38 protein-coding genes and 4 pseudogenes (2 of these 42 running past the window's edge) are annotated in these 57671 nt (G+C 58.0%); 19 read left to right on the forward strand and 23 right to left on the reverse strand.

Translation table 11 applies throughout. The features are described from left to right. Positions 1–367: the start of a bifunctional [glutamate--ammonia ligase]-adenylyl-L-tyrosine phosphorylase/[glutamate--ammonia-ligase] adenylyltransferase gene (gene glnE / locus LG385_RS19150; RefSeq protein ID WP_225775522.1), read on the reverse strand. The gene continues 2552 nt to the left of window position 1, outside the view; only the first 367 of its 2919 coding nucleotides appear in the window; it begins with the start codon at positions 365–367; its stop codon lies off the left edge, out of view. Between the two features lie 383 nt (positions 368–750). Here glnE and aceE point away from each other — a divergent pair, with 383 nt between their 5' ends. The 7 genes and pseudogenes from aceE (at position 751) to LG385_RS19185 (ending at position 13494) form a co-directional block, all read left to right on the forward strand. After that, positions 751–3399, forward strand: coding sequence for a pyruvate dehydrogenase (acetyl-transferring), homodimeric type (gene aceE / locus LG385_RS19155; RefSeq protein WP_225775523.1), 2649 nt, complete (start codon positions 751–753; stop codon positions 3397–3399). Positions 3400–3410: 11 nt separating this feature from the next. Then, positions 3411–5378, forward strand: a complete 1968-nt coding sequence (gene aceF / locus LG385_RS19160) for a dihydrolipoyllysine-residue acetyltransferase (RefSeq protein WP_225775524.1) — start codon at positions 3411–3413, stop codon at positions 5376–5378. Positions 5379–5774: 396 nt separating this feature from the next. Continuing rightward, the gene (locus LG385_RS19165) at positions 5775–8465 is read left to right on the forward strand and encodes an EAL domain-containing protein (protein ID WP_225775525.1); all 2691 of its coding nucleotides are present in this window, start codon (positions 5775–5777) and stop codon (positions 8463–8465) included. Between the two features lie 59 nt (positions 8466–8524). Beyond that, positions 8525–8917: pseudogene (gene msrA / locus LG385_RS19170) on the forward strand (peptide-methionine (S)-S-oxide reductase MsrA); the annotation flags it as partial. Positions 8918–9074: 157 nt separating this feature from the next. Next, entirely contained in the window at positions 9075–9620 is a 546-nt protein-coding gene (gene msrA, locus LG385_RS19175; RefSeq protein ID WP_003246627.1) for a peptide-methionine (S)-S-oxide reductase MsrA, read from the forward strand. Positions 9621–10052: 432 nt separating this feature from the next. Then, positions 10053–11039 (forward strand): AAA family ATPase, encoded by a 987-nt coding sequence (locus LG385_RS19180; protein ID WP_003246630.1) that lies wholly within the window; start codon positions 10053–10055, stop codon positions 11037–11039. Between the two features lie 25 nt (positions 11040–11064). After that, positions 11065–13494: a S8 family peptidase gene (locus tag LG385_RS19185; RefSeq protein ID WP_015275435.1), complete on the forward strand. Its 2430-nt coding sequence runs from the start codon at positions 11065–11067 to the stop codon at positions 13492–13494. A gap of 178 nt (positions 13495–13672) precedes the next feature. Here the strand turns inward: LG385_RS19185 and LG385_RS19190 are convergent, their stop codons facing one another. The 5 genes from LG385_RS19190 to LG385_RS19205 all read right to left on the reverse strand — a co-directional run bounded on the left by LG385_RS19190 (position 13673) and on the right by LG385_RS19205 (position 20993). Next, complete coding sequence (locus tag LG385_RS19190; protein ID WP_015275434.1) at positions 13673–13987, reverse strand: hypothetical protein; 315 nt, start codon at positions 13985–13987, stop codon at positions 13673–13675. A gap of 188 nt (positions 13988–14175) precedes the next feature. After that, on the reverse strand, positions 14176–15552 hold the full coding sequence (locus LG385_RS19195; protein WP_225775526.1) for a multidrug DMT transporter permease: 1377 nt from the start codon (positions 15550–15552) through the stop codon (positions 14176–14178). A 65-nt stretch (positions 15553–15617) separates the two neighbouring features. Continuing rightward, positions 15618–20039, reverse strand: a complete 4422-nt coding sequence (locus LG385_RS19200; protein ID WP_015275432.1) for an NACHT domain-containing protein — start codon at positions 20037–20039, stop codon at positions 15618–15620. A 235-nt stretch (positions 20040–20274) separates the two neighbouring features. Further along, positions 20275–20505 (reverse strand): BPSL0761 family protein, encoded by a 231-nt coding sequence (locus LG385_RS25555; RefSeq protein ID WP_015275431.1) that lies wholly within the window; start codon positions 20503–20505, stop codon positions 20275–20277. Between the two features lie 32 nt (positions 20506–20537). Then, a complete protein-coding gene (locus tag LG385_RS19205; protein ID WP_031642520.1) occupies positions 20538–20993 on the reverse strand; it encodes a hypothetical protein in 456 nt (151 codons plus the stop codon). A gap of 103 nt (positions 20994–21096) precedes the next feature. On the opposite strand from LG385_RS19205, the gene LG385_RS19210 reads away from it, so the two are divergent. Next, positions 21097–21393 carry a helix-turn-helix domain-containing protein gene (locus tag LG385_RS19210; RefSeq protein WP_015275429.1) on the forward strand — a complete coding sequence of 99 codons (297 nt, stop codon included), beginning with the start codon at positions 21097–21099 and terminating at the stop codon, positions 21391–21393. Between the two features lie 77 nt (positions 21394–21470). Beyond that, positions 21471–22097 carry a DUF6088 family protein gene (locus LG385_RS19215; protein ID WP_015275428.1) on the forward strand — a complete coding sequence of 209 codons (627 nt, stop codon included), beginning with the start codon at positions 21471–21473 and terminating at the stop codon, positions 22095–22097. 46 nt (positions 22098–22143) lie between these two features. Here LG385_RS19215 and LG385_RS19220 read toward each other — a convergent pair whose 3' ends face one another. From LG385_RS19220 to phnC, 6 genes are all read right to left on the reverse strand, one after another. Next, entirely contained in the window at positions 22144–22458 is a 315-nt protein-coding gene (locus tag LG385_RS19220; RefSeq protein WP_023118213.1) for a hypothetical protein, read from the reverse strand. Positions 22459–22527: 69 nt separating this feature from the next. Continuing rightward, positions 22528–23397, reverse strand: a complete 870-nt coding sequence (locus LG385_RS19225; protein ID WP_015275427.1) for a LysR family transcriptional regulator — start codon at positions 23395–23397, stop codon at positions 22528–22530. Then, entirely contained in the window at positions 23391–24401 is a 1011-nt protein-coding gene (gene ptxD, locus LG385_RS19230) for a phosphonate dehydrogenase PtxD (protein ID WP_003127732.1), read from the reverse strand. Before ptxD ends, LG385_RS19225 begins: the two co-directional genes overlap by 7 nt. 8 nt (positions 24402–24409) lie before the next feature. Then, positions 24410–25237, reverse strand: a complete 828-nt coding sequence (phnE, locus tag LG385_RS19235) for a phosphonate ABC transporter, permease protein PhnE (protein WP_010466252.1) — start codon at positions 25235–25237, stop codon at positions 24410–24412. Between the two features lie 8 nt (positions 25238–25245). Next, positions 25246–26109, reverse strand: a complete 864-nt coding sequence (gene phnD, locus LG385_RS19240; RefSeq protein WP_225775527.1) for a phosphate/phosphite/phosphonate ABC transporter substrate-binding protein — start codon at positions 26107–26109, stop codon at positions 25246–25248. Beyond that, positions 26106–26933, reverse strand: coding sequence for a phosphonate ABC transporter ATP-binding protein (phnC, locus tag LG385_RS19245; protein WP_003118432.1), 828 nt, complete (start codon positions 26931–26933; stop codon positions 26106–26108). The genes phnD and phnC overlap by 4 nt, the downstream gene beginning before the upstream one ends. Before the next feature lie 461 nt (positions 26934–27394). Here phnC and LG385_RS19250 point away from each other — a divergent pair. The 3 genes and pseudogenes from LG385_RS19250 to LG385_RS19260 all read left to right on the forward strand — a co-directional run. After that, positions 27395–27631, forward strand: a pseudogene (locus LG385_RS19250) (IS5/IS1182 family transposase); the annotation flags it as partial. Between the two features lie 55 nt (positions 27632–27686). Continuing rightward, positions 27687–28837, forward strand: a protein-coding gene (locus LG385_RS19255; protein WP_085990595.1) for an IS3 family transposase whose coding sequence is annotated in 2 segments (ribosomal slippage) — positions 27687–27924 and positions 27924–28837 — 1152 coding nt in all. Because the reading frame shifts where the segments join, the coding sequence is not laid out codon by codon here. Between the two features lie 19 nt (positions 28838–28856). Beyond that, positions 28857–29609: pseudogene (locus tag LG385_RS19260) on the forward strand (IS5-like element ISPre1 family transposase); the annotation flags it as partial. Between the two features lie 183 nt (positions 29610–29792). On the opposite strand, the gene LG385_RS19265 reads toward LG385_RS19260, so the two are convergent. Genes LG385_RS19265 through LG385_RS19280 form a run of 4 tightly spaced genes read right to left on the reverse strand, consistent with a single transcriptional unit; the run spans position 29793 to position 35294 of the window. Next, positions 29793–30263, reverse strand: a complete 471-nt coding sequence (locus tag LG385_RS19265) for a hypothetical protein (protein WP_225775528.1) — start codon at positions 30261–30263, stop codon at positions 29793–29795. Continuing rightward, positions 30256–32127, reverse strand: coding sequence for a tyrosine-type recombinase/integrase (locus LG385_RS19270; RefSeq protein ID WP_015275425.1), 1872 nt, complete (start codon positions 32125–32127; stop codon positions 30256–30258). Before LG385_RS19270 ends, LG385_RS19265 begins: the two co-directional genes overlap by 8 nt. Next, entirely contained in the window at positions 32120–34180 is a 2061-nt protein-coding gene (locus LG385_RS19275; protein ID WP_225775529.1) for a hypothetical protein, read from the reverse strand. Before LG385_RS19275 ends, LG385_RS19270 begins: the two co-directional genes overlap by 8 nt. Beyond that, positions 34173–35294 (reverse strand): tyrosine-type recombinase/integrase, encoded by a 1122-nt coding sequence (locus tag LG385_RS19280; RefSeq protein WP_003246636.1) that lies wholly within the window; start codon positions 35292–35294, stop codon positions 34173–34175. The genes LG385_RS19275 and LG385_RS19280 overlap by 8 nt, the downstream gene beginning before the upstream one ends. A gap of 270 nt (positions 35295–35564) precedes the next feature. On the opposite strand from LG385_RS19280, the pseudogene LG385_RS19285 reads away from it, so the two are divergent. Further along, a pseudogene (locus tag LG385_RS19285) lies at positions 35565–35828 on the forward strand (peptide-methionine (S)-S-oxide reductase); the annotation flags it as partial. 15 nt (positions 35829–35843) lie between these two features. On the opposite strand, the gene LG385_RS19290 reads toward LG385_RS19285, so the two are convergent. After that, positions 35844–36680: a 23S rRNA (adenine(2030)-N(6))-methyltransferase RlmJ gene (locus LG385_RS19290; protein ID WP_225775530.1), complete on the reverse strand. Its 837-nt coding sequence runs from the start codon at positions 36678–36680 to the stop codon at positions 35844–35846. 72 nt (positions 36681–36752) lie between these two features. Further along, the gene (putP, locus tag LG385_RS19295; protein ID WP_225775531.1) at positions 36753–38240 is read right to left on the reverse strand and encodes a sodium/proline symporter PutP; all 1488 of its coding nucleotides are present in this window, start codon (positions 38238–38240) and stop codon (positions 36753–36755) included. A 332-nt stretch (positions 38241–38572) separates the two neighbouring features. Between putP and putA the strand changes: the two genes are divergently transcribed. The 5 genes from putA to yccS all read left to right on the forward strand — a co-directional run bounded on the left by putA (position 38573) and on the right by yccS (position 51657). Beyond that, a complete protein-coding gene (putA, locus tag LG385_RS19300; protein WP_225775532.1) occupies positions 38573–42523 on the forward strand; it encodes a trifunctional transcriptional regulator/proline dehydrogenase/L-glutamate gamma-semialdehyde dehydrogenase in 3951 nt (1316 codons plus the stop codon). 178 nt (positions 42524–42701) lie between these two features. After that, on the forward strand, positions 42702–44444 hold the full coding sequence (locus LG385_RS19305; protein ID WP_225775533.1) for a potassium/proton antiporter: 1743 nt from the start codon (positions 42702–42704) through the stop codon (positions 44442–44444). Between the two features lie 127 nt (positions 44445–44571). Then, positions 44572–47874 carry a mechanosensitive channel MscK gene (mscK, locus tag LG385_RS19310; protein ID WP_225775534.1) on the forward strand — a complete coding sequence of 1101 codons (3303 nt, stop codon included), beginning with the start codon at positions 44572–44574 and terminating at the stop codon, positions 47872–47874. 39 nt (positions 47875–47913) lie between these two features. Beyond that, positions 47914–49377, forward strand: a complete 1464-nt coding sequence (selO, locus tag LG385_RS19315; RefSeq protein WP_225775535.1) for a protein adenylyltransferase SelO — start codon at positions 47914–47916, stop codon at positions 49375–49377. A 78-nt stretch (positions 49378–49455) separates the two neighbouring features. After that, complete coding sequence (gene yccS / locus LG385_RS19320; protein ID WP_225775536.1) at positions 49456–51657, forward strand: YccS family putative transporter; 2202 nt, start codon at positions 49456–49458, stop codon at positions 51655–51657. A 22-nt stretch (positions 51658–51679) separates the two neighbouring features. On the opposite strand, the gene LG385_RS19325 is transcribed toward yccS, so the two are convergent. Then, positions 51680–53797: a putative bifunctional diguanylate cyclase/phosphodiesterase gene (locus LG385_RS19325; RefSeq protein WP_225775537.1), complete on the reverse strand. Its 2118-nt coding sequence runs from the start codon at positions 53795–53797 to the stop codon at positions 51680–51682. A 333-nt stretch (positions 53798–54130) separates the two neighbouring features. Here LG385_RS19325 and LG385_RS19330 point away from each other — a divergent pair, with 333 nt between their 5' ends. Next, positions 54131–54805, forward strand: a complete 675-nt coding sequence (locus tag LG385_RS19330; RefSeq protein ID WP_225775538.1) for a polysaccharide lyase family 7 protein — start codon at positions 54131–54133, stop codon at positions 54803–54805. A 110-nt stretch (positions 54806–54915) separates the two neighbouring features. Here the strand turns inward: LG385_RS19330 and fba are convergent, their stop codons facing one another. The 4 genes from fba to LG385_RS19350 all read right to left on the reverse strand — a co-directional run. Next, positions 54916–55980 (reverse strand): class II fructose-bisphosphate aldolase, encoded by a 1065-nt coding sequence (fba, locus tag LG385_RS19335; RefSeq protein ID WP_181113617.1) that lies wholly within the window; start codon positions 55978–55980, stop codon positions 54916–54918. 182 nt (positions 55981–56162) lie between these two features. Continuing rightward, positions 56163–56366 carry a lipoprotein gene (locus tag LG385_RS19340; RefSeq protein ID WP_225775539.1) on the reverse strand — a complete coding sequence of 68 codons (204 nt, stop codon included), beginning with the start codon at positions 56364–56366 and terminating at the stop codon, positions 56163–56165. 63 nt (positions 56367–56429) lie between these two features. Then, a complete protein-coding gene (locus tag LG385_RS19345; RefSeq protein WP_225775540.1) occupies positions 56430–56627 on the reverse strand; it encodes a hypothetical protein in 198 nt (65 codons plus the stop codon). Between the two features lie 47 nt (positions 56628–56674). Further along, on the reverse strand, positions 56675–57671 hold the 3' portion of the coding sequence (locus tag LG385_RS19350; protein WP_225775541.1) for a phosphoglycerate kinase. Its footprint extends 167 nt past the window's final position; the window shows 997 of its 1164 coding nt (coding positions 168–1164); its start codon lies off the right edge, out of view; the stop codon is at positions 56675–56677.

Consider the following 57671-nt stretch of genomic DNA (forward strand, 5'->3'; position numbering starts at 1 on the left):
CGATGACGCGGCTCAGGTCGCGCCAGATGATGCGCACTTGCTCGCGGGCCCGCTGCCGACGCAGCGCGCGGCCCAGGGCGTCCTCGTTTTCGCTCGTGGCTACTGCCTCGTGTATACGCCTGCGCAACTCGCCCACCTCATATGCGCGATCGATATCACTGGCGACCAGCTCCAGCAGCATGGCGGGGTCTCGGCTGGCCTGCTCGTACACGAAGTCACTGGCGGCGAATACCCGAGCGAGGGCTGGGTCGTGGTGCGCCGGCCATTGCCCGCCAATTTCTTCCAGTGCCAGTTTGAAATCGGCCACGCGGCTGCTGGCGGTCGCCTGCAATACGTCGGGCAAGGGGATCAGTGCTGGACGGCTCATGGTCTATCCTTCAGGTCGCCTACACGGCAGGCCTCGCTACTTGCATGAAAGATCGCAGCTGACAGGACTGTCCAACAAAGGCTAGAAATAGCTGAAAGCTGGATAAATTTGGCAGCAGGCATCACAGGGAACCTTTCCAAGGCTGGTTTTTAGTCTAACGAACCGGCAACGGCTACAGGCTGGCGCCGGGTGGGAAAGCCACTACCTGTAGTTTTCCTACTGTCGTGGTCGCTGCGGTACATGAAATGAGCGTTGATTTGTAGTAAAACTACAGGACACCGGGCCAACCCACCGGTGATCCAAGAATTCATGTCGTCTGCCCACAAGGCCAGTCGCAAACTCAGGTCATCGATTCTGGTGGCCTTTCCGCCCTGGAGCAAGCCATGCAAGACCTCGATCCCGTCGAAACCCAGGAATGGCTGGACGCCCTGGAGTCGGTTCTCGACAAAGAAGGCGAAGACCGCGCTCACTACCTGATGACTCGCATGGGCGAGTTGGCCACCCGCAGTGGTTCGCAACTCCCCTACGCAATCACCACGCCATACCGCAATACCATTCCAGTCACCCACGAAGCACGCATGCCCGGCGACCTGTTCATGGAACGCCGCATCCGCTCGCTGGTTCGCTGGAACGCGCTGGCCATGGTCGTTCGCACCAACCTCAGGGATTCGGACCTGGGCGGACATATCTCCAGCTTCGCCTCCAGCGCGACGCTGTATGACATCGGCTTCAACTACTTCTTCCAGGCCCCTACCGAAGAGCATGGCGGCGACCTGATCTTCTTCCAGGGCCATGCCTCGCCAGGCGTTTACGCCCGTGCCTTCATGGAAGGCCGGATCAGCGAAGAGCAGATGGACAACTTCCGCCAGGAAGTGGACGGCAAGGGCCTGTCCTCCTATCCGCACCCTTGGCTGATGCCTGACTTCTGGCAGTTCCCGACGGTGTCCATGGGCCTGGGCCCGATCCAGGCGATCTACCAGGCACGCTTCATGAAGTACCTCGAGGCCCGCGGCTACATCCCCGCCGGCAAGCAGAAGGTATGGTGCTTCATGGGCGACGGTGAGTGCGACGAGCCGGAATCCCTCGGCGCTATCGCCCTGGCCGGCCGCGAGAAGCTGGACAACCTGATCTTCGTCATCAACTGCAACCTGCAGCGCCTCGACGGCCCGGTTCGCGGCAACGGCAAGATCATCCAGGAACTCGAAGGCGTGTTCCGTGGCGGCGGCTGGAACGTCAACAAGGTCGTATGGGGCCGTTTCTGGGACCCACTGCTGGCCAAGGACACCGACGGTATCCTGCAGCGCCGCATGGACGAAGTAGTCGACGGCGAGTACCAGAACTACAAGGCCAAGGACGGCGCGTTCGTCCGTGAGCACTTCTTCAACACTCCGGAACTCAAGGCCATGGTCGCTGACCTGTCCGATGACGAGATCTGGAAGCTCAACCGCGGCGGTCACGACCCGTACAAGGTTTACGCCGCCTATCACGACGCCGTGAACAACCACAACGGTCAACCGACCGTGGTACTGGCCAAGACCATCAAGGGTTATGGCACCGGCGCCGGTGAAGCGAAAAACACCGCCCACAACACCAAGAAGGTGGATGTGGACAGCCTGCGTAAATTCCGCGATCGCTTCGACATCCCGGTACGCGACGAAGACCTGGAAAAACTGCCGTTCTACAAGCCGGAGCCAGGCAGCGCCGAAGCCAAGTACCTGAGCGAGCGCCGCACCGCCCTGGGTGGTTTCGTACCCCAGCGCCGCGCCAAGAGCTTCAACGTGCCGGTACCGCCACTGGAAACCCTCAAGGCCATCCTGGATGGTTCGGGCGACCGCGAAATCTCCACCACCATGGCGTTCGTGCGCATCCTGACCCAACTGGTGAAGGACAAGGAACTGGGCCACCGCATCGTTCCAATCATCCCGGACGAAGCCCGTACCTTCGGTATGGAAGGCATGTTCCGCCAGCTGGGCATCTACTCGTCCGTAGGTCAGCTGTACGAGCCTGTGGATAAAGACCAGGTGATGTTCTACCGCGAGGACAAGAAGGGCCAGATCCTCGAAGAAGGCATCAACGAAGCCGGCGCCATGTCGTCGTTCATCGCAGCCGGTACCGCCTACAGCTGCCACAACCAGCCGATGCTGCCGTTCTACATCTTCTACTCGATGTTCGGCTTCCAGCGTATCGGTGACCTGGCCTGGGCAGCCGGCGACAGCCGTACCCGTGGCTTCCTGGTCGGCGGCACCGCTGGCCGCACCACGCTCAACGGCGAAGGCTTGCAGCACGAGGACGGTCACAGCCACCTGATGGCGGCGACCATTCCGAACTGCCGCAGCTACGACCCCACCTATGGCTATGAACTGGCGGTGATCATCCGCGAGGGCATGCGCCAGATGATGGAAGAGCAGCAGGACATCTTCTACTACATCACTGTGATGAACGAAGCCTACGCTCAGCCTGCCCTGCCGGCCGGCGCCGAGGACGGCATCATCAAGGGTATGTACCTGCTCGAAGACGACACCCGTGACGCCGCGCATCACGTGCAGCTGCTGGGCTCGGGCACCATCCTGCGTGAAGTGCGCGAGGCGGCGAAAATCCTGCGCGAGGAGTTCAACGTGGGCGCCGACGTGTGGAGCGTTACCAGCTTCAACGAACTGCGCCGCGACGGCCTGGCCGTGGAGCGCAGCAACCGCCTGCACCCGGAGCAGAAGCCTCGGCAGAGCTACGTGGAAGAATGCCTGAGCGGCCGCAAAGGGCCGGTTATCGCTTCTACCGACTACATGAAACTGTTCGCCGAACAGATCCGCCAGTGGGTTCCGAGCAAGGAATTCAAGGTCCTGGGTACCGACGGCTTCGGCCGCAGCGACAGCCGCAAGAAGCTGCGCCACTTCTTCGAAGTGGACCGCCATTTCATTGTGCTGGCCGCCCTCGAAGCCTTGTCAGACCGTGGCGATATCGAACCGAAAGTAGTGGCCGAAGCCATTGCCCGGTTTGGCATCGATCCTGACAAACGCAACCCCCTGGACTGCTGAGGAGAACATTCGTGAGCGAGCTTATTCGCGTACCCGACATCGGCAGCGGTGAAGGGGAAGTCATCGAGATTCAGGTAAAGGTCGGCGACCGTATCGAAGCCGAACAAAGCCTGGTAACCCTCGAATCGGACAAGGCCAGCATGGAAGTGCCGGCCCCCAAGGCCGGCGTGGTCAAAGCCATAAAGGTCAAGCTGGGCGACCGCCTGAAAGAAGGCGACGAGTTGCTGGAGCTGGAAATCGAAGGCGCTTCGGCTTCCGCCGCGCCTGCGGCTGCACCTGAGCCTACCGTGATCGCCAAGCCGAGCGCGCCGGACGAAGCCGAGGAAACCCGGCCGTCCGCCCCTGCGCCAAGTGGCGGCGGCGCGAGCCAGGACGTGCATGTACCGGACATCGGTTCGTCGGGCAAGGCCCAGGTGATCGAGATCCAGGTAAAGGTTGGCGATACCGTTGAGGCGGACCAGTCGCTGATCACCCTGGAATCGGACAAGGCCAGCATGGAGATCCCGTCTCCTGCCGCTGGCGTGGTCGAAAGCATCAGTGTGAACCTGAACGACGAAGTGGGCACCGGGGACCTGATCCTCAAGCTCAAGGGCGCAGGTTCCGCTGCTGCCCCGGCTGCCAGCGCACCCGCGCCCACCGCCAAGGAACCCGCTGCCGCCGCGCCAGCTGCTGCACCGAGCGCACCGGCAGGTGACACCGTGAAAGATATCCACGTGCCGGACATCGGTTCGTCGGGCAAAGCCAAGATCATCGAAGTGCTGGTGAAAGCCGGCGACAAGGTTGAGAAAGACCAGTCGCTGATCACCCTGGAATCCGACAAGGCCAGCATGGAAATTCCATGCCCCGAAGCGGGCGTGGTGGAAAGCGTGATCGCTCAGCTGGAAAGTGAAGTTGGCACGGGCGACCTGATCCTCAAGCTCAAGGTTGCGGGAAGCAGCCCGGCGCCCGCCGCGGCCGCCCCTGCTGCTGCTGCGCCTGCTGCTTCAGCACCGGCAGCACCCGCTCCGGCCGCCAAGCCTGCTGCCGCGCCTGCCGCTGCTTCGGCGCCCGTCGCCGCGCCAAGCGGCAAGGTCCATGCTGGCCCGGCCGTTCGCCTGTTGGCGCGCGAATTTGGTGTGGACCTCGCGCAGGTCGGCGCTACTGGCCCGCATGGTCGTATCCTCAAGGAAGACGTGCAGGTTTACGTCAAGGCGATGATGGCCAAGGCCAAGGAGGCGCCTGCCGCCGCGGCCGCAGGTGGCTCCGGCATTCCGCCGATTCCGGTGGTGGACTTCAGCCGCTTCGGTGAAATCGAAGAAGTGCCGATGACTCGCCTGATGCAAGTGGGCGCCGCTAACCTGCACCGCAGCTGGCTGAACGTGCCTCACGTGACCCAGTTCGACCAGGCCGACATCACCGAGCTCGAAGCCTTCCGGGTGGCCCAGAAAGCCGTGGCCGAAAAAGCCGGCGTGAAGCTCACCGTGCTGCCGTTGCTGCTCAAGGCCTGCGCATTCCTGCTCAAGGAACTGCCAGACTTCAACAGCTCGCTGGCACCGAGCGGCAAAGCCATCATCCGCAAGAAGTACGTGAACATCGGCTTCGCCGTGGATACGCCGGATGGCCTGCTGGTACCAGTGATCAAGAACGTTGACCAGAAGAGCCTGCTACAACTGGCTGCTGAAGCCGCCGCCCTGGCGGAAAAGGCGCGCACCAAAAAGCTGGCTTCGGACGACATGCAAGGCGCCTGCTTCACCATCTCCAGCCTGGGGCACATTGGCGGTACCGGCTTCACGCCGATCGTCAATGCGCCTGAGGTCGCCATCCTCGGCGTATCCAAGGCGGCCATGGCGCCGGTGTGGGACGGCAAGGCATTCCAGCCGCGCCTGATGCTGCCGCTGTCGCTTTCCTACGATCACCGTGTGATCAACGGTGCTGCCGCCGCACGCTTCACCAAACGGTTGAGCGACGTATTGGGCGATATTCGCTCCATGCTGCTCTAAGCCACTTCGCCGTGCTGCCCTATGGCGCGGCAACCCTGTTTTGAGCTGCTACGCTCGAAACCTCAACCCCGCTTCGGCGGGGTTTTTTTATCATTTTCGATCGGCGCCCAAAGTTTCATGAGGGATACACCGACTGTCGCGAAGACCTGATACTCTCGCCTGCGACCTGGCAATTGCCGGCGCATTTGACGCCAATTCAACGTCGACTACAGTAAACCGCCTGTGCTGCCGTTATACCGACGCAGGGAATGCGGAAAACCGACGCTTAACCTGCCAGATGAAGGCACAGGGCCACTGTAGCGCTTGTCAGCCGAGGCGCCATGATGCAACCTTGCTGCACGTAGCAACTGCCACCAGGCGGATCTGTGTAAACCGTATTTCTCAAGCGAGTTCTCGATGAAAAGCCACCCGGATGCCGCCACTCGAATGGCGGCCGAGGTCGTTACGCAGCTCCCCGTGCCTTCGCGCCTGGGCATGCTCCGTTTCGAACGGCTGAACGAGGCAAACTGGGCCCTGCTGTACCTGGACCCTGCCTGCGAGAAAGACTTTGGCCTGCCGGCAAGCGAACTGTGTGCCTTGATCGGCTCGCCGTATGCCAGCCTGATGGAGCCCGAAGCGCGTTATCAGCTGCACGACGCCATCCAGGCCCAGCTTGCCAAGCGCGCCTATTACCTGGTGCGCTACGTGCTGCACTCGGCCAATGGCCCGGTGAACATCCTTGAAGTGGGCGAACCCTTCAAGCAGCACAACCGCCAACTGCTGCGCGGTTACCTGTTGGGTGTCGATGACCTGGCGGGCGATACCTTCGACGCCGGGCAAGCGGACTTGAACTCCCCAAGTGGCCAGTTGCAGGTTGCGCTGGAGGTCAACCACCGGGCACAGCGCGAGCAGTTACATCATCTGGAGCGCGTTCGGGCCCAGCAGGACCTGATCCTGCGCCTGGCGCGGCAGCGCTACACCACCAACGACCCCATGCGCGAAGCGGCAGAGCTGATTACCCGCAGCGCGTGCGAGATCTTCGAGATTGACGGTACCAGCCTTTGGCACCTGGAGGGGCATCGGCTGGTCCCGATCCTCGCGTATAGCGCGGGCACCCGGACCTACAGCGTACCGGCACCGATAGATGCCAGCCGTTATCCCGACTACCTGGATGCCTTGCATCGAAGCCGAGCGGTAGATGCCAACAACCCCACAGGCGATCCACGCATTCGCAACCTCACGGCGGCGGCGCGGCATGGAGGCATCGTATCGGTGCTGGACGCGAGTATTCGTGTCGACGGGCAGGTAGTGGGCATCCTCTGCCTGGAGCAGCACACAGAGCGCGCTTGGCAGTCCGAGGAGATTGCCTTCGCCGGCGAGCTGGCGGACCAGTTCGCCCAGGTGATTACCAATCACAATCGCCGCACTGCGACCAGCGCGCTGCATCTTTTCCAGCGCGCGGTGGAACAGAGCGCCAACGCGTTCCTGCTGGTGAACTGCGATGGTGTGGTGGAGTACGTAAACCCCAGCTTCACCGCAATCACCCAGTACACCTCAGATGAAGTACATGGGCACCGCCTCTCCGAGCTGCCGGCCCTCGAAAACCTCAGCGAACTGCTGTTCGACGCACCGTCCAGCCTTGCCAAAAGCAACAGTTGGCAGGGAGAGTTCAAAAGCCGGCGCAAGAACCTCGAACCCTACTGGGGCCAGCTGTCGATCTCGAAGGTGTTCAACGACCATCGCGAGCTCACCCATTACATCGGTATCTACGAGGACATCACGCAATCCAAACTCGCGCAGCAGCGCATCGAGCGGCTGGCGTATACCGATAACCTCACCAACCTGGGGAACCGGCCGGCATTCATCCGCAGCCTCGATGAGCGCTTCGCCAGCGACGTGGACACACCACTGGCGCTCATGCTGGTGGATATCGACAACTTCAAGCGCATCAACGACAGCCTCGGGCACCAGACCGGCGATAAACTGCTGATCAGCCTGGCCCGCCGGCTACGCAACAGTTTGAGCCCTTCAGGCACACTGGCGCGCTTCGCCAGTAATGAATTTGCCGTTCTGCTGGATGACACCGACCCCGAAGCCGGCCAGCAGCTGGCGCTGCAGGTGCTTAAAACGCTCGACAAACCAATGTTCGTCGACAACCAGCTGATCAACGTGACCGCCTCGGTTGGCCTCGCCTGCGCGCCACTGCATGGGCGCGACCCGCAAACCCTGATGAAAAACGCCGGCCTGGCATTGCACAAGGCCAAGGCCAACGGCAAGCATCAGGTCCAGGTGTTTACCGAAGCGCTGAACGCGGAAGCCAGTTACAAGCTGTTCGTGGAAAACAACCTGCGCCGGGCACTGACCCAGAACGAACTGGAAGTGTTCTATCAGCCCAAGCTGTGCCTGCGCACGGGCCGGCTGCTGGGCATGGAAGCACTGCTACGCTGGAACCACCCTGAAAAAGGAATGATCCGCCCGGACCAGTTCATCAGCGTGGCCGAGGAAACCGGCCTGATCATCCCCATTGGCAAATGGGTGGTGCGCCAGGCGTGCCGCATGAGCAAACAGCTGACCGCGGCCGGATACGGCCCATTGCACGTAGCTATCAACCTATCGCCCAAACAATTCTCCGACCCGGACCTGGTGGCATCCATCAGCCAGATCCTGACCGAAGAAAAGCTCGCCCCCAACCTGCTCGAGCTCGAGCTTACCGAAGGCCTGCTGCTCGAAGCCACGGAAGACACTCGCCAACTCCTTGGGCAGCTCAAGGGCCTGGGCCTGTCACTGGCCATGGACGACTTTGGTACCGGCTACTCCTCGCTGAGCTACTTGAAGAAATTCCCGATCGACATCATCAAGATCGACCGCAGCTTCATCAACGACATCCCCACCAGCCAGGACGATATGGAAATCACCTCGGCGGTGATTGCCATGGCCCATAACCTGAAGCTGAAGGTGGTGGCCGAGGGTATCGAAACGGCAGAGCAGTTGAATTTCCTGCGCCGCCACCGTTGCGACGTTGGCCAAGGCTACCTGTTCGACCGACCAATCCCGTCGGCACGCCTGGTGGACGCGCTCAAGCGATACCCGCGCGGCCCGGCGACCTGACACAAGCGCGCACCTGAGGCACACTGTAGGGCTGTTACTGACCTACCGCGGAGAAGACCATGGTCCTGCGCTCGGAAATCCTTGTGAACAAGAACGAACTCCCTACCGCGCAGCAGGCATTGCCTGGTCGCGAAACGCCAATGGCGGTGCCCACCGAACACTTTGTGAATGGCCGCACCTTGCAAGCGCCTTTCCCGGCCGGCCTGGAAGTCGCCTACTTCGGCCTGGGCTGCTTCTGGGGCGCCGAGCGCCGCCTGTGGCAACAGCCCGGCGTGTACACCACGGCAGTAGGCTATGCCGGTGGCTATACACCCAACCCTACTTACGAAGAAGTGTGCTCCGGCCTTACCGGCCACAGCGAAGTGGTGATGGTGGTGTTCGATCCGAAGGAAACCCGCTACGAGGACCTGCTCAAGGTGTTCTGGGAATCCCACAACCCAACACAGGGCTTAGGAGGACAGTCAAGAGTAAATCTATGCTAGGAATCCTATTGCTAGCGCGCCTCAGCATAGCTATAGCCCAGCCAGGCGATCTACGTGACAGCACAGCAGCCATACTGCACCCATATCGGCAGCACCCCAGCCCCCTGAATTTTATACAGAGACCCGTATGAAAACCGAAAAAATAGTACTGGCAGGCGGTTGCTTTTGGTGTCTTGAACCAGTCTTCAAGAGAATCAAGGGCGTTCAGTCTGTGAAATGTGGCTACACGGGGGGAACCCTCAACGCACCAACATATGATGATATATGCACTGGCAAAACAGGCCATGCCGAAGCAATAAAGATTGAATTTGATAGTAGCAAAATCAGCCTATCCGAATTGCTTGAGATTTTCTTTGCAATACATGACCCAACCACTCTAAATAGGCAAGGTGCAGATATCGGAACCCAATATCGATCTGCCATATTTTATGATAGCGACGAACAGCTAGTAACCGCGAAAACCGCAATACTAGAAACTGAAAAAAATGGCCTTTGGAAAAACCCAACGGCAACCACCTTAGAGAGGTTAACTGAATTCTTCGAAGCCGAGGAATACCACCAAGACTTCTTCACAAAGAACCCAAGCAATAGATACTGCCAGATATCAATAGCACCAAAGCTCGCAAAGCTGGAAACTATATTCAAAAACCAAAAAGCAACTGGGCGCGAATAGTGCCCAATGTAAAACCGAGTCCAACCATCACGACCGCCCGCCCCGATGGGCGAGGAGGTGGCGGATGATGAAGAAGCTGCGTAAGCATCAGACTCCAGCTGCCTAGCAGGCTTTGAGGCCTGCAGGCCCATTGCCTCACTCTTGGGTAGCATTGGCGATTGGGCGCTAGGCGGCATGATGCTCTGCCGCTCGGCGGAATTTCGAAGGCTAGTTATTTAAAGTTTTTAGAACGTGAGTTAGGCTACACTGCCATATCAGCCGCACTACTCCAAACTTTTAATCTCAAGTGTGTTTAGCTATTTAATGAGGAATGGAGTCCTTGACCATGAAGATCAAAATGCGAAACAATTTATTGCAAGTTATGTAGCCGCAACTGGGTTTATCAATACCTACATATAATATAAAATAGCGGTAACTCAGAGGGTGGCGACTATGGCCAATGGGAAAATTCTTCGCCAGTTGTTCAAAGCGGGCACTGCAGGTGATACCGATGCGTTTCGCCTTGCCTCTAAAGCTGTTATCGAGGAAGAGCGGCAGAAACAACACCATCTTCTCGCTAATGATCTAGAGCAAATCCTCTACGGCAGCGACTTGAACTTCAAAGCATCTAGTAGCACATCACGCACTCACTATGATGTTCCCGTAGATAAAGAGCGCGGTTTACCGCTGCTTGACATAAGGTCACCTAAGCGCTCCCTTGATGAAGTGATTCTCCCTCCCAGCAGCTCTGCTGCACTAGAGGAGATACTCGAAGAGAACCGTCGTGCTGATGTGCTCCGCAGCTACGGTATGAAGCCCGCGGGCAAGGTGATTTTCTTCGGCCCACCGGGCTGCGGAAAGACACTGGCAGCCGAGGTAGTAGCGTTCGAACTTGATCGACCTTTGGCAATTGTCCGATTGGATGCGCTGGTTTCGTCTTTCCTTGGTGAAACGGCTGCCAACCTTCGCAAGGTCTTCGATTTTATTGCCCAGCATCCGTTTGTTGTTCTATTCGATGAGTTCGATGCAATCGGTAAAGAGCGCGGCGATAGTGGCGACCATGGTGAGCTGCGACGTGTAGTAAACGCAGTGCTTCAGATGATGGACTCATACGAAGGTCGCAGTTTGATCTTGGCTGCTACTAACCATGAGAAGATTCTGGACACTGCCATTTGGCGACGATTTGATGAATCCATCGAATTTCCGCTCCCGGATGAGAAGCAACTGAAAGATATTTTGTCACTGAAGCTGAGAGGAATCCGGCGTCAATTTGAGATTGACGACAAGGAAGTATTGACGGAGTTTAAGGGCAAGAGCGGAGCTGATGTTGAGCGAGTTATACGTCGCGCCGCGAAGCGGATGATCCTGCGGGAGCAAGAGTTTCTGACCCTCAAAGAGCTGAAAAGCGCACTTGCAAGAGAAGATCTCAGGAAGTCCTGAATCATAACAATTCAAGGAAGAAGCGGTGGCTACCTACAAGCATCTGAACATTGCACGGGAAGTTCTGGATAACTCACGCCGGACCAAGAATCCCCCTCCCTTCACCAAACGTGAAGATCGTCGAGGGCATGGCCAGAAACTCAATGCTTACTTTCTTACGGCTGAAGGGCAAGCCAAAAAGCAGATCGGCTCGACAGCTAACTCTCCCTACGTCCTCAAACTGAAATACGACGGCACTCTCAACTTCTCAAACCTTGATGTCCATGGCTTGGAGTTCGTCAGCCAGGAGGATAAACAGCTTTGCGTTGTTTTCGCGACAGAAGAAGGTTTGGCCAAGTTCGCTGACCATCTGACGAAGCTGGGTGTTATGGACGACGCCTTGACCTATGGCCAGATTCTGGAGGCTATCGCAGGGGTGGAGACATGGTCTGCGGAGGATCGGAAGAGCTGGGCGATCACCCATATCGGGATTCCGGACACCCCCACCTTCAAGCTTGATGTCGAACTATGGCCTGTCTATGTAGCGAGCCACCCGAAGCGAATCCTACTCACAAATGCTTTCGAGGCCTGGCTCTCAGGGGAGCGCATTAAAAGGCTCGACAAGCTGAATCTGGACAGCTTGCTCATGTACCGGGTTGAGGTGACGCCCGAACAAGCACAGCTACTGCTGAACCACCGCGATGTCCGGCTTGTTGATCTCATTCCCGCCACCGGAATCAGCATTCAGCAGCTGAATCGGGATATCAACGAGCTACCTCGAAACATACCTGCACCGGCCGCAGATGCGGCACGGGTCTGCATTCTGGACAGTGGTATCAACGGGAACCACCCCCTCTTGAAACCTGCGATGGCTGAAAGCGCCTCCTTTGTGGATGAGGAAGGAGACGATGACCAGGCGGGACATGGTACTGCTGTAGCCGGTGTGGCCCTGTATGGCGACGTAGAGGCCTGCAACAACTCAAATTTCTGGCGCCCGGAGCTCTGGATTTTCAATGGGAAGGTGATGAAGAAGTGTCCGCATACTGGCGATGCGATCTATGACGAGCTCTCGCTTGAGGCATCACTGACGAAAGCGGTTGAGTACTTCGTCGAGCTTGGATGTCGGATCTTCAATCTCTCCCTGGGTAACAATAATGCTCCGTACGATGGAGCTCATGTCAGGGGGCTCGCCTACATCCTGGACGTCCTCTCAAGGCGGCATAACATTTTGTTTGTGGTCTCTACGGGTAACTTCCGCGGCTCTGAAGAACCTCCAGTTCCGGTAAACAGCTGGCGTGACGAGTACCCCGAATATCTTGTCGCAGAACAAAGCGCAATCATCGATCCGGCACCCGCAATGATGGTGCTGACGGTGGGAAGCATCTCCCGGCACAACGCCACTTTTGACAGCCAGAAATATCCAGATATCAGTCAGCTCTCGCCTGCCTCGGAAAACCAACCATCACCTTTCACTCGGCATGGCCCCTCGGTTAAGGGTGCGCTCAAGCCCGAGCTTGTTGCGGCGGGTGGTAACCTTGCCAGCCCCATGAGGCAGGCCAATGCTCAGTGGTCGCCGCACATGCGGGGGCTGGGTGTACTTACGCTTAACCATCAGTGGGCAGGCAACACCATCTTCAAAGAAGTTAGCGGAACGAGCTTCGCGGCACCATACATCACTCATTTGGCCGGGCGCTTGCTGAATGAATATCCAACTGCGTCAGCGAATATGCTTCGCGCGATGCTGGTCAATCAGGCCTACCTTCCAGGTGAGGTTATTTCCACGTTTTCTAATGAGTTCAGAAAGGGCTACAAGGAGGCTAAAGCCACTCGGAAGCGTGATGTGGCGAGAGATGTCGCTGGCTATGGCGTAGTGAGTGAGGCCGACCTCTTCAGATCTTCCAATAACGTCGTAGTTCTGATGTCGGAGGAGACTATTGAAAACGACGGATGCCAGTTCTTTGAGCTGCCTTTGCCGGACGACTACCTGCGTTCCGCTCGTGGGACACGTGAGCTCTCGATAACATTGGCTTACTCGCCAGTAGTCCGAACTACCAGAATTGATTACTTGGCCACTCAGATCAACTATCGCTTGGCTGTAGGCACTTCGCTAGACGAAGTTCAGAAGCACTTTAGCAAGGAACTCAAGGCTGAGACGGAGGTGCTCAAGGAGGCCAAGTCCAGCAATCGCGACATCTCGGCCCAGCTGAGAAACCGCGGTACGGTCCAGTCTTCACGCTGGACGCTTCGGCAGTGTAAACCGGGTGAAAAGTGGTTTTTGGTCGTGGTCAGGCAAGACCGTGACTGGAACCCCTCTGCAGCAGAGAAGGAGCCCTATTCTCTGGTGGTCACTGTAGCTGATCGGGACAATGAGCATGCTCAGCTCTACACCCAGATTCAGGAGCGGATAGCGCAGCAGGCTGTGGCAAGGGAACAGCAAAAGGCTCAACAGGCTGCTCGGCTACAGAGTCGCGGGTAGTCAATATTCGCCTGCTATTGCAAGTACCCTACGGACTCAGCCATTTAAGCAGGCAATGCATCCTCGACGTGTTTGGTTTAGTGCTCTCCGCGCAGGGGATCACGTCGCCTCAGCTGACGTTGATCTCACAATTAAAGATGAGATGCAGGCTAGACTTGGGTGCTGCCACAGCCGGGAATTAGGTGGCCGAGCTACCACCCTCATTGAAAAAATCATCGTGAGCAACGCGCCCAAAGTCGCTGAGATCTTGGTCTTCATCACTGAACATGAAGTTCACCATCCGCTCACGTCTGAGACCTAAAAGCGTTCTGAAAAAACAGGACTCGCACAGATGGACCTCATAGCGCTCGCCATCATGAGCCGAGCCATAGCCCCAACTGGCGCGAAGAGTGCCAAATTGCAATCCTTGCCCTTCAACGCGCGTGCTATCGCCGCAGATGTCGCACAGGACATCACTGACCGATTTGCTCTGTTCCATAGCTGTGATCTTCATCGAAGCCTCCAATCAGGGTACATGCACGCCTTCGTTCATCTGGTACACGATATGCCTTCAGGAGCTTTGCTCGATGGGATTACGTGCGCCTCAAATACGGCCCTTCGGGATTCCGAACCAGCGGCAAAACTCAGAGGTTTTTACACAGCCCGAGCCATAAACGGCCATCAACAGTGATTTGGGACTAACTAGACGAACATAGCGCCCATAGCCAGCGCTTGGTTAAACCTGTCAAAGGTGTTGTCTCGGTGCAGTGTTCGCACCTGCCAAAGATAGAACGAGCGAACCGCCCCTTCCGTTGAGCCCCCCGCTTCCCGATAGCTCGTACCTCTTGAAATGAGTGCGGCACCACAGTTGCCTTCGAACTGCATGGGGCGTGCGGGTCCCCAGCCCGCATTCCAGTAACAGAGATCAGCGATGACCTGCTCGCCCACCTTGACCTCCAACTGCCCACCACAAGGGGTGAACTCGGCCTGGTCGCAGCCAGGGAGCGTTGGAAGGAATAGCCGCCCCGGATACAAATCGTGTTGAAGATAGCCTATGCGGTCGAGATCGAGCGGCGCGGCAAGCGGCCAGGCCTTGCACTTTCCATCTATTAGGCTGCCAAGATGGGGGGGTATCAAAAGAGTCGTCGTGCTCAGAGGCTCAGGCGCCGCACTGCGAAGCATCCGCCCGCTGGACCAGATGTTCTCCAAATGTACAGCCAAATCCACATCAGCGATCTCGCTGCCCGCCGCTTGTGACCAGCGAACGATCGAGACCTCCACACACCTCTCGATCGACATCACGATTGGCGAACTGAACGCGATCAGTTCGTCACTTGGTCGCGCTGCCTCTACGCGACTAATCAGAGCTCGCAGGGAGGCTTCGATTGCCTCGGTGTCACCGTCGAAGTCGGTTGTTGCAGGGAACCAAACAGGGCGTAGTGGTCGGAGGAAGGCTAAGGTCGGATGAACAGGTAAAGCCAAGAGAGCCCTTTCTTCCGCCAGATCCGTTGGCATACCCCACAAATCTTCGGCAACCGCCAGCGTGCGAAGGTAGGCGGAGATGGCGCGAAGAGCAGCCCGCGAGGATAGCTGTCCGACAAAACCTTCGCCCATGGGCCTCAGGAAGTGCCAGGGGTCTCCTTGGAACGGAGCGTCTGGGTAGGCGGTGCGGTTCGCCGTCCACTCAAAGGCCATCTGCCGGACGAACGGCAGCCCAGTATGACTCTCAAGCTTTCCCAAGGAAGTTCGGAAGATCCGAGGCAAATCTGAGCCCTGCACGCCGTCAAAGTCCTGGGGTATCTCGAACTCCTCGGGAACCTCCTCCAGCGCTTCGTCGTCGCCCTCTGGCAACAGACCACAGCTTTCCAGAACGAGGTCCGAAAGGATGGATGACCTCGAAGTGCTCTCAGCCAGCTTGGAAGTGGGGGAGTAGCCGCATGCTCTTACCGCCATCCAGAAGATACACAGGATCTCGACCACTTCGGCCTCAAGCTGGCGTGAGCTCAGCATTTGGAGAAGCACGGACTCGGTCTCAGCCTTCGAACCTGGCTCCCCCAGCCTAGCTGCCAGCTCCTGCATGGCCCACCACCTTGTAGACGTTGACGGCCAACCAAGCCGAGCAACGAGGATGCGAAGCTCGTCCATCAAGCCTCCGCTATCTCAGAAGATACCAACTCAGCCGCCCAGCGAGGCCGCTCCAACGGCAGGGTACGGGTGTCTTCAATAACGCAATTGACCATCGTCTCCGCGAACTTCACTGCCTCAGCGATCCTATTTTGTCGCGCATAGAAGTAGACCATAACTTCCGTGGGCGCCACACGTGGCGGTTCAGGATCGCCGAACATGGCGTAGGTTGTCGCAGCCACAAACTCGTCACAGCGCTGCGGATAATGCTTGACGACTAAATCGAGTCTGCTGAGGGTCTTCTCTTCTTTCTCCGCAAACCCGACCCAGGCACCGTTTCGGATATGCGCCTGGACAAGGTACTTCCATGCTGCCTTCACGCCACTTAGTTTGCGCCTCGTCTGAAAGGCCAGGTCAGACAGCACCAAGACTCCGCTGGGCCAGCCCTTTTCTGACAGAAGCAAGCCGTCGAGCGCCGAGAGCAGTCGCTTTCCTTGCCCCGCTTTATCCCAGTGCTGATACCAGTCGCGAAGGAGTTTCTCTTGCTCGCTGTGGCTGGCCGATAAACTGTCGAGCAGGTCGCTGAGTTGTTCCGGTGCAAAGTCCGTTACATCTCCCGTGTAAGGTTTGCTCTCGCTACTACTGCCGGGATACTCCGGTCTCTGCAGCAAACCGATGTCCCAACCGACGTGCTCCCGAAGGACGCCAAGCCGCTCTGCAGCCCTTGAGTTACCTTCGAGTGCAAGTTTACTCAGCACGTCATGAATCTCAGGATGTAGTGCGGTTCGCATCAACGCGTCCAGAGGCCAACCGTCCTCGATGCCTTGCACCACGTATTCCCGCAGACTGTCCTCTGCTTGCGACCAGTCGCCTGCGTGTATGTGCTCCTCGTACTTGATTACCAGAGCAGACGGCTTCAACTTCGCAAGCAGCCGATCGGCGGCCGCCAGAACATGTCTGGTGCCCTTCCCGTCGGTGTAGTCCAGGACGTGGTGCACCTGCGGCGCAATACGGCCGAGCAATCGACGGGAGTCGTTCGGTGCGACATCAACTAGGTAGCCGATGGCGTCGACCGTGTTGTTCAGCGTAGGGTCTTTACGATGCGCATAGCCAGTACTCAGCTCCCAGGTCTGCTTACACAACTCGCGAGCACTGGCGCTCAACCCATGGGCTAGCGCAATGGAACAAAGCTGGAGCGGTGTCTGAAGATGTACGCTGGTTTCACGGCAGATCTCTGCATCAAGCAGGATACGCTGGGACTCAACGAACGCCGCCGCCGCATCATCGCCCATCCTCGCCAGCAATCCGGACGCGTACTGAGTGCGGAAGGACTCACTGTCAAACCAAACGTACTGCCCGGCCGCCTCCATAGTTTCCTTGGTCAGGGGCACATCGTCGAAGTGCCCCTGCAGGATGCTCCCTACACGAATGTCGCAGGCAATTCGATGCAGTGCGCTCCGGAAGTCCTCGGCTGCAGAGCTCTCGTCATGGTTTTGCCTGAAACGCCTGAACTCCACTGTCTGGAGTAACGCGAACAGCTCATGGAAGTCTATGAACTCCCCCTGCCACCATTGGTGCGCAACCTGTGCACCGGCCGCAGAGAGTGCGTTGAGAAAGTCGGTGATGTTCGCCTTGTCTTTGTAGGAGGGAGCTCGCACGAACTCGAAGGCGGTCTGCCCTTCTACAGCCATAGACAGGCTCAGATGAACGGCGCTAAAGAACCAGTGGTGCGCGAGTGTAGCCAGATCTTCTTTGCGCTCGTAGTAGTTACCATTGAGCCACTCAATGGGGATAGGCTCGTTCATGGGCTTGGAAACCCTCTTACAAGCTGCCTCTACGGCAGCGACGAGGGGCGTTCGGGCAAGCGCGCTGAAGTCATCGCGCTCGGTGATGCTCACTCCAGCGGTCGCTGCCGCGCGAACGCACGCGTCACTGATGAGGTTCTTGCTCCTACCAGCAGCAAGCGAAGCAGCGACCTCCATCAAGTCGTCTAAATTACCTTCCTCAACCAATATCTGGACTCTTGGCAGCCAAACGGCCGCCCCGTTTTCGGAAACCAGCTGAGCTAGCGCTGTTGGTGTCGCACCGATGACGCCAAGCCGTGCAAATGCGTCGACCAGGAACTGGAACTCATCAGAGCCAGCACTCGACGAGTACCTGCTGGAGAAACGACTAAGCCCCCTGAACCGACGAAGCGCCTCTTCACCACACATTTCAGCCACAATCTCATCGCCCCGTGTACGCAGGGCCAACCCAAGCGCGGCGAGCTGGAGGATGTCCATCTCGTGTCTAGAGGCTAGAGCCTCACGCACGACACTCTCCTCTGTGGTGAGGAAGAAGGTGAACGAGATCAGCCTGGCCATGTCGTCGCTCTGCATCTGGTATCGGCTCCCACCGACCATCCGCCCCTTTAAATGCTGGAGCCGATAGGCTTCAGCAAACTCTTTGGTATCCAGCGCTGCAACCAGCGCGTCTGATAGCAGCGTGTCAAAAAGCGACTCCGGGTATCCCTCTTCCAGGCGGAGCATGATCCAGTCGCGGGTGAGACCGGCGATAAGGTTCTTGGGGTCACCCAATCTCGCCTGAACCGTCCAGAGCCAGTTCACGCGTAGCGAGGTGGGCGCTGAGCTCTCCAACCAACTTGCTACTGCTGGCATCAGCTCCTCAATGCGGTCGACGTAGCCTGGGGTTGCGCGCACGAAGACTGCAAGGCTCTCGTGGAAAACCTTCAGGCCAGCCGCCGAGGAGTGAAGCAGATGCTCAACTTTTGCGACCTCCGGCTCCGCCGTGCCGACTTTTGTGGCGATCTCCCCGAATGCAGATCTAGGCCAGAAGAACGAGAAGGCGCATACGAGCCGCAATGTGTCCTTGAGGCTTGGAGGGAGGCTTTGCCAAAGCGATGCGTAGTAGAACTGTGCCTCCCTACTTAAGTCCCCCTTCAGCTGCTCGACGTCCCACCTCGACAAACTGCGACTGGTATGTTCAAGCTCCGCAACGGCATAGATGACATGCAGAGGATGACCATTGGTCTGCGTACGAAGCGCGGTCGCAGTCTCCTGCAGTTGCCTTTCAACTCCATCCTCGCCCTCGAATCCAGTCGTAAATCTGCCTTCCTGAAATGCCTTGCGCAAATAGGACAGGACTGCGTTTTCAGACATCGCTGGCAGCGTACGCCACTCCGCTTTAGGCGCGACAGCAAGCAGGTCCGTCGGTAACTGGACGTCGTCCACTGGCTGGGTGCCGACGAGCAGCACCATGTTGTCCGGGCATGGGATCACCTGGGCAAACACATCGTCCAGCGGCCGCTTGTCCTCGGCGTTAATGCGCCAGACGTGGTCCAGCCCGTCCAAGACAAGAACGAACGGCTTGGCCAGTTGCTTGTAGTGAGAAGCACACGCTTCAAGTAGCGAGCGCAGGTCGCCCACCGGCACCTGAACATCCGGATGAAACCGTTTGACTTGCGCCTCGATGGACTGCTCGACTACATAGCTGTTCACCCGGTCTCGCCCTCGCTCCGTCGTCGAGAGGAAGTAATGATGCCGGACGGTAGGGATGCCCCGCTCAGCGAGCGTGTCGCACAACGCGCTCAGATAGGTACTTTTTCCACGACCCGGCGGCCCAGTGAGCACGATCGCCCCACCAGTAGCATTGACGGTGTCACGGGCAAACTCCGAATGGAACGTCTCATCAGGCACCTCGTAGCCCAGTGGGACAACGAAGTCCTCTGGCAAAGGCGCCGCTGGTGTCGAGCGCAGGATGGTGCGAACCTGCTCCAGCGTGATCCAACCGTCAGGGGGTGGGAAGTTTTTCCGCGTCGCCCAGTTCAAAGCTACGTACTTGAGGTTAGCAATACCCTCAGGAGTGCCGTGTTTGCGAAGTCGCGCATCGACCTCTTGCTCCAGCGTGTCGAACCCCTTGTCACTGTGAAAAATGTGCAGCTGGCTAAAAAACGCCTCGCAGTCTTGCTCGCCACCAAGTTCCGCGATGACCTCAGAGCGCCTGGGCTCGGGGATCCTGGCAAAGGAGATCTTGCCGCCGCTGAGGCAAGCTTCGATATCGGCATCCGGCCGGCGATTGGTCGTCAACGAAAATAAGCCCGTACGCGCCGGTTCCAACGCCTTGAAAGCATCGAACCACTTGCGCAACATCGACCTCGATCGCGCTGTCTTGCCAGTCTTTTCCAGCATCCAATCCCAGCAGAGCGGATGCGCGTTTGGATCAGGGGTGAACTTGACCTGCTGGAGATCAAGCAGGCTATCTGCACGCTCGACAACGATGTCATCCAGCCCTGTCGGCGCGACAGCCTCGTCGTCACACTCAAACCTCACCCGGGTATAGCGAGCCGGTGCGTCAAGCCAATCGCAAAGAACCCTGAGGCCTTGACGGTTCTGATAAATGTAACCTGCGGCGGTGATCGCGGTATTCTTGATGTCTTCAGACATGGGTGACTCGCCTTCAGAAGCTGCCAGGACAGCATCGGCTCGCGCTGCGAACCCGGTGATGCGGCTGAAGGCAGCAATATATGGGTTATCCGTTACCGCAGGGAAACGCCAGCCCAGTTGTACAGGCCTATCCCCCCACCGCGCGCGACTGAGCCCCTTCTTAAAGCTTCCTCATACGCTCATGTGGGCCCGCGATTGTAGAGGGCGAGAGCGATCACATCCGATTCGATACCTATTAGAGAGTTGTTGTCGAGCTGAATACAGGGCCAAGAGCTCCAATTGGCAGCGTCTCCGCCTGTTCCTCAATCCGGCCGGCCATAAGCATGTCAGTCCGGCTTGGATAATGACGCAGCAGGAATCGAGCATCACGCCGAACCCGTTCGGGCAAAGACCCATCACGCGAGAGCTCAAGAAGAAAGTCATGTGTCTGTATCACTGCTCGGGTACGTTCGCATGGCATTGTCATGCCTCACCTCCAAACAAGCTAAACACCTGAAATCAATAGCCTTCCGCCCTGATGTGCAATGCAGCAGAGAAGATCATGTGAGTTTTCAGCTGTCCGTCTGGAAACGGATCGACAGAAACGCTGTACTCTCGACCTCCCTCTACGCGATACCTATATCCGAGCTCAAGCCCCTGATCATCAAGGATCAGACTGACCTCCAACAAAGGCTCCATTGTCCAGCGCTCCGTATCGTTGATGTGCGATGGAGTCACAAGCTGGGCCTGCTCAATCCAAGCATGATCATCTTTTACGGCTACGACCTGCTCAAGCTGTACGGGTGTCGGAACCATTAGCATGCTGCGAAACAATTCCCCACCAGCGTCCTCCACCAGCTGAAGATAGAACCAAGGCCAAGCCGCATCCTGCTCAATAAATGACCAGAACTGAACGTCATCAGAGCCGTTGGAGCGCCCAGGAAACAGCTCAGATTTCCGATTTGTCTTGAACATCCCAGGCCCCTTGATGAGAATCATGCTCGACTAATGAACAATATATTTTGTAGTCATATATTGTTCAATCACGCTTCATCTTTCCATTTTGCGGGAGCGCAAAATGGAAGTCCGGAATTCGTTTAGTAAAGCGTTGAGGTTGGTGCGTCACAGCCAGGGGCTTACCCAGGAAGACTTCTCAATGGTTAGCAGCCGCACCTACGTCAGCATGCTGGAGCGGGCGGCTACCAGTCCTACGCTCGAAAAGCTTGATGATCTCTGCAAGGTGCTCGATGTCCACCCGGTCACCCTCCTGGCCATCACCTATTTGCTCGGAGCAGAGGCCCCCGCTGACCGTGAGTTACTGCTAAAGAGAGTTGGAGATGAGTTACAGAGCCTGCTCGCTGAGCCTGCATCATAGGCTTACGGGTAACACTCGACGTTGAAAGAGAGACCTCTAGTCAGTCCATTTCGAAGAATCAGATCGCTAAGGGTGCCATGTCCGTCGCAGAAGCAATCTCGAACCGAATTAAGCGAATGCAGAAGGGGAAGCCCTTTCCTCGCTCGCTATTCGCAGAGGCTGGCTCTCGTGCTGCCGTCGATAAGGCATTCTCCAGGCTAGTGCAATCAGGTCATCTTGAGCGCGTCGCTCGCGGCATTTACATGCGACCAAAATTTAGCCGCTACACCGGTCGCCGGCTCATACCTAGCCCGCTAGCCATCATGAGCATTCTCACTAAAGCAAATGGCGAGACGATTCAGATACATGGTGCGGAAGCTGTGCGCAGGCTGGGACTTAGTACTCAGATGCAGGTAGTACCGACTTTCTACACAAGCGGAGCAACCCGCAAAATCAAGGTTGGTAATGCGGTGGTTCGCCTACAGCATGTGTCCAGTCATCGCTTGCAGCACGCTGGCACTATGGTGGGCATGGCACTGACCGCACTTTATTACCTCGGCAAAGATGGGCTGTCTTCGCAGACGCTTTCCAAAATTACCTGCGCCCTCAGCCCTGTCGAACTGGCAACCCTTAGAGCATGCATGATGCCGAAATGGATGCAGGAGGTATTATCTAATGCCAACTATGAACCTGCCTCACTGAACAAGGCGCCTGAGCGAGCTTAGTGCGCCAGATAAGCAGTGGCGAACCAGCTCACCGATTGGACCTCGGTCACCACCCTTTCCTCATCAGCGTCTCAAAATCTCGACGTGACAAGACCTGTGCGCAGTTGCGCCAGTCGTTATCGGTTGGGCGCATGGTGGCGTTGTAGCGCAGATCGAAGCCGGTTTCCTGCTTCTGGGCATTGATGTACTGATCCATCAATTCTCCCAGATGCTCGATGTCGTCAATCCATTCGTCCTTGATGGTGTCCGGCAACGATCCGAACAGATCAAAGCGGTCCTTCATGCGTTCGGAAAGGCGGTCGTAGACTTTCTCGTCCACCGTCTGCTCGTTCACGAGGTTGGGGTCGCGGTATTTTGCCAAATCAGAAAGTCTTTTTCAGAGTTTCCCTAGGCTGACAAGCCAAGCGCTGGATCGCAACCATCCATCACCTTATCCAGCTAGATCTGCCTCCTCCAATAAGTGCCGCACAAATCCCGGCGGGTGCAGATTTCCGGGAGGTTTGCGCCAGATCAGTTGGAGACGCTTTTCAAGCCCCGGGATGGGAAGAGCTACCAGCGCGCCACTGCGAACTTCGTCTTGTACTGCGGAAGCCATCACCAACGACACGCCGAGTCCCGCCCTCACTGCTTGTTTGACTGCCTCGGTGCTGCCTAGCTGCATACCGCTGCGAGGCACGCCCAGTTCGCCAAAGTATTCGGTCAGAAGCCGTCCGGTACCGCTACCCGGTTCACCTCCCAGCATCGGCAGGTCCACCAGACGATCACGTTCTATGCACCCTGCTTCAACCAGCGCATGGTCGGGGCTGACGATAAGCACCAGCGGCTCGACCCGCCAGAGGCGGTGTTCGAAGTCGGGGTGAGGTAGCCACCATTCCATGATCGCGGCGTCGAGCTGGCCCGCCAGTAGCTGGTCGGCCACATCCGGGTTGGCGGCGATGCGCAGATCCACCTCGCCCCTCTCATTTGCGGTCGTCAGATAGTTGCGCACGAATGGCTGGAGAAGGTAGGTGCCGATGTTGGAGCTGGCCCCGACGCGCTCACGATTGCCATGCAGGGCTTCTAGCGCCCGGGCGTGCATGTCGAGCAAGGCGGTCGCATGCGGCATGAAGGCCAGCGCCCGTGTGGTAGGCTGGCAGCCGCTACGACTGCGCTGCACCAGCGTTACGCCGACCTGCTCTTCAAGCTTCTGCAAGTGCTGCGACACCGTCGGCTGGGCCAGCCCCAACGCCCTCGCCGCGCTCTGAAAACTGCCTGTTTGAACGATCGCTACCAGGCTCTTCAGCCAGACCGGATTCAACATGCGGCAGGCTCGGCCTTGGGCAGACGGTTCGCAGCGTTGATTGGGCGCGCACCTGCCAATGCCTGGATGATGTTCTGCGCTGCACAACGTTCAATCTCCAGGCGCACCGCGCGCACTGCCGACCCTATGTGCGGAGTGAACAGCGTATTCGGATGCGCGAGCAGCGCAGGATCGATCAGCCGCGGCCGGTCCGCGCGAGCCCAGTCTTCCATTTCGAATACATCCGCCGCATACCCGCCGAGCTGGCCTCGCTCAAGCGCCGCGAGCACGGCGGCTTCATCCACTACCGAACCACGACAGGGGTTTACAAGCAGAGCGCCCGGCCGTACGAGGGCAAGCAGCTCGGCGTTGACCAGATGCTGGGTATCGGCATTCAAGGGAAGCGCCAGCAGGATGAAGTCCGAGCTGGCGAAGAGTTCGCTGCACGCCACCCGGCGCAGGCCGAGCCGTTGCTCGGTTTGTGTATCCAGAGCCTTCGCCTCGTGGTACTGCAGGGTCGCGCCCCATCCCTGCAAGCGATCAGCCATGGCCAGTCCGATGGCGCCCATGCCAAGGATGCCGACCGTAGCGTTATCCAGCCCCGTGCCGTAGAACTGTGGTTGCCAGCCCTGGAACTTGCCAGAGCGGACGAACGCATCTGCTGCCCGCAGATGCCGCCCCAGCCCCACCGCCAGTCCGATCGCCAGCTCGGCAGTCGGGACCGTCAACAGATCAGGCACGAAGGTCAGCCAGACCCCGCGGGCAGTACAGGCGTCCACATCGAAATTGTCGAAGCCCTTGAGCGCGCAGCCGACTACACGCAGCTCAGGGCAGGCTTGAAGAAAGTCTGCATCGACCCGATCGGGCATGAACGCCATCATCGCCTGAGCATCGCGGCAGCGGCGCAGAATTTCCTCGCGCGGCAGCGTGCTGTCGGTCTGGTTGGTCATCAGCTCGCAATGTGGCGCCAGCAGTTGCAGGATCTCATCGTGTACTCGGTGAGTTATAACGAGTTTCGGCAGCATGGTTTGTCCTATTTGAAACGTTTGCGCAGCACGCCACTGAAGGCGTCTACTAGCGTGACCATGGCCAGGATGACCAGCAGGATTGCTGCAACCTCCTGGTACTGCATGATGCGCAGCGAGCCCATGAGTTCGAAGCCGATACCGCCGGCGCCAACCATGCCCATCACGGTGGAGGCGCGAAAGTTGTATTCCCAGCGGTAGATCGCCACGTCGGCGAACTGCGGCGTCACCTGTGGCAAAACCGCGTGCAGCAGCACTTGCATCGGCGTAGCCCCCGCCGCCCGAGCGGCTTCCACCGGCGCTTCGTCGACGTGCTCGATGGCCTCGGCGAAGAACTTGCCGACCATGCCGACCGAATGCAGACCCAGGGCAAGCACGCCCGGCAAGGCGCCGAACCCTACGGCTGCAACGAAGATGATGCCCATGATCAGCTCCGGCACCGACCGCAGGGCATTGAGCAGCACCCGGGCAACACCGAACACAAGGGGGTGCGGCGCCGTATTGCGCGCTGCAACGAAGGCCACCACCAGCGAGAACACCACTGCGATGGCCGTACCGGCGATGCTCATCGCCAAGGTGTCGATCAAGGGGCGAATCCAGCTTCGATAGCCCGAAAAGTCTGGCGGCATGGCCTCGCCTGCCAGGGTCGCGATGGAGGGCAGCCCGTTCAGCAGCGTGGTGGCATCGAGCAGCCCCACGTACCAGCAGGCCAACAGCACCACTCCGAATACAATCGCCACCTGCCCCAGCTGGCGCCACCAACCGAGGCCGAAGCCTCGAAGGATGTGCTCGCGTTGCTCTGCAGGCAGCGCCTGCACGTCGTAATGAGTAGACATATCGGTGCTCACATCGTGGCGAAGTCGAGGCCGAGCAGCGATCCCATGTTGCGGATCACATCGTAGTCGGCGTCGGTGATTGGCGCGAAGGCCTCGGCCTTGAAGTTGCGCAGCACTTCGGGATCGTCGATACCGACGAATACATCCCGCACCTTGGTTTTCAGCTCGGGGCTCAGGTTCGAGCGCATCGCACAGGGGTACTGGGGGTATTCGCCGCTGTAACCAAGTACTTTCACCTTGCTCGGATCGATTAGGCCACGTTCGACTGCGTGATTGAAAATTACCTCCGACAGCCCACCCGCATCGGCGTTGCCGTTCGCCACGTTGACGGCAACGGCGTCATGCGTGCCCACAAAATGTTGTTCGTAGTCCTGCCCACCCGTCAAACCGGCCGTCTCAAGAAGCACGGCTTTGGGAATCAAATGGCTGGACGTCGATGCCCGGTCACCATAGGCCATCTTCTTGCCCTTAAGGTCGGCATACTCATTCACGCCTGACGCCACATTGGCGATAATCACCGAGCGATAGGTCGGCTTGCCGTCGATGACCATGGCAGCGAAGGGCTCGATGTCGCTTTTGCTTTTGGCCATGACGTAGGACAGCGGACCGAAATACGCCAGGTCGATACGGCCAAAGCGCATCGCCTCAATCATCGAGGAATAGTCGGTGGTTACGATCAGCTGCACCTTCTTGTCCAGATGCTCTTCCAGATAATCCTTCAGCGGCTGGTTACGCTTGATCAGCTCGGAGGCGTTTTCGTCCGGCAGCAGGGCAACCTTTAGCACATCCGGATCGGCATCGGCCGCTAGGGCGGACAAACTTGAAACAGCGGACAGCAAGCAAGTCAATAAGAGCGCGGATAAGCGTTTCATCGGGACATCTCCAGTGAAGGTTCGAGCATGACAGGTGGTTCAGCCGGAGCATTCGCTGGCTGAGTCGTAGAGCGGCCTGCATAGATGCGCTCAAGCTGCGCATCGGTGAGTTCCGAGGGCGCGGCATCGAAAACGATCTGAGAATCGGCCAGCCCGACGACGCGATCGGCGAAGCGGCGGGCATATTCGAGTTGATGCAGCGAAACGATGGCGGTGATGCCGTCTTCCTTGCAGATGTCGCGCAGCAATCCGAGAACACGGACCGAAGTGGCCGGGTCGAGACTGGCTACCGGCTCATCGGCCAGAATGATCGCCGGCTGTTGCGCTAGCGCACGCGCGATGCCTACCCGCTGCTGCTGGCCACCGGACAGTTTGTCCACCCGGCTTAGCGCCTTGTCTGCCAGACCGACCCGAGCGAGGCAACTGAGCGCAATCTCCTGATCGGCACGCGGCAGAGGAAACAGCGAGCGGAGCGTGTTGTGAAAGGCCAGCCGACCGGTAAGCACATTAGCCAGTGCGCTTTGACGTTCGATTAGCTGGTGGTGCTGAAAGATCATGGCGGTACGCCGACGATGCTGACGCAAGGCCGAGCCGCTGCCGAGTTCACCGAGTTCGCTGGTGACACTGCCGCCAGTGGGCGTGACGAGTCGATTGAGACTACGGAGCAAGGTCGACTTGCCTGCGCCCGAGAGACCAAGCAGCACGGTGAACTCACCACGCCGAAATGCAATCGAGGTATCGCGTAGGGCTGTCACGCCGCCTGGATAGACGACGCTCAACCGGTCGACCCGCAGCACGGCGTCCTGTATCGGATGGGGCGTCATTTGATCACCTTTCGCAATATTGCTGGCCGCACAATTGCGGTTCGCGATGCAAAGGGTAGAAATTCCTTGTTAACGCACTGTTTCTAAAGGATGACATTTCGATGAATACTTCGAATCTGCCGTAGCGGGGCGGCAAGCGAAGCCGTGGAAGAACGGGCGCAACGTAGCGTCTTTCTTCACGCGGGATACAGGAGGCTTTGATTGATACTGCTGCGGATTCGCTACAGTAACGTTGGGCCAGAACGTAATGCCATCCAAGCAAGAGAGCGCACACTAGCGGACTATAGGAGACATTCTATTCTTGCCCGTCGATTGACCTAGGCCGTTATGTGGCTGGTCGAAACCTTCAGGTGCCGCCCAACTAGACGTCTGTTGTCGCGCCCAGCTTAATGCTAGGGAAACTCTGAAGAAGACTTCCAGATTTTGGCAAAAGACCCGGATTCCACCCGCTGAGTTTCCCCATGAAGCAGATGACCTTCGCTGACGCCGAGTACGCCGGTAAGCGCAAACAAACCCGCAAAGAGTTGTTCCTGATCGAGATGGATCGGGTGGTGCCGTGGAAGGGTTTGATTGCCTTGATCGAGCCGCATTATCCCAAGGGTGAAGGCGGTCGTCCGGCCTATCCGCTGATGGCGATGCTGCGCGTGCACCTGATGCAAAACTGGTTCGGTTACAGCGATCCAGCGATGGATGAATCGCCCCTGGTTTCGTAGACACCTCCAAGCCTCATAATGAGGCCCATCAGGAGGTGCCATGAGCAACCAGCGTTACCCCGAAGAATTCAAGATCGAAGCGGTCAAGCAAGTCACCGAGCGCGGTTTGCGCGTTGCCGATGTGGCGGAGCGTCTAGGCGTGTCCGCGCACAGCCTGTACGCCTGGGTAAAGCGCTACAGCAAGCCCCAAGCACAGCGGCAGCAGGTAGATGATCAACAGGCCGAGCTGCGTCGCTTGCGCGCGGAACTCAAGCGGGTGACCGAAGAGCGAGACATCCTAAAAAAGGCCGCCGCGTACTTTGCCAAGGAGTCCGGCTGAAGTACGCCGTCATCAGCAAGCTGTCGGTGGAGTACCCGGTACGGCGTCTCTGCCAGACCCTCCAGGTACATCCCAGCGGTTACTACGCCTGGCTGGCCGAGCCGAAATCCGCACGCGAGAAGGAAGATCAGCGCCTGCTCGGATTGATCAAGCATGCCTGGCTGGAAAGCGGCGGGGTCTACGGCTACCGCAAGATCCACGACGACCTGCGTGAGCTGGGCGAGTCCTGTGGCCGGCACCGCGTGGCTCGCCTAATGCGGGTGGAGGGGCTGCGTTCGCAGACCGGTTATCGTCGGCGCCCCGGCTATTACGGCGGTAAGCCGACGGTGGCTTCGCCCAACCGCCTGGAGCGGCAGTTCAAGGTCAGCGAGCCGAACAAGGTCTGGGTCACCGACATCACCTACATCCGCACCTATGAGGGCTGGTTGTACTTGGCGGTGGTGCTGGATCTGTTTTCGCGCCAGGTGATCGGCTGGTCGATGAAACCACGGATGTGCAGCGACCTGGCCATCGATGCGTTGTTGATGGCGGTCTGGCGGCGCAAGCCCAGGCAGGAGGTGATGATCCACTCCGACCAGGGCAGCCAGTTCAGCAGCTCGGACTGGCAGAGCTTCCTAAAGGCCAACAACCTAATCAGCAGCATGAGTCGACGCGGTAACTGTCACGACAACGCGGTCGCGGAAAGCTTTTTCCAGTTGCTGAAGCGGGAGCGCATCCGACGGAAAACCTACGGCACTCGCGAAGAAGCCCGCAGTGATGTGTTCGATTACATCGAGATGGTCTATAACCCCAAGCGCCGGCACAGCAGCGCTATGCAGCTGTCGCCAGTGGAGTTTGAAAAGCGTTATTTCCAGAGCTTGGAGAGTGTCTAGGAAAGCCGGGGCGATTCAGGAAGAGGCGCTGTACGAGACCACCATCCTGCGCCAGTTCGCGGGGCTGAGCTTGGAGCGTATCCCCGATGAAACCACCATCCTCAACTTCCGTCGTTTGCTGGAGAAGCACGAACTAGCCGCCGGCATCTTGGCTGTCCTCAATGGCTATCTGGGCGACCGAGGGCTGTCGCTGCGCCAAGGCACGATCGTCGATGCCACGCTGATCAATGCGCCGAGTTCGACCAAGAACAAGGACGGTAAGCGCGACCCGGAAATGCATCAGACCAAGAAGGGTAACCAGTACTACTTCGGCATGAAGGCGCACATCGGTGTCGATGATGAGTCGGGCTTGGTGCACAGCGTGGTGGGCACGGCGGCCAACGTGGCCGATGTCACCCAGGTCGATAAGCTGCTGCACGGCGATGAGAACATGGTCGGTGCCGACGCGGGTTACACCGGCGTCGAGAAACGCCCTGAACATGAAGGCCGGGAGGCCATCTGGCAGATCGCCGCCCGCCGTAGTACTTACAAGAAGCTTGATAAGCGCAGTGCTTTGTACAAAGCCAAGCGCAAGATTGAGAAGGCCAAGGCTCAGGTACGAGCCAAGGTCGAGCATCCGTTCCGGGTGATCAAGCGCCAGTTCGGTTATGTGAAGGTGCGCTTCCGTGGTCTGGCGAAGAACACGGCGCAACTGATGACGCTGTTCGCGCTGTCGAACCTGTGGATGGCGCGCCGACATTTACTGGCGAATGCAGGAGAGGTGCGCCTGTAATGTGGAAAATGGCTGCCGCGAGGTGCTCGCGGCGGCTAAAAACACAGAAATAAGCGGGTGATCTGAGCGTTTTTGATCGATTTGCCGCTTTTAAAATCGGCAGGGGCTGAAGTCAGCCAGAAATACACAACTACTTCAGACCATCCATAGCGAAAACAGAGACGTCTTAATAACGCCAATTGACTAAACGACACTTAAACCGCCGGGGCTGCTCCTTAGGCGCTCATTCACCCTCAAAAGCCCCTCACATTTTCTTTTATAGAAGTCAGTTTCAGCCTCATAAATAGCAATCTTCGACAAGGCTTGATCTCTTTCTTTTCGCATGACTTCAACCTGTTTCCTCAATTCTCCATTTATTACCCTCAGCGTCTTTTTTTGCGTTGAAGCGAACACCTCAAGCTCTGATGCTTCTCGAATACTAGAGTTATGAGCGTCGATTGCATCACGAACATGAGAATTCCATGGACTATTGAGGGCAACATTACTTTTCAAGCCCGCACCAGACCAAACGTCCTTGTAAGACCATAGCGCATCTGGTTTTTCCTTCCCCAGTTTCTCAACAACCTTCAACATTGCTTCAGTATTTTTTACCTTCAGGGCCTCTCGATTTTCCTTGAGGCCTACCAAACTGCCACGAGGTTTTTTATTATTCACAATTTAAGCCATCCATTTGACTGAGCAATTTATCAATTTCAGAGATCCTGTCATCTAAATGGGCCACCTTTAGTGGCTGACCAGAAAAGAAGTCTCTCATTCTTTGATTCTCGCTCTTACGCCAGGTCAAGGTTCGCCTCATACCTTCAGCGGGAATAATAGAATTATTACAATCCGCTGGACGACAGTTTGCACTATCTCCCCCACAAAGCGCCTTTTTGGCTCTAAACATACACAAGCCATCATCCATTTGCTCAATAAGCGCTTTCTTGGATAGATTATCCAAGAGCCGCTCTCTATCATCGGCAGACATACCCATAAAAGCCTTCCTATACCCCTCAACCTCATCAGCACCACCGCCAATAATAGGGGCCTGAGTCAGCATAATTTCGTCGTACTTCTCTCTAGACAGGGTAAATTTCTCCTGCTGCAATTCAGAGTAGAGATTTAAGTCACCGTAATTCTTCGTCATCTCAATATCAAAGTGCTTCAATTGATCTTGAAGCTCAACCAAACCAAGACCACTCCTAATCATAAGTCGTGAGAACTTCTTTCTAAACTGATGTGTCGCAACCGGCCACACCTCCCCATCAAATTCCACACAATGATATTCAGCATATTTTTTTAAGGCGCCATTTATGGTAGAAAGTGAGATCCTTTCACCGGTGTTTAGGTAGCCCGAGAAAAGAAAAGAATTTCCTCTCTTATAACGATGAGCCAAGCCTTGTTCAAGCGCCTCCAAAACACGCTCGACGTAAGGAATCGTTTGCCAGAGGTAGCTAGTAGCATCATGCTGCAATTTATTCGTTTTCGACATCAAGAAATAAAAATATTTAACCCCACCATCAACGCTAACCGGTCGCACACTCCAATTATTAGCACGACCAACCTTAATATGGGCCATTTCATGGAACCGCATACCTGAAAACATCGCTATCAAAATATAACCAGCCACAAGGAGCCTTGACTCCAATGTCTTTACTTGATGCCAAGAAGAAATACCATATCTATCCCAAGGAAATGGATTAATCACCTCCACAGAATGCTTATACTCACCAGTGGGCAGCAGCTTTCTAGAAGTTGCTCTTCCAGACTTATATTCCTTACGCTTCGCCCTTATTTCCTCCAATTTGCCAGCAATAGATAAATCATCTATCGCACATTGAATTAGCTTCTTCGCAACCGAGTCCGGCATCTCTGGTGTAGTCTGATATTTTCTAGGTAGTTTTTTCTGCGCACGATCCTTAGCCCATTCCGTTTCACTGCGACTATCTCCAAAAGGCCAAGTACACAATCCGTCAGTAAGCTTTCCAGATTGCTCATAGAGCCACGAGAGCCCATAAATTCTTGACTTAAGCGTCCTATCCGTAATCAATCCTCCAGCTTTATTTGCGGACTCAGCCACCCAATCCTGAAACGCCTGAAAATCAAGATCGATAACATCAGAAAATCTGTCGATCCCCGCTTCTCTCATGAACCTTAAAAGACTTCTGACCCCCTTTGTCATTGCAACGCAAATAGTTGACCACTTGGGATATGTAGAGGGAGGATCAACCAACAATGAATAACAATACTCCTTAACCGAACTCAAATAACACTCATAACCCGGCATGGTTATATCGCTACCATCCTCAAAATGAATCTGGCTGAACTTAAGAACAACGGCCCTTGAGCGTAAACTTGGATACTCAGCAGAAAAATCCCAAACATTATCTTTATAAAATGACAATGCCGATATCTTAATTTTCGCTCTAACCGCCTCCGACACGCCCTTGAGATTAGTGTAAAAGCCCAGCTCATTATTCAACTCTTGGACAATATCTCTCGTAAATAAATATAGAGGAGAGCCTAAACGATCAACCATGCTTTCTCTCCTCATACAAGGAAATATCCCACTCCGGGATTGGAAAACTCAGAGCCTCAGACCTTATCCTCTCAATAACGCCTGAGTCATATTTTACAAGTATATAATTCTCCCAAATGAATCGCTTCTCAGAAGTAGCCTTCCTGTGCTCCAAATCAGTTATATCTCCAACCTGCAAAAGATAATCATGAAAGGCAATGAAGCAGAAGTACTTCTTTATATCAAGAAAGGTTATTATTAAATTCTGACACCCCAAACACACCTCATTACTAGCGCTACATAAGGACCCAGTTTTTTGCCCAGAAACAGGAGATTTCATCGGATCCCTGCAGTGATTTAAAAGAGCCTCGTGCATTCCTTGAGTACTCTCACTTGCTTCCAGAGACTCGCTAATCAAAGAGCCATCCTCAGCAGAGGAAAGTCGAACAAAAACTGCATCCTGATGAACTGCTCGTCGGGTCAGAAAGATTGGATCATCTAACCGCCTCAAATAATCAGCAGTTGTTGAAAGCCTAGCATGTCCTAATAACGCCTGAAGATAGTTCATATCTTCAGTCCTTAAGTATTCACTCCAAGCCATTGCTGGACGAATCAGTCGCGCCTGAATAGATAAAGGTTTACCATCACTGCTTGTTAATGCATGTTTTCGTGAAAAAGCTTGAAGAGCCCTTTTAAATGCGGAGCTACCTAGAGGCTGGCTAACTTTGAAACGATTGGCGTTTGCAATCCACAACTCATCTTGGCCGTCTTCCCTAATAGACTCGGTAATAGCACTCACCCGTTTAATTATCATCGCAGGCCAGCTATCGTTGCCTTTATCAGTAGGAATGGTCATTCCTTTCTTAAAAGACCGATACTTTTTCCAGTTAATCATGACACGACCATCATTCAACGGGTCAGGAACTAGGCAGTCTATTGTCAGGCGCTGGACAGTAAATGGATTCAACTGCGTTCTAATCAAGAGCAACAAGTAATATGGAATCAGGTCCTCTGCTTGAACCCAGCGATATACACCCAACTCCTTGTAAAAATCCTTTATCCTTCCCCCAAAATATTCTTTCAAAGCCCCCCAGAACTCTGGCGCAATTTTCTTCAATTCACTGCCAGATAGAGCTCTGCAACCTAATTTGTTTTCCCAGTACCAGACAAGATAATCTTTCTTTTTCCATGGCGTACGGTAATTGATAGGACAAGGCAACCCCAAATACTTTGGTTTATAATCAGGGCCAGCACCTATGCGGTCATAAAACTCGCTCAAATACTTGACACTGCCATTTTTACCATCCAGTGCCGTAGACTGAAAAAAAGCCTGCCCTTTTGGCAGCTTGTAAAGTGCATTGCTATTAAGCCTCATACATCCACAATTATTCTCCCACCACCAGATTCTATATTCTTCACTGGCCCAATATGACCTACTGCCAGACGGACCAATAGGAGCCACATCTTCTAATGGCGGAGCTATTCCAATCCATTTAGGCTGATACGTCTTCTCAAACTTAGACGCGCTTTCACGCATCCCACGCACAGCCGCATTGAGAATACCTTTCAACTCTTCCTGATCATATCCAATACAGGACGAGACAAGCGAGCTTGACTTGGGAAAGGCATTACGAACGGGAATAAAACTATCGCTAACCTTATAATGGCTACTCATTTGCAAAAATACGGGTGAAATTTTTCGATACATAGAGGCCGCAGTTGAATAGCTTAAACTTTTATCCTTTTTTAGCCATTCCGCAAAGTATCGCAGCGTATCCCCTGAGAGCTGCTCTGCTCTATAGAGCAGAACACTTTCAAGAAATTTAAAGAACCTTGGAAGTATCTCGATAATCGCCAACCGACTTAAATGCCCCATCATATTTCTTCGCCTGTAAATAGCCCACACCACTACTCCGAGCACATCCCGAAATGAATCAGAGTATGGCTTGTCACTTAAGTCATATGCATATATTTTCGCCGTGTTCTTACATTCCGCAGTGAATTTAAGCTCTGTTTCAGCACGTTCCTCAGCCACAGTAAGGAAATAAAGAGAGCTAGACCTGTTTTCATCCATTAGCAGCCCCTATCAATCTATCAATCTCATCCTGTAGAGCTCTATATGTCCCAGCGTAGGAAATCAGTAAAGCCGTATGGACATAGAAATTCCGAGTCGTGTTCTCATTGGAGTGCCCCATTAAATTGGCCAACCCCGCCAGATCTTTATTCAAAAGGTAATGGTAAGTACCATATGTATGTCTTAACACATGAGGTACGGTCTTAACCCCAAGCCTCTCACTTGCCCTGGTAAACAACTTTTCTATCCAGTTAGCTGTCAACCTTCGACCTTTTTCACTTAAGAAGAGCACATCATCTACAACATCATTTCCAGCGATCGATTCTATTTTTTCTACAACTCTTTGCCTGTCAAAATCTACGTACTGCCAAAACTTAACAAGCAGCTTATTGGGTATCAAAACCAGTCTTGCTTTCCCCCCCTTGCCGATAACTCTCGCTGGAGTCGAGTGCCCTCTTAGATTAACCTCGGGCAGATCTTTTAAAGGAAACCCTACTACTTCAGATATCCTAAGTCCCGACTGAAGCATAAACGCTCCAATCAACTTATTCCTTAGCCTTACTTCTGAATTAGCGACCCCCGAAACCTCGGAAAGGGTATCAATGAACTTAACAGCAGTTTCCAAGATAAGAAATTTTGTATGATCTTTTATTTCTCTTGAGTGATGTCCTTTGGTGTTATATTTTTTCCGCAACCCGCCGTATGAGCTAGCGACCTCAATTGGATTCAAATCGGGACATAACTTTTTCTCATAACACCATACAAGATAGCGATAAGCACCTGTCGCTCTTGCATTTACAGTATTCCAGCTAAGCGGCACTCCAGATGCCTTTCGATAACCACAGAGCGCATCTACGTAGCTGTCAAAGACATCATCCGTAACATCTATAAGTTCAATTCCGGAGTTTTCCGACCAAACCAAAAACTCTTTAATATGTTCCGCGATAGTTTTCATACTTTTCGGCATTAATCGGCGGGACAAAAACCGCATGTAGGCGTTTGCCTCGCTATATGGTTCAGCTGAATCATTGAAAAACTGCGGAATTTTATGTGAGAGCTGTGATAGCCTCGAATCGTGACTACTGCGAAAGTCAACATTGACAATCAGAACCATGTACTCTCCTCTGTGACCTGTCGCAAAGCCAGTACAAAACAAAGATAAGCCCGGAACGGCTAAATCCAGTTACTCAATTTTTTAAGAAACAAAACTTCGGAACTTTGCGGAAACGCCGAATACGCCTCGGTATCGCGAAATAGCTAATCTGCAACACTCATGGTTGCTGGGCTGCATATTTCGAGAAAGGATCTTCTCAGACCATTCGTAGAAGCTAGGCTGGCGGTGATATCAGTTTACATAGATAGCTGCCAGGCCAAGTCATACTAACAGGGCATGCGCCAGGGCAACGACATCGGCACGCAGTACCGCTCGGTGATCTTCACTACCAGCGAAGCTCAGTTGCACGCAGCACTGGGCAGCCGCGAAGCGTTCCAGGCCGAACTGAGCAAGGCAGGCCACCCGGATATCACCACTGATGTTCAGCAAGCCCCGGCCTTCTACTATGCCGAGGCGTACCACCAGCAGTACCTGGCCAAGAACCCGGGCGGTTACTGCGGTATCGGTGGCACCGGGGTTTGCCTGCCCGCGTAAGGGCTGCCCGCCCGGTTACTCGGGGATCGGCCAGTCCACGCGCCAGCTGCCTTGGGTCTGGCCCAGTAACTGGGCCAACCACGGTAGCAAGGCCTTCAGTTCTTCCTCCAGCCCCCATGGGGGGTTGGCGATGGCAAGGCCCGAGCCATTGAGGCGAGTGTCTGTATCCGCGGGATGCACGAACAGCTCGGCCTTGAGCAGCTTGGGCGCCCCGGTACTGGTCAGCTCCTGATAGAAACGGCGCAAGCCTTTCTCGTCCTTGATCGGGTACCACACCACAACCACGGTCTGGCGCATGCGGGCGATACTTTCCTTGATCGCACGCGTGCAGCGCTGCAGTTCATCGGGCTGCTCGAACGGCGGGTCGATCAACATGACCGCGCGTTTTTCGGGAGTCGGCAGCAGTGCCCGGGGTACATGCCACCCTTCCCCCCTGTGAACCGCCACGCGCGGGTCGCGCTTCATGTTTTCCTTTAACGCCAGGCCATCGTCGGGATGTTTTTCGTTGAACTGCAGGCTGTCCTGCTGCCGCGCCAGCCGGCGGGCCAGTTCGGGCGAACCGGGGTAGTAACGCAGATCGCCGTCAGGGTTGAGCTTGCGGAGAATACGGAGGTAATCCGCAGCCAGCTCAGGCGGGTTTTCTACCGCCCACAGCCGCGTAACGCCTTCCAGGTACTCACCCGTGCGGCTCGCCTGATCCCCTTGGAGGTCATACAAGCCGACCCCGGCGTGGGTGTCCAGGTAAGCGAAGGGTTGCTCCTTTCGCGACATCAACGCGATAAGGCGGCTAAGCACCAGGTGCTTGAAGACATCGGCATGGTTGCCGGCATGGAAGGCGTGGCGGTAATTCATGGTTACTCCTGCAGGGTGCTGGAGTTTACCGTGCCCCGGCCCTGTCGCCAAAGGCGAAGGGCCGGGTGGCGGTCAGCCGCGGTCGCCGCGCCAGGCTTTGTCTGCTACTTCAAACTGCCGCTTGACGGTTTCGCCAGGCTCACTCAGCAGGCTTGCCAGCACAATGGCCAGGCAGGCGAGCACGAAGCCAGGGATGATTTCGTAGACGGCGCTGTGCCCGTACATTTTCCATAGCACCACCGTCACGGCACCTGTGACGATGCCGGCCAGCGCGCCATAACGGGTCATGCCTTTCCACAGGACCGAAATGATCACCACCGGCCCGAATGCGGCGCCGAATCCGGCCCAGGCATAACTCACCAGCCCCAGTACTCGGCTATCCGGATCGGCCGCAAGCACAATGGCGATCACGGCAACCAGCAGCACCATGGCACGGCCTACCCACACCAGCTCACGCTGGGATGCCGACTTGCGCAAGAAATGGCGATAAAAGTCTTCGGTCAGGGCGCTGGAACACACCAGCAGCTGGCAACTCAGCGTACTCATCACCGCCGCCAGAATGGCCGACAGCAGCACACCGGCTACCCAGGGGTTGAACAGGATCTTCGCCAGCTCGATGAATATCCGCTCGGGGTTACCCGCCAGCGCCACCGCCTGCTCAGGGTTAGCCTGGAAATAACCGATGCCGAAGAAGCCTACAGAGCAAGTGCCGGCCAGGCAGAGGATCATCCAGGTCATGGAAATGCGCCGTGCCTTGACGATGGATTTTACCGAATCGGCCGCCATGAAACGGGCGAGGATATGCGGCTGGCCAAAATAGCCCAGGCCCCAGGCCAGCAGAGAAACAATACCGATCCAGGTAGTGCCCCGGAGCATATCGAAACTTTCGGGGTGGGCGCTTTCGATGTGCAGGAAAGTGGTATCTACCCCGCCCGTGGCCAACAGCACCGCTATGGGCGTGAGAATCAGGGCAAACAGCATCAGCGAGGCTTGTACGGTGTCGGTCCAGCTTACGGCAAGGAAGCCACCGATGAAGGTGTACGCAACCGTCGCAAGGGCGCCCACCCACAGCGCTTGTTCATAGGGCAGGCCAAAGGTGCTTTCGAACAGCCGGGCACCGGCGACGATGCCGGAGGCACAATAAATGGTGAAAAACACCAGAATCACGACTGCTGAAATAATCCGCAGAACGCCGCTGGTGTCGTTGAAGCGCGAGGCAAAGTAATCCGGCAAGGTAAGCGCATCGCCGCAGTGCTCGGTGTGAATCCTTAACCGGCCCGCCACCAGCCGCCAGTTGAGGTAAGCGCCGGCCACAAGGCCAAGGGCAATCCACCCCTCGGACAAACCGCTGACGTAGATGGCCCCCGGCAGCCCCATCAATAGCCAGCCGCTCATGTCAGAAGCACCGGCGGACAATGCCGTGACCAGGCCACCCAGGCGGCGACCGCCCAGAATGTAATCGGAAAGATCGCGTGTGCCGCGCCAGGCCAGCAAGCCAATCAGCAACATCACGCCGATATAGACTAGAAAAGAGATTAACGTAGGGTTACTAAAGCTCATTCGGCGGGATACTCATGTCCTTGTTATTGGAGGTGCACCTTGGTTGCACCGAGAGGGGGCATCCTATGGACTTGCCAACGGACGTTTCAAGGCGAGTTCGGCAGTTTCGGAATGGTCCTACATGCCTACAGCCGAAGGTTGCGAACGAACTCGACCGAATACCGGCATCTTGCACCGTTTTCGAGCATCCAGCGTTTGAATCCCGCTCGTCCCGCGCGCTGTAAATAGTTCAACTTTTTGGGTTGCACTGGGTTGCACCCCGCAAAGGCCACGGATAATCTTGCCGCCACGCACAAGCCACGCGACAGTGGCAACCCGATGAGGATAATTAAATGGCGACGACCACCCTTGGGGTCAAACTCGACGACCCTACCCGCGAACGCCTGAAAGCCGCGGCGCAGTCCATCGACCGCACTCCGCATTGGCTGATCAAGCAAGCGATCTTCAATTACCTCGAAAAACTCGAGGGTGGCGCGTCCCTGACCGAACTCGACGGTAGTGCAGCCAGCGTCAATGACGACGCGGGCGAAGTGCAGCCAGACCACGCTCACCAATGCTTCCTGGAGTTCGCCGAAAGCATCCTTCCGCAGTCGGTACTTCGTGCGGCCATTACAGGCGCCTACCGCCGCCCCGAGCAGGAAATGGTCCCCATGCTGCTGGAGCAAGCGCGCCTGCCCGCGCCGATGGCCGAGGCCGCCAACAAGCTGGCTGCCGGTATCGCCGAAAAGCTGCGCAATCAGAAGAACGCCACCGGCCGCGCAGGCCTGGTACAAGGCCTGTTGCAGGAGTTCTCGTTGTCTTCCCAGGAAGGCGTCGCGCTCATGTGCCTGGCCGAAGCGCTGTTGCGTATTCCCGACAAGGGTACCCGCGATGCATTGATCCGCGACAAGATCAGCAACGGCAACTGGCAGCCACACCTGGGCAACAGCCCGTCCCTGTTCGTGAACGCCGCCACCTGGGGGCTGCTGCTCACCGGCAAGCTGGTGTCCACTCATAACGAAGCGGGGCTTACGTCCTCGCTCAGCCGGATCATCGGCAAGCGCGGCGAGCCCATGATTCGCAAAGGCGTGGACATGGCCATGCGCCTGATGGGTGAGCAGTTCGTCACGGGCGAAACCATTGCCGAAGCGTTGGCCAATGCCAGCAAGTTCGAGAGCAAGGGTTTCCGATACTCCTACGACATGCTGGGCGAGGCCGCGCTCACCGAACACGACGCGCAGAAATACCTGGCTTCGTACGAGCAAGCGATCCACTCCATCGGCAAGGCATCCCACGGCCGTGGCATCTACGAAGGCCCGGGCATCTCGATCAAGCTTTCCGCCCTGCACCCGCGCTACAGCCGCGCCCAGTACGAGCGCGTGATGGATGAGCTGTATCCACGCCTGCTGTCGCTCACCTTGCTGGCCAAGCAATACGACATCGGCCTGAATATCGACGCCGAGGAAGCCGATCGCCTGGAGCTGTCGCTGGACCTGCTCGAGCGCCTGTGCTTCGAACCTCAACTGGCAGGCTGGAACGGCATCGGCTTCGTGATCCAGGCCTACCAGAAGCGCTGCCCGTACGTGATCGACTATGTGATCGACCTGGCTCGCCGCAGCCGTCATCGCCTGATGATCCGCCTGGTGAAAGGTGCCTACTGGGACAGCGAGATCAAGCGTGCCCAGGTCGAAGGCCTGGAGGGCTACCCGGTGTATACCCGCAAGGTCTACACCGACGTCTCCTACATCGCCTGTGCTCGCAAGCTGCTGTCGGTGCCCGAAGCGATCTACCCGCAGTTCGCTACCCACAACGCCCATACCCTGGCGGCTATCTATCAGATTGCCGGCCAGAACTACTACCCCGGCCAGTACGAGTTCCAGTGCCTGCATGGCATGGGCGAGCCGCTGTACGAGCAAGTGGTAGGCAAGGTTGCCGACGGCAAGCTGAATCGCCCATGCCGTGTGTATGCACCGGTGGGCACGCACGAAACCTTGCTGGCCTATCTGGTCCGCCGGCTGCTTGAGAACGGCGCGAACACGTCCTTCGTCAACCGCATCGCTGACCACTCGATCTCCATCCAGGAACTGGTGGCCGACCCCGTGGCGACCATCGAGCGCATGGGCGCGCAGGAAGGCGCATTCGGCCTGCCCCATCCGCGCATCCCATTGCCACGCGACCTCTATGGCAGCGAGCGCAGCAACTCGTCCGGTATCGACCTGGCGAACGAGCACCGCCTGGCCTCGCTGAGCAGCGCCCTGCTGGCCACCGCTCATAATGACTGGAAGGCCGGCCCGATCCTCGGCTGTGAAGCCTCGCAAGCCCCTGCCCAGCCCGTGCTTAACCCGTCGGATCACCGCGACGTGGTCGGCCACGTGCAGGAGGCAGATATTGCCGATGTCGATGCCGCCATTCAGTGCGCACTGATCAACGGCCCGATCTGGCAAGCCACGCCGCCAGCCGAGCGTGCCGCCATCCTGGAGCGCGCCGCTGACCTGATGGAAGCGCAGATCCAGCCACTGATGGGCTTGCTGGTGCGCGAGGCCGGTAAAACCTTCGCCAACGCCATCGCCGAAGTGCGCGAGGCCGTGGACTTCCTGCGCTACTACGCCGTGCAGGCACGCCATGACTTCAACAACGATGCGCACCGCCCGTTGGGCCCAGTGGTGTGTATCAGCCCGTGGAACTTCCCACTGGCCATCTTCACCGGCCAGGTAGCCGCAGCGCTGGCCGCGGGGAACCCGGTACTGGCCAAGCCCGCCGAACAAACCCCGCTGGTCGCCGCCCAGGCCGTACGCATGCTGCTTGAAGCGGGCATTCCGGAAGGCGTGGTGCAATTGCTGCCGGGGCGCGGTGAAACCGTCGGCGCGGGGCTGGTGGGTGACGAGCGCGTGAAGGGTGTGATGTTCACCGGTTCGACCGACGTGGCGCGGCTGCTCCAGCGCAACATCGCCGGCCGCCTCGATGCCCAGGGCCGCCCAATCCCGCTGATCGCCGAAACCGGCGGGCAGAACGCAATGATCGTGGACTCCTCGGCGCTCACCGAGCAGGTGGTGATCGACGTGGTGTCTTCGGCCTTCGACAGTGCCGGCCAGCGTTGCTCGGCCCTGCGCGTGCTGTGCCTGCAGGAAGACAGCGCCGACCGCGTGATCGAAATGCTCAAGGGCGCCATGGCCCAGGCGCGCCTCGGCAACCCGGAACGCCTGTCTGTGGACATTGGCCCGGTGATCGACGCCGAAGCCAAGGCGGGTATCGAGCAGCACATCCAGGCGATGCGCGAGAAAGGCCGCACGGTGTACCAGGTGGCGATCGCCGATACCGCCGAATGCCGCCGCGGCACCTTCGTGATGCCTACCTTGATCGAACTCGAAAGCTTCGACGAACTCGAGCGGGAGATCTTCGGGCCGGTCCTGCACGTGGTGCGCTACAAGCGCCGTGAGCTGGATGCCTTGATTGGCCAGATCAACGCCTCCGGTTATGGGCTCACCCTGGGCGTACATACGCGTATCGACGAGACGATCGCCAAGGTCACCGAGAACGTCAATGCGGGCAACATGTACGTGAACCGCAACATCGTGGGGGCCGTCGTGGGCGTGCAGCCATTCGGTGGCGAAGGCCTTTCCGGCACCGGGCCGAAGGCGGGCGGGCCGCTGTACTTGTACCGCCTGCTGTCAACTCGGCCGGCGGACGCGGTTAGCCGTACCTTCGACCGTAGCGACATCGGCACCCCGGACAGCCGCGTGCACGATCTGCTGCTCAAGCCGCTGCAGGCACTCAAGGCATGGGCCGAAAGCAATCAGCAATCGGGGCTGGTGGACGTCTGCAACCACTACGCGGCCCAGTCGCAGAGCGGTATCTCCCGTCTGCTCCCAGGCCCTACCGGCGAGCGCAACAGCTACGTGATCCTGCCTCGCGAACACGTGCTCTGCCTGGCGGACTCCGAGGCCGACTTGCTGGCCCAGCTGGCTGCGGTACTGGCGGTCGGTAGCCGTGCCGTAATGCTGGAAGGCGAACCCGCCCGTAGCGTAGTGAGCCGCCTGCCGAAGGACGTTCAGGCACGCATTCAGCTGATCGCCGACTGGAAACGCGACGAGGCGGCCTTCGACGCGGTTATCCATCACGGCGACTCGGATCAGTTGCGCGCGGTATGCGAAGTGATCGCCGGGCGCGCCGGTGCCATTGTTGGCGTTCAAGGGCTGTCCCACGGCGAAACCAATATCGCTCTGGAGCGCCTGGTGATCGAGCGGGCAGTGAGCGTGAACACTGCTGCGGCAGGCGGGAATGCCAGCCTTATGACTATCGGCTGACCTCAGGGAGGTCGACGGAAACGGCCCGGCATTCGCTGGGCCGTTTTTGTTTGGGCGCGATGATTTTGACTACTTTTATTAACCAACCCTTTTGACACATGGCCGAAGGCACGGGTTAGAATCGGTTGGCACGTTCTCTGCACGTGCCTTCGCCCTTGATTTGAATGGAGTACGGCCCTTGGATGCAACAACCATCAACAGCCTGTTTCTCATCGGCGCGTTGCTGGTCGGTGCAAGCATTCTGGTCAGCTCCCTGTCGTCCCGGCTCGGCATCCCGATTCTCGTCATTATCCTTGCGGTGGGGATGGTCGCCGGGGTGGACGGTGCAGGCATTGTCTTTGATAACTACCCCACCGCTTACCTGGTCGGTAACCTCGCCCTCGCGGTAATCCTGCTCGATGGCGGCTTGCGCACCCGGGTTGCAAGCTTTCGGGTGGCGCTCTGGCCCGCGCTGTCACTGGCCACCGTTGGTGTACTTATCACTACCGGCCTTACCGGCATGGCCGCAGCCTGGCTGTTCGACCTCAACCTGATACAAGGCCTGTTGATTGGGGCCATCGTCGGCTCTACCGACGCCGCCGCGGTGTTTTCGCTGCTGGGTGGCAAGGGGCTGAACGAGCGGGTAACCGCTACCCTGGAGATCGAGTCGGGCAGCAACGACCCCATGGCCGTGTTCCTTACAGTCACACTGATCGACATGCTTGCAAGCGGGGAAACCGGCTTCCACTGGGGCCTGCTGCTTCACCTGTTGCAAGAGTTCGGCATAGGCGGCGTGCTGGGCCTGGGCGGCGGCTGGGTAATGCTTTATCTGGTAAACCGTATCAACCTGGCCAACGGCCTGTACCCTTTGCTGGTTATCAGCGGCGGCCTTGCGGTGTTCGCGCTCACCAACGCCTTGCATGGGAGCGGCTTCCTGGCGGTCTACTTGTGCGGCCTTGTGATCGGCAACCGGCCTGTACGCAGCCGCCACGGCATACTGCACATGCTCGACGGCATGGCCTGGCTTGCCCAGATCGGCATGTTCCTTGTGCTGGGGCTGCTGGTGACACCGCACGATTTGCTGCCTATCGCCCTGCCGGCGCTCGCGCTGGCCCTGTGGATGATTCTCTTCGCTCGTCCGCTGTCGGTCCTCGTAGGGCTGGCGCCGTTCAAGGCGTTCCATGGCCGCGAAAAAGGCTTCATCTGCTGGGTCGGGTTGCGTGGGGCCGTCCCTATCATTCTTGCGGTGTTCCCGCTGATGGCCGGCTTGCCCCATGCTCAGCTGTATTTCAACCTGGCCTTCTTCATCGTGTTGGTGTCGCTGTTGGTACAGGGCACCAGCTTGCCTTGGGTGGCCAAGCTGTTGAAGGTAACGGTGCCGCCCGACCCCGCACCCATTTCCCGTTCGGCGCTGGAGGTGCATCACACCAGCGAGTGGGAGCTGTTCGTGTATCGCCTCGGGGCCGAAAAGTGGTGCATCGGCGCCGCGCTACGTGAACTGAAAATGCCGGAAGGCACCCGTATCGCCGCCTTGTTCCGCAACGAACAATTGCTGCACCCCTCGGGCAGCACGGTGCTGGAAGTGAATGACATTCTCTGCGTGATCGGCCATGAACACGACCTGCCAGCCTTGGGCAAGCTGTTCAGCCAGGCGCCGCAGCGTGGGCTGGACCTGCGCTTCTTCGGCGACTTCGTGCTGGAGGGCGATGCCGAACTGGGTGCCGTGGCCGCGCTGTACGGCCTGCGCCTGGACGGCGAAGATCCACAAACACCGTTGGGCCGCTTCATCAGCAGCCGCGTGGGTGGTGCACCGGTGGTCGGCGACCAGGTGGAATGGAACAACACCCTCTGGACCGTTGCCGTCATGGATGCCAATCGCATTGCCAAGGTGGGCGTGCGATTCCCGGAAGGCAGCAAGCCAGGGCCTGGTTTGTTCCTGTAAGTATTCCCCCTGGCCGCGCAAGCGGCGGCCGCTGGTGGAATGAAAAACATTCGGGAAACATATCGCTGCCACAGCGAGGGCTTAAGCCCGTAAAATACGCCGTTCAGTCATTTGACCTGTTTTGAACATGCCTATCTTGCGCGCCCTCCTGTGTACTGCCCTGCTTGGTTTCTTCACGCCCGCAATCTTCGCCGCGGACGCTCCAACCACCGACTCGGTCCAGCAGAGCCTGGACCACATCGCCGATCGAAAGCTCTCCGATCCGGACCAGAAAGCCCTGGAACAGGTGCTCGAACAAACCCTTACGTACCTGTCTACGAAGGCCGATCGCGAGCAGCAGTTGGCGACGGTCAAGCAGCAGATCGCCGAAGCACCCCGGCAAACCGCCGACAACCAGCACGACCTCGACCGCCTCAAGGCCACGAGGGTGCAGCCGGTCACGCAGCGGTACGCGAACTTCACGGTGCCTCAGCTCGAACAATTGCTCACCGACCGTGGCACCCAGCAGAGCGACCTGCAGAAGGCCCTGGGCGACGCCAACACCTTGGCGATCACCGCTCAAACCCGGCCTGAGCGGGCGCAAACCGAAATCGCCGACGCGCAGACCCGCATTCAGCAGATCAACCTCATCCTCAAAAGCGGCAAGGACAGCGGCAAGCTGATCGGCGCCGACCTTCGCAACCAGTACCTGGCCGAACAGGCTTCGCTGAACGCGCTGATCGCCCTGCGGCGTCAGGAGCTGGCCGGCAACAGCCTCCTGCAAGACCTGGGCAACAGCCAGCATGACCTCCTTATCGAAAAAATCGGCCGCCTTGCCCAGGAAGTGCAGGACCTGCAGTCGCTGATCAACCAGAAACGCCTAGCGCAATCCCAGGAAACGGTCACCCAGCAATCGCTCGAAGCGCAAAAGGCAGGCAACAGCAGCCTGCTGGCCACCGAAAGCGCGACGAACGTGAAACTTTCGGATTACCTGCTGCGCAGTACCGACGAGCTCAACGAACTCACTCAGCGAAACCTGCATACCAAGCAACAGCTGGACACGGTGACCCAGGCCGACCAGGCCCTGGACGAGCAGATCAACGTGCTCAAGGGCAGCCTGCTGCTTTCCAAGATCCTCTACACCCAGAAGCAGGCATTGCCAGCGCTCAAGGTGGATCGCAATCTGGCCGACAAGATCGCCGATATTCGCCTGTACCAGTTTGAGATCAATCAGCAGCGCGAGGCGCTGAGCAGCCCTGGCACCTATGTGGAGGCCCTGCTTGCCACCCAGCCCGCCGAAGTGATAACGCCCGCGCTGCGCAAATCCCTGCTCGACATCGCCATTACCCGGGCCGACCTGCTGGAGCGGTTGAACCGGGAACTGAGCGCCCTGCTGAACGAATCCATCACCCTGCAGTTGAATCAGAAGCAGCTGCTGGACACCGCTCAGGGGTTGCGTGCCACCCTCGATGAGCAGATGTTCTGGATACCCAGCAACAAGCCCCTGGATACGGAATGGCTGGGTAACCTGCCACGCCGCCTCGCCAAGCAGGTGACCACGCTGCCGTGGGCTTCCAGTGTAAGCGAGCTGAGCGATGGCCTTACTCAACGGCCGCTGCTGTTCGTTCCCTTGCTGGTCGCGATCGGCGCCCTGCTATGGCGGCGCAAGTACCTCTACGGCAAGCTCACCCAGGTGCATCGCAACGTTGGGCATTTCCGCCGCGACAGCCAGTGGAATACGCCGCTGGCGATCCTGGTGAACGTGTTGCTCGCCATGCCGGTGGCATTGGCTCTGGCGGTATGCGGCATTGCACTGCAAATCGACGCCCGGGGCCAAAACCTGAGCCTGGGCTCGGCACTGCTGCAAATGGCCAAGGCGTGGCTCATGTTCTATACGGCCTATCGGATACTCGCGCCTGGCGGCGTGGCTGAGTTGCACTTCCGCTGGGAACGGGCTCAGGTTGCGTTCCTCCAGGGCTGGGTGCGCCGGCTCGGTATCGTGGTCATGGCCCTGGTGGGCGTGGTGGCAGTGGCGGAGCTGCAACCTTCGGGCCTTGCAGACGATGCCCTGGGCATCCTTGTCGTACTCGCCTGCTTCGCCCTCATGGCCTGGCTGCTCAGCCGCCTGTTGCTTGCCAGCCCTACCCACCGCAACGCCTCGCTGTTCCGGCGGTTGATCGCCGTACTGTTCACACTCCTGCCGGTGGGCCTGTTCCTGGCCGTGTGCTTCGGCTACTACTACACCGCGCTCAAGCTCACCGACCGGTTGATTGCCACGCTGTACCTGATGATGTTCTGGCTTGTGATCGAAGCGGCTTTCGTGCGCGGCCTGAGCGTCGCGGCTCGGCGCCTGGCTTATAACCGCGCGCTGAGCAAGCGTCAGGCGGCCAGGGAAGTCGGCGGCGACCCGGAAACCGTGATCGAGGAGCCCACCCTGGATATCGACCAAGTCAACCAGCAGTCGCTGCGGTTGATTCGGCTGGTGCTGCTGGGCAGCTTCCTTGGCGCGCTCTATTGGGTGTGGTCAGACCTGATCAGCGTGTTCGCCTACCTGGACAACATCACCCTGTACGAATACACCAGCGGAACCGGCACCAGCATGAGCATGGTACCGATCAGCCTGGGCGACTTCCTGGGGGCGCTGGTGATCGTCTGCATCACCTTCGTGCTGGCGGGCAACCTGCCGGGCTTGTTGGAGGTGTTCGTACTGTCCAAGCTCAACCTGGCCCAGGGCAGCGCCTACGCCACCACTACCTTGATGTCGTACACCATCGCGGGCGTAGGCTTCGTTACCACGCTGTCCACGCTTGGCGTGAGCTGGGACAAGCTGCAATGGCTGGTGGCGGCGCTCTCGGTGGGGCTCGGCTTCGGCATGCAGGAGATCTTCGCCAACTTCATTTCGGGGATCATGATCCTGTTCGAGCGCCCTGTGCGTATCGGCGACACCATCACCATCGGCAACCTGTCGGGCACCGTCAGCAAGATACGTATCCGCGCGACCACGATCACGGACTTCGATCGCAAGGACATCATCGTCCCCAACAAAACCTTCATTACCGGTCAACTGATCAACTGGTCGCTCACCGATACCATCACTCGGGTTACGTTGAAAATCGGCGTGGACTACGGCTCGGACCTGGACACCGTGCGCAAGCTGCTGCTGGAAGCTGCGGACGAAAACCCCCGGGTACTGAAGGAGCCCGCGCCTATCGTGTACTTCCTGGCCTTCGGCGAAAGCAGCCTTGACCATGAATTGCGGATGCACGTGCGGGACCTGGGGGATCGCAACCCGGCACTGGACGAGATCAACCGATTCATCAACCGGGAATTCAAGAAACACGGCGTGAACATCTCCTTCCGTCAGCTGGAGGTGCACTTGAAGAACCCGCAAGTCGTCGAGGAGCAGCTGCTGCTGCGTAAATCGAATCCCGATCAAACCGATTCAGCGTGAGAAAGGTCCATCCTTTATGAGCCTTTGCGGGGAGCTCCGATGAAAGCGCTGGACGAACTCGAATTCGATAACCGCTTCGCCCGGCTGGGAGACGCGTTTTCCACCCAGGTACTGCCGGAGCCCATCGAGGCGCCTCGGCTGGTCATCGCCAGCGAGGCCGCCATGGGGCTGCTGGATCTGGACGCGGCCCAGGCAGCTACGCCACTCTTTGCCGAGGTGTTCAGCGGCCACAAGCTATGGGCAGAGGCAGAGCCCAGGGCGATGGTGTATTCCGGCCATCAGTTCGGCCAATACAACCCGCAGCTTGGAGACGGGCGTGGATTGTTGCTTGGCGAAGTGGTGAACGACGCCGGCGAGCACTGGGACCTTCATCTCAAGGGCGCGGGGCAAACGCCGTGGTCACGGATGGGCGATGGCCGAGCGGTGCTGCGTTCGTCGATTCGAGAATTTCTGGCCTCCGAAGCGCTGCATGCGCTGGGCATCCCCAGCACTCGCGCGTTGTGCGTTACGGCGTCCGATACCCCCGTATGGCGCGAACGCCAGGAGCGCGCCGCCATGCTGCTGCGGCTTTCGCCCAGCCACGTCCGGTTCGGCCATTTCGAGTATTTCTACTACACGCGCCAGCCTGAGTTGCACAAGCAACTGGCGGACCACGTACTCAGCGCTCATTTCCCGGAGTGCGCGGCTGAAGAGCAGCCTTACCTCGCCATGTTCAGAAGCGTGGTCGAGCGCACCGCCGAAATGATTGCCAAATGGCAAGCGTACGGCTTCTGCCATGGCGTAATGAATACAGACAACATGTCCATCCTGGGGCTTACCTTCGATTTCGGCCCCTATGCGTTTCTCGATGACTTTGACGCACGCTTTATCTGCAACCACTCCGATAATCAGGGCCGCTACGCCTATAGCAACCAGGTGCCTATTGCCCACTGGAACCTGAGCGCACTGGCCCAGGCGCTTACGCCACTGATCGAAGTGGATGCTTTGCGGGAGGCGCTGGAATTGTTCCTTCCCTTGTTCCAGGCCAGTTACCTGGACCTGATGCGCCGTCGCCTGGGCCTGGTAACGGCCGAGGAAGAAGACCAGGGGCTTGTGGAGCGCCTGTTGCAGCTGATGCAGAACAGCGCCGTGGATTACAACCTGTTCTTCCGCCACCTTGGTGAGCAGGCACCGGGCCCGGCGATCAAACAGTTACGTGACCACTTTGTGGACCTATCCGGGTTTGATGGGTGGGGGGCGCTGTACCTTGATCGCCTCGCACGCCAGCCCGACGAGGCTCCCGCTACTCGCACGGCGCGTATGAATGCCGTGAACCCGCTGTACATCCTGCGCAACTACCTGGCGCAAAATGCCATCGAAGCGGCAGAGGCGGGTGACTACAGCGAAGTTCGCCGCCTGCATCAGGTACTGAGCAACCCCTTCGAAGCACAAGCGGGTATGGACGCCTACGCTCAGCGGCCGCCAGATTGGGGCAAGCACCTGGAGATCAGCTGCTCTTCCTGACAGGGCAGCCAGGCTCGCCTCGCTCAAACCGCTTTTCAATCCTGTATGATCGCGGCATCTGAACCAGGCCCTCCTCCCATGGCTTCGAGATCTTTCGGGAATACCCTGCGCCGGCTCTGGGCGCGGGATAAATTCAGCTACAGCGTGCGGGTATTCATCGCCCTGACAGGCAGCATGGCGTTGTGCTGGTCACGGAACGACTTGCATATGCTGATCCCTCTGTTCCTGGGGATCATTGCCAGCGCACTGGCCGAAACCGACGATAATTGGCAGGGCCGCCTCAATGCACTCCTGGTGACCTTGGTGTGCTTCAGCGTTGCGGCGTTCTCGGTAGAGCTACTATTCCCCTACCCCATCATTTTTGTGGCGTCCATGGCGTTGGCCAGTTTCGCCCTGACCATGCTGGGGGCGCTGGGCGAGCGATACGGGGCCATCGCCTATGCCACGCTGATCCTCTCGGTGTACACCATGATCGGCGTGGACCAACGAGGTGGCGAGCTCACCAGCTACTGGCATGAGCCAGCCTTGCTGGTCGCGGGCGCGGCCTGGTATGGGGTGCTCTCGGTCGTGTGGCAGGCCCTGTTCTCCAACCAGCCCGTGCAGCAAGGGCTGGCCCGAGTGTTCCGCGAGCTCGGGTTGTACCTGAAGCTCAAATCATCACTGTTCGAGCCCATCCGGGGGCTGGATGTAGAGGGGCGGCGGCTGGAGCTCGCCCGGCAGAACGGTCGGGTGGTGGCCGCGCTGAACACCTCCAAGGAAATCATCTTCAACCGCGTTGGCAGTTCCCGCCCGGGCTCCAAGGTCAGCCGCTACCTGAAGCTGTATTTTCTGGCGCAGGACATTCATGAACGGGCAAGCTCCACTCACTACCCGTATAACGCACTCGCCGAAGCGTTCTTTCATAGCGATGTACTGTTTCGCTGCCAGCGCTTGTTGCGCCAGCAGGGAAAGGCATGCGAACGCTTGTCCGAGACGCTGCAACTGCGGCAGCCATTTATTTATGACGATACCTTCGCCGAAGCGTTGAGCGACCTCCACGCCTCACTGGAGCACCTTCGCATCCAGAGTAACCCGGCATGGAAGGGCCTGCTGCGATCGTTGCGGGCGCTGGCGACCAACCTGGGCACCTTGGACCGGCTGCTGAGCGATGCCAGTAACCCTGACATTCTTGCAGAAGCCACCGACAGCAGCCTGCTGGATCGCTCGCCACGCAGCTTCAAGGATGTATGGGCCCGCCTGCGGCAGAACCTTACCCCCACGTCGTTGCTGTTCCGCCATGCGTTGCGCCTGCCCCTGGCGCTGACCATAGGCTATGGCATGGTTCACCTGATTCACCCCAGCCAAGGCTACTGGATCATCCTCACCACGCTGTTCGTGTGTCAGCCAAGCTATGGTGCTACCCGGCGCAAGCTGGGCCAGCGAATCATCGGCACTGCTATCGGGCTTACCGCAGGCTGGGCGCTGTTTGACCTGTTCCCCAACCCTGTGGTGCAATCGCTGTTCGCGGTAGTGGCAGGCCTGGTGTTCTTCGTCAACCGCACCACGCGCTATACGCTGGCGACTGCGGCGATCACGCTGATGGTGCTGTTCTGTTTCAACCAGACGGGCAATGGCTATGGCCTGTTCCTGCCGCGGCTGCTGGATACCCTCTTGGGCAGCCTGATCGCCGGCCTGTGCGTGTTTCTGTTCCTCCCCGACTGGCAGGGGCGGCGCTTGAACAAGGTGCTGGCAAACACACTCAGCTGCAGCAGTGCTTACCTGCGGCAGATCCTGAGACAGTACGCCGAGGGCAAGCGCGACGACCTCGCCTACCGATTGGCCCGGCGCAACGCCCACAACGCGGACGCCGCCCTATCCACCACGCTGTCGAACATGCTGCTGGAACCGGGGCACTTTCGCAAAGAGGCCGACGCCGGGTTCCGCTTTCTGGTGTTGTCCCACACGCTGCTGAGCTATCTCTCCGGGCTGGGCGCGCACCGTGGCACCAGTTTGCCGGAGCCCGTACGCGAGGAACTGATAACCGGCGTGGGCGAGCAACTGGCCAATAGCCTGGAAACAATAGCCAAGGGCCTGGCCGAGCGCAGCAGCATTGCGGTGCATAACGAAGAGGAGCAGGCCCTGGCCGAGCATCTGGAGCAGATGCCGGAGGAAATGGACGAAAGCCAACGGCTGGTACAAGCCCAGTTGGCCCTTATCGTTAGTCATCTCGCCCCGCTGCGCACCATGGCGGCGCATCTGGCGCAGCCCAGGCCGGCCGCTACCCGCGCGCCGGTGCTCTAGGCGGCAAACCCCCTGTCGTCGCTCAGGCGAAGTCCCACGGATACCTTGCGGGGAATTGGCCCGCATCCGTGGCCGTAAGCGGATGAGCTACCACGAAGCCCTGAATGTATTCACAACCGTTGTCCACCAGCCAGCGGTATTGCTCGGCGGTTTCCACGCCTTCTGCAATCACGGTGATGGAAAAGGCCTTGCACAGGTCGATGATCGAGCGCGCGATGGCGGTGTCGCGCTCGGAATGCGGCAAGCGAGCGATCAATTGCCGGTCCAGTTTCAGGGTATCGATGGGCAGGTCTCGAAGTATCTTCAGCGAACAATGGTCCCAGCCGAAATCGTCCAGCGCCACCCGCACGCCCAGGCCCCTGAGCAATGAGAGCTGGCGGCGGGTTTCTTCAGGGTTGTGCAACAGCGACGGCTCGACGACCTCGATCTCCAGCTGGTGTGGCATCAGGCCGTTGGCCGAGATCGCGTGCTGCAGTTCGGCAATCAGATTAGGCATGCTGAACTGGGCATTACTCAGGCTTATCCCCAGGACAAGGTCATCATCGAAACGCTCCCGCCATTGCCGACGTTGCGATGCGCCCTCCTGATAGATCCAGGACGTGAGCCGGCTGATCAGCCGTGCTTCCTCCAGCAAAGGAATGAACAGCCCTGGAGGCACATCCCCCACGCTCGGGTGCTGCCATCGCAATAACGCCTCGAAGCCGCGCAGGCGGCCGTCAGCCAGGCGAACCTGCGGCTGGTAAACGAGGGAGAATTCCTTGTGCTCGATCGCGGCGGAGACGCTCTCTTCCAACAGCAGCCGGGAACGCGCCCTTACGTTCAGGTCCTGGTCGTAATAGCGGTACTGCTGCTTGCCGGCCTGCTTTGCGGCGTACATGGCGATGTCGGCTGCACGCAAGAGGTGTTCCAGGTTCACGCCACATTCAGGATAGGTGGCAATCCCAATGCTCACTCCCAGGCTGACTTCCAAGCCATCGATTTGGGTGCAACTGCGCATCCGCTCAAGGATCTTTTCGGCGACCTTCGCCGCCTGCTCGGGGTAGTCCAGGGTATCAAGCAAGGCCGTGAACTCATCGCCGCCAATACGCCCGATGATGTCGTACGGGCGCAACAACGCCTTGAGCTGCGTGGCGACCCAGCGCAGCACCCGGTCGCCAGCATCATGGCCATGGGTGTCATTGATCCGCTTGAAGCCATCCATGTCCAGATAAAGGAGAGCCTGGCTTTTCTCTGGCCGCTCGTTACGCACCAGGGCGCTTTCAACGGTCTGGTAGAAGCCACGCCGGTTGAGCAGCCCGGTGAGTGGATCGGTGACCGCCTGGAATTCGAGCTGCTGGTGCAGGTTGCGTACCACGGACATGTCCTGGACCGTAAGCACCATAGCTTTTTCTGAAGCCAGCGGCGCACAGGACAGGGACACCGGCAAGGATTGGCCAGAGTAGGTCTTGAGTATGGCGTCGTGCACCCGGTGGATGTCGCGCAAGGTATAGGCGCGGAAGAACTCGGATTCGTGCCAGCTGGCCACGCTGGGCTTTTCGATGAAGTCCAGCAAGCGCGCGCTCTGTAATTCATCGATGGTTGCGCCCAGTAGCCGGGAGATGGCGGGGTTGGCGAAGCGAATATTGCCGATCTCGTCGATAACCAGAATGCCCTCGGCCGCATTCTCCAGTACCGACGCGTTGAAGGCCCTTGCCGTTTCCAGATCCCGTGTCAGCCGCTGTAATTCACGTCGGCTGCGCTGCTGCTCCAGGATGGCTTGCACCTTGGGCTTGAGAATTTCCGGGTCCACGGGCTTGAACAGGTAGTCCACGGCACCGTTGGCGTAGCCCTTGAGCACTGCGGCATCGGATTGCTCGTTGGCCGTGAGGAAAATGATCGGCGTAAGGCGCGTGCGCTGGCTGCCTTTCATCAACCTGGCGACTTCAAAGCCGTCCATGCCGGGCATTTGCACGTCCAGCAACACCAGGTCCACTTCGTGCTGGAGAAGCAGGCCAAGGGCCTCGACGCCCGAAGGCGCGGTCATCACCTGCCAATCCTGACGCTCCAACAGCGCCCTCATGCTCAGAAGATTCTCGGGATAGTCGTCCACCACAAGGATGGTCGATCGGTCTTCAGTCGGTCTGGTGTGCGCGCGATCCATGCTACTTCTCATCAAGGTGGCCACAAGCCAGCGTTCGCTGGGCCCGGGTAGGAGACACTCTAGCCTCGCTTTTGTCGCTTAACGCAACGGGAAAACTCTCATTTTGTGACGTAGCTGACGAACGGTAAGTTGCTGAAACGTACCGAATCAAGGGGTTAGGCGATGCCGACAAACGGTTGGCGCCAAAGGGATGGCGCCGCATTGCAAACAGTGTATCGTCTTTTACATACAAAGGGAGGCCACCTTTATATGTGCCCGGATTGTTCCGGGCTTTTTCATCACATTTATTCGGCCATTAACTTTTCTTCAGTTTAGTAGTGTAGGTGAAATATCATGATCGACCTCTCCACCTGGAACCTCAGCATCCCCGTCGGCAGCCCCGCGAAGACGATCGAAACGCCAGCATTGGTGAAGGGTTACAAGGACTCCTACTTCCGCGCCGATAATGGCACTTTGTTCTTCTGGGCCCCGGTTACCGGGTCCACTACCAAGAGCGCGAAATACCCACGCAGCGAACTGCGCGAAACCAATACCGATGGTTCGCTTCGCAACTGGAAGTACCCAGCTGCCAATAACTTCCTGCGTGCCAGCTTGACTGTCAACAAGGTGCCATCGACCGGCAAGCTCGTTATCGGGCAAATCCACCAGTACGACAGCAACGAGCCGATGGTGAAGCTGGAATACCAGTACAAGACCAGCAGCAAGACCGGCAACATCGTCGCCAAGCTGCGTTCGTCGCCTTCGCAGGACGAGCCAACGGTGATTCAGGTTGGTACCGGCGTTCCGTTGAACAGCAAGTTTGACTACACCATCAACTTGAGCCCTAGCGGCATGCTGACGATCGATGCGGCCAACTACCACTGGGCGAAACAGTTGAGCACCGGCTGGAAAACCAAAGACCTGTACTTCAAGGCAGGCGTATACGTACAAGACAACGCCGGTTATTCCTCCGAGGGCGGCCAGGTGACCTTCACCAAGCTGGAAATCAGCCATGTGAAAGGCTCCTGATTTATAGGCGCTCCTCCTACGGAGGGGCCCTATAAACAAAGCGGCGCGTAACGCTCTTTTTCTGAGCTGTTACGCGCCGCTTTTTTTTGCGCTGCGGTTATATATGAAACTTAGTTGACCTTGGCGGCCAATTCACCTTTCGCATAGCGCTGGAACATCACTTCGAGGGACAGTGGCTTGATCTTCGAGGCATGGCCAGCTGTACCAAACGCTTCATAGCGAGCAATGCACACGTCGCGCATCGCGGTAACGGTGTAAGCCAGGTATTTACGCGGGTCGAACTCGCTGGGGTTCTGCGCCATGAAGCGGCGGATCGCGCCAGTAGAGGCCAGACGAAGGTCTGTGTCGATGTTCACCTTGCGCACGCCGTGCTTGATACCTTCGACGATCTCCTCGACCGGCACGCCGTAGGTTTCTTTGATGTCGCCACCAAACTCATTGATGATCGCCAGCCAGTCCTGCGGTACCGAGGACGAGCCGTGCATTACCAAGTGGGTATTGGGGATGCGCTTGTGGATTTCCTTGATACGGTCGATCGCCAGCACGTCGCCGGTAGGCGGCTTGGTGAACTTGTAGGCACCGTGGCTGGTACCGATGGCGATGGCCAGGGCGTCGACCTGGGTGCGCTTGACGAAATCCGCAGCTTCTTCGGGGTCGGTCAGCATCTGGCTATGGTCCAGGATACCTTCGGCGCCCACACCATCTTCTTCACCGGCCTGGCCGGTTTCCAGCGAGCCCAGGCAGCCCAGTTCGCCTTCTACCGACACGCCACAGGCGTGGGCGAACGCGACGGTTTGCTGGGTAACACGTACGTTGTAGTCGTAGTCGGACGGGGTTTTACCGTCTTCCTTCAGCGAGCCGTCCATCATCACCGAGCTGAAGCCCAGCTGGATAGAACGCTGGCAGACGTCGGGGCTGGTGCCGTGGTCCTGGTGCATCACCACCGGGATGTGCGGAAATTCCTCGACGGCGGCGAGAATCAAGTGGCGCAGGAACGGTGCGCCAGCGTATTTGCGAGCACCCGCGGACGCTTGAACGATCACTGGCGAGTCGGTCTTGTCGGCCGCTTCCATGATCGCGCGCATCTGCTCAAGGTTGTTCACGTTGAACGCCGGAACGCCGTAGCCGAATTCGGCGGCGTGGTCCAGCAACTGGCGCATGCTAATCAGTGCCATGGTGTGTATCTCTCCCGGTCCAGGGTCGTTTAAGGTGCAAGCGCGGCCACCAAAGCGACCGCCCTACAGGCTAGCCACGGGCCATCACGTGGGCCCGGGGGGTGTTCACGGGACCATGTACGGCCCCGGCCAATCAAATCGTGGACAGCAACCACCGCATTGCCGAAGCAAGGCGGCCCAGGTCAACGCGACCCGCAATCCTGCAGGTTGTTAGCACCTGCGGTCGGATCGCCTGTCGCGTTGGTTTGCACGCGCTGGTCATTCTGATTGCTCGGCAGCTCCACCGGAGCAGGGCTGAATACCTCGCACGCACTGCGTTCGCCACCGAACATCGAACAACCTGACAACACAAGCAGAGAGCAGGCCAACGCAAGAACACGCTTCATGATGGACTCCTTTCACGTACCGGGATGGTTTTCAAAAGACCGCCCCGCTGAACGTTCGTTGCCTCATGGGCACGGCACCATGCTTTCGGCGGTGTCCGCTTCGTCGTTATCCATGGCCTCCTGGCCCTGCCGCTTGTCAATCACCGGCGCCGTCTCGGCTTGCCACCGTGCCCGCCAGTTGGCGTGGTCGCCCTCCGGGGTACAGCGCTCAGCGGCGGTACCCCCCTTTTGCTGCCGACTGGCCTCATGACTACACGCCATAAGGCCACAGGCGAGGGTGAGAACAAGCGCGCCGCGAATCACAAAGCTCAGCCTTTTGCCCGCTGTTCCAGCATCTCGACTGCAGGCAATACCTTGCCTTCCACGAACTCCAGGAAGGCGCCGCCGCCCGTGGAGATGTAGGAAATATCACCGGCAACACCATACTTGTCGATGGCCGCGAGGGTATCGCCACCACCCGCGATGGAAAACGCCGGGCTTTGGGCGATGCCTTTGGCCAGAACCTTGGTGCCGTTCCCGAACTGGTTGAATTCGAACACACCGACCGGGCCGTTCCACAGAATAGTCTTGGCGCTTTTGAGCAGCTCGGCGAACTGCTCCGCGGTTTTCGGGCCGATGTCCAGGATCATGTCATCGTCGGCAACGTCGGCGATATCCTTCACCGTCGCTACGGCGCTTTCAGCGAATTCCTTGGCCACGACCACGTCCACGGGCAGCGGCACGCTGACTTTGGCCGCGATCGCGCGGGCGGTGTCGAGCAGGTCCGGCTCGTGGAGGGACTTGCCTACCTTGTGCCCAGCGGCTGCCAGGAAGGTATTGGCGATACCACCGCCCACGATCAACTGGTCGCAGACAGTGCTCAGGCTGTTCAATACGTCCAGCTTGGTGGACACCTTGGAGCCTGCAACGATAGCCGCCATGGGTTTGGCCGGCGCCTTCAGCGCCTTGCCCAAGGCATCCAGCTCAGCGGCCAGCAATGGGCCGGCAGCCGCGACCTTGGCAAATTTCGCCACACCGTGGGTAGAGCCCTCGGCCCGGTGTGCGGTGCCGAAGGCATCCATTACGAACACGTCGCACAGGGCGGCGTACTTCTGCGCCAGCTCGTCGGCGTTCTTTTTCTCGCCCTTGTTGAAGCGCACGTTCTCGAACAACACTACGTTACCTGGCTCGACCGTGACCCCGTCGAGGTAGTCGGACACCAGCGCCACGTCGCGGCCCAATGCCTTGGTCAGGTACTCGGCCACAGGCTTGAGGCTGTTCTCGGCAGAGAACTCGCCTTCCACCGGACGGCCCAGATGCGAGCAC

Origin of the sequence: Pseudomonas sp. Marseille-Q5115 (assembly GCF_916618905.1) — a bacterium.
GTDB lineage: Bacteria > Pseudomonadota > Gammaproteobacteria > Pseudomonadales > Pseudomonadaceae > Aquipseudomonas > Aquipseudomonas japonica_A.

What these genes read in the sequence shown, in the direction of transcription:
- phnE (WP_010466252.1), bottom strand. Translation starts at nt 25,237, where the DNA reads ATGTCTACTCATTACGACGTGCAGGCGCTGCCTGCAGAGCAACGCGAG.
- LG385_RS19330 (WP_225775538.1), top strand. Translation starts at nt 54,131, where the DNA reads ATGATCGACCTCTCCACCTGGAACCTCAGCATCCCCGTCGGCAGCCCC.
- putA (WP_225775532.1), top strand. Translation starts at nt 38,573, where the DNA reads ATGGCGACGACCACCCTTGGGGTCAAACTCGACGACCCTACCCGCGAA.
- aceE (WP_225775523.1), top strand. Translation starts at nt 751, where the DNA reads ATGCAAGACCTCGATCCCGTCGAAACCCAGGAATGGCTGGACGCCCTG.
- LG385_RS19280 (WP_003246636.1), bottom strand. Translation starts at nt 35,294, where the DNA reads ATGGTTCTGATTGTCAATGTTGACTTTCGCAGTAGTCACGATTCGAGG.
- LG385_RS19195 (WP_225775526.1), bottom strand. Translation starts at nt 15,552, where the DNA reads ATGCAGGAGCTGGCAGCTAGGCTGGGGGAGCCAGGTTCGAAGGCTGAG.
- LG385_RS19275 (WP_225775529.1), bottom strand. Translation starts at nt 34,180, where the DNA reads ATGGATGAAAACAGGTCTAGCTCTCTTTATTTCCTTACTGTGGCTGAG.
- LG385_RS19225 (WP_015275427.1), bottom strand. Translation starts at nt 23,397, where the DNA reads ATGTTGAATCCGGTCTGGCTGAAGAGCCTGGTAGCGATCGTTCAAACA.
- LG385_RS19200 (WP_015275432.1), bottom strand. Translation starts at nt 20,039, where the DNA reads ATGTCTGAAGACATCAAGAATACCGCGATCACCGCCGCAGGTTACATT.
- LG385_RS19165 (WP_225775525.1), top strand. Translation starts at nt 5,775, where the DNA reads ATGAAAAGCCACCCGGATGCCGCCACTCGAATGGCGGCCGAGGTCGTT.
- fba (WP_181113617.1), bottom strand. Translation starts at nt 55,980, where the DNA reads ATGGCACTGATTAGCATGCGCCAGTTGCTGGACCACGCCGCCGAATTC.
- LG385_RS19270 (WP_015275425.1), bottom strand. Translation starts at nt 32,127, where the DNA reads ATGGTTGATCGTTTAGGCTCTCCTCTATATTTATTTACGAGAGATATT.
- ptxD (WP_003127732.1), bottom strand. Translation starts at nt 24,401, where the DNA reads ATGCTGCCGAAACTCGTTATAACTCACCGAGTACACGATGAGATCCTG.
- msrA (WP_003246627.1), top strand. Translation starts at nt 9,075, where the DNA reads ATGAAAACCGAAAAAATAGTACTGGCAGGCGGTTGCTTTTGGTGTCTT.
- LG385_RS19205 (WP_031642520.1), bottom strand. Translation starts at nt 20,993, where the DNA reads ATGTTCAAGACAAATCGGAAATCTGAGCTGTTTCCTGGGCGCTCCAAC.
- mscK (WP_225775534.1), top strand. Translation starts at nt 44,572, where the DNA reads ATGCCTATCTTGCGCGCCCTCCTGTGTACTGCCCTGCTTGGTTTCTTC.
- LG385_RS19325 (WP_225775537.1), bottom strand. Translation starts at nt 53,797, where the DNA reads ATGGATCGCGCGCACACCAGACCGACTGAAGACCGATCGACCATCCTT.
- LG385_RS19345 (WP_225775540.1), bottom strand. Translation starts at nt 56,627, where the DNA reads ATGGCGTGTAGTCATGAGGCCAGTCGGCAGCAAAAGGGGGGTACCGCC.
- LG385_RS19290 (WP_225775530.1), bottom strand. Translation starts at nt 36,680, where the DNA reads ATGAATTACCGCCACGCCTTCCATGCCGGCAACCATGCCGATGTCTTC.
- yccS (WP_225775536.1), top strand. Translation starts at nt 49,456, where the DNA reads ATGGCTTCGAGATCTTTCGGGAATACCCTGCGCCGGCTCTGGGCGCGG.
- phnD (WP_225775527.1), bottom strand. Translation starts at nt 26,109, where the DNA reads ATGAAACGCTTATCCGCGCTCTTATTGACTTGCTTGCTGTCCGCTGTT.
- phnC (WP_003118432.1), bottom strand. Translation starts at nt 26,933, where the DNA reads ATGACGCCCCATCCGATACAGGACGCCGTGCTGCGGGTCGACCGGTTG.
- putP (WP_225775531.1), bottom strand. Translation starts at nt 38,240, where the DNA reads ATGAGCTTTAGTAACCCTACGTTAATCTCTTTTCTAGTCTATATCGGC.
- LG385_RS25555 (WP_015275431.1), bottom strand. Translation starts at nt 20,505, where the DNA reads ATGACAATGCCATGCGAACGTACCCGAGCAGTGATACAGACACATGAC.
- LG385_RS19190 (WP_015275434.1), bottom strand. Translation starts at nt 13,987, where the DNA reads ATGAAGATCACAGCTATGGAACAGAGCAAATCGGTCAGTGATGTCCTG.
- LG385_RS19215 (WP_015275428.1), top strand. Translation starts at nt 21,471, where the DNA reads ATGTCCGTCGCAGAAGCAATCTCGAACCGAATTAAGCGAATGCAGAAG.
- LG385_RS19340 (WP_225775539.1), bottom strand. Translation starts at nt 56,366, where the DNA reads ATGAAGCGTGTTCTTGCGTTGGCCTGCTCTCTGCTTGTGTTGTCAGGT.
- LG385_RS19210 (WP_015275429.1), top strand. Translation starts at nt 21,097, where the DNA reads ATGGAAGTCCGGAATTCGTTTAGTAAAGCGTTGAGGTTGGTGCGTCAC.
- LG385_RS19180 (WP_003246630.1), top strand. Translation starts at nt 10,053, where the DNA reads ATGGCCAATGGGAAAATTCTTCGCCAGTTGTTCAAAGCGGGCACTGCA.
- selO (WP_225775535.1), top strand. Translation starts at nt 47,914, where the DNA reads ATGAAAGCGCTGGACGAACTCGAATTCGATAACCGCTTCGCCCGGCTG.